General features: G+C 66.4%; 72 protein-coding genes and 1 tRNA gene (2 of these 73 only partly in view). 42 read left to right on the top strand and 31 right to left on the bottom strand.

Annotated features, from left to right (window positions below; all coding sequences use genetic code 11):
- Both rpoH and EG885_RS02860 read left to right on the top strand, forming a co-directional pair.
- Positions 1-193: the 3' portion of an RNA polymerase sigma factor RpoH gene (rpoH, locus tag EG885_RS02865; RefSeq protein WP_131572965.1), read on the top strand. Its footprint begins 716 nt before the window's first position; only the last 193 of its 909 coding nucleotides appear in the window; its start codon lies beyond the left edge, outside the window; the stop codon is at positions 191-193.
- A 33-nt stretch (positions 194-226) separates the two neighbouring features.
- Positions 227-1333, top strand: coding sequence for a hypothetical protein (locus EG885_RS02860; RefSeq protein ID WP_242679472.1), 1107 nt, complete (start codon positions 227-229; stop codon positions 1331-1333).
- A 105-nt stretch (positions 1334-1438) separates the two neighbouring features.
- Here EG885_RS02860 and EG885_RS02855 read toward each other — a convergent pair whose 3' ends face one another.
- Positions 1439-2257 (bottom strand): NAD kinase, encoded by an 819-nt coding sequence (locus tag EG885_RS02855; protein ID WP_341352747.1) that lies wholly within the window; start codon positions 2255-2257, stop codon positions 1439-1441.
- 119 nt (positions 2258-2376) lie between these two features.
- Between EG885_RS02855 and glyA the strand changes: the two genes are divergently transcribed.
- A complete protein-coding gene (gene glyA / locus EG885_RS02850; RefSeq protein WP_131572963.1) occupies positions 2377-3672 on the top strand; it encodes a serine hydroxymethyltransferase in 1296 nt (431 codons plus the stop codon).
- Positions 3673-3838: 166 nt separating this feature from the next.
- Here glyA and EG885_RS02845 read toward each other — a convergent pair whose 3' ends face one another.
- The 6 genes from EG885_RS02845 to EG885_RS02820 form a co-directional block, all read right to left on the bottom strand.
- On the bottom strand, positions 3839-4636 hold the full coding sequence (locus EG885_RS02845; RefSeq protein ID WP_131572962.1) for a crotonase/enoyl-CoA hydratase family protein: 798 nt from the start codon (positions 4634-4636) through the stop codon (positions 3839-3841).
- Positions 4629-5492: a hydroxymethylglutaryl-CoA lyase gene (locus EG885_RS02840; RefSeq protein WP_131572961.1), complete on the bottom strand. Its 864-nt coding sequence runs from the start codon at positions 5490-5492 to the stop codon at positions 4629-4631. Before EG885_RS02840 ends, EG885_RS02845 begins: the two co-directional genes overlap by 8 nt.
- Complete coding sequence (locus EG885_RS02835) at positions 5485-7413, bottom strand: acetyl/propionyl/methylcrotonyl-CoA carboxylase subunit alpha (RefSeq protein WP_131572960.1); 1929 nt, start codon at positions 7411-7413, stop codon at positions 5485-5487. Before EG885_RS02835 ends, EG885_RS02840 begins: the two co-directional genes overlap by 8 nt.
- A gap of 174 nt (positions 7414-7587) precedes the next feature.
- Positions 7588-9192, bottom strand: a complete 1605-nt coding sequence (locus EG885_RS02830) for a carboxyl transferase domain-containing protein (RefSeq protein WP_131572959.1) — start codon at positions 9190-9192, stop codon at positions 7588-7590.
- A gap of 72 nt (positions 9193-9264) precedes the next feature.
- On the bottom strand, positions 9265-9762 hold the full coding sequence (locus tag EG885_RS02825) for a lysozyme inhibitor LprI family protein (protein ID WP_131572958.1): 498 nt from the start codon (positions 9760-9762) through the stop codon (positions 9265-9267).
- Complete coding sequence (locus tag EG885_RS02820; protein WP_131572957.1) at positions 9762-10922, bottom strand: isovaleryl-CoA dehydrogenase; 1161 nt, start codon at positions 10920-10922, stop codon at positions 9762-9764. The genes EG885_RS02825 and EG885_RS02820 overlap by 1 nt, the downstream gene beginning before the upstream one ends.
- Positions 10923-11091: 169 nt before the next feature.
- On the opposite strand from EG885_RS02820, the gene EG885_RS02815 reads away from it, so the two are divergent.
- Entirely contained in the window at positions 11092-11634 is a 543-nt protein-coding gene (locus EG885_RS02815; RefSeq protein WP_131572956.1) for a histidine phosphatase family protein, read from the top strand.
- A gap of 4 nt (positions 11635-11638) precedes the next feature.
- Entirely contained in the window at positions 11639-12550 is a 912-nt protein-coding gene (gene cbiB, locus EG885_RS02810) for an adenosylcobinamide-phosphate synthase CbiB (RefSeq protein WP_131572955.1), read from the top strand.
- Between the two features lie 9 nt (positions 12551-12559).
- Here the strand turns inward: cbiB and EG885_RS02805 are convergent, their stop codons facing one another.
- The 5 genes from EG885_RS02805 to EG885_RS02785 all read right to left on the bottom strand — a co-directional run bounded on the left by EG885_RS02805 (position 12560) and on the right by EG885_RS02785 (position 21107).
- Complete coding sequence (locus tag EG885_RS02805; protein ID WP_131572954.1) at positions 12560-13336, bottom strand: transglutaminase-like domain-containing protein; 777 nt, start codon at positions 13334-13336, stop codon at positions 12560-12562.
- Positions 13337-13468: 132 nt separating this feature from the next.
- Entirely contained in the window at positions 13469-14563 is a 1095-nt protein-coding gene (locus EG885_RS02800) for a sensor histidine kinase (protein WP_131572953.1), read from the bottom strand.
- A gap of 155 nt (positions 14564-14718) precedes the next feature.
- Positions 14719-15960, bottom strand: a complete 1242-nt coding sequence (locus tag EG885_RS02795; RefSeq protein ID WP_131572952.1) for an AGE family epimerase/isomerase — start codon at positions 15958-15960, stop codon at positions 14719-14721.
- A gap of 11 nt (positions 15961-15971) precedes the next feature.
- The gene (locus tag EG885_RS02790; protein ID WP_131572951.1) at positions 15972-18305 is read right to left on the bottom strand and encodes a Tex family protein; all 2334 of its coding nucleotides are present in this window, start codon (positions 18303-18305) and stop codon (positions 15972-15974) included.
- A 36-nt stretch (positions 18306-18341) separates the two neighbouring features.
- Positions 18342-21107, bottom strand: coding sequence for a cation:proton antiporter (locus EG885_RS02785; protein WP_131572996.1), 2766 nt, complete (start codon positions 21105-21107; stop codon positions 18342-18344).
- 187 nt (positions 21108-21294) lie between these two features.
- On the opposite strand from EG885_RS02785, the gene EG885_RS02780 reads away from it, so the two are divergent.
- A complete protein-coding gene (locus EG885_RS02780) occupies positions 21295-22362 on the top strand; it encodes an alkene reductase (protein ID WP_131572950.1) in 1068 nt (355 codons plus the stop codon).
- Positions 22363-22505: 143 nt separating this feature from the next.
- On the opposite strand, the gene glnA is transcribed toward EG885_RS02780, so the two are convergent.
- Together glnA and EG885_RS02770 are read right to left on the bottom strand one after the other, a co-directional pair.
- A complete protein-coding gene (glnA, locus tag EG885_RS02775; protein ID WP_131572949.1) occupies positions 22506-23912 on the bottom strand; it encodes a type I glutamate--ammonia ligase in 1407 nt (468 codons plus the stop codon).
- 77 nt (positions 23913-23989) lie between these two features.
- A complete protein-coding gene (locus EG885_RS02770; RefSeq protein ID WP_131572948.1) occupies positions 23990-24328 on the bottom strand; it encodes a P-II family nitrogen regulator in 339 nt (112 codons plus the stop codon).
- A gap of 149 nt (positions 24329-24477) precedes the next feature.
- Between EG885_RS02770 and EG885_RS02765 the strand changes: the two genes are divergently transcribed.
- Positions 24478-26028, top strand: coding sequence for an NAD(P)H-hydrate dehydratase (locus EG885_RS02765; RefSeq protein ID WP_242679470.1), 1551 nt, complete (start codon positions 24478-24480; stop codon positions 26026-26028).
- 48 nt (positions 26029-26076) lie between these two features.
- Positions 26077-26161, top strand: a tRNA-Leu gene (locus tag EG885_RS02760).
- Here EG885_RS02760 and EG885_RS02755 read toward each other — a convergent pair.
- The 17 genes from EG885_RS02755 to EG885_RS02690 all read right to left on the bottom strand — a co-directional run bounded on the left by EG885_RS02755 (position 26140) and on the right by EG885_RS02690 (position 32417).
- Complete coding sequence (locus tag EG885_RS02755) at positions 26140-26397, bottom strand: helix-turn-helix transcriptional regulator (RefSeq protein WP_131572947.1); 258 nt, start codon at positions 26395-26397, stop codon at positions 26140-26142. The two genes, EG885_RS02760 and EG885_RS02755, sit on opposite strands and share 22 nt — an antisense overlap.
- Positions 26394-26819: a hypothetical protein gene (locus tag EG885_RS02750; protein WP_131572946.1), complete on the bottom strand. Its 426-nt coding sequence runs from the start codon at positions 26817-26819 to the stop codon at positions 26394-26396. The genes EG885_RS02755 and EG885_RS02750 overlap by 4 nt, the downstream gene beginning before the upstream one ends.
- Entirely contained in the window at positions 26819-27070 is a 252-nt protein-coding gene (locus EG885_RS02745; protein WP_131572945.1) for a DUF2312 domain-containing protein, read from the bottom strand. The genes EG885_RS02750 and EG885_RS02745 overlap by 1 nt, the downstream gene beginning before the upstream one ends.
- Before the next feature lie 4 nt (positions 27071-27074).
- Positions 27075-27350 carry a hypothetical protein gene (locus EG885_RS02740; RefSeq protein WP_131572944.1) on the bottom strand — a complete coding sequence of 92 codons (276 nt, stop codon included), beginning with the start codon at positions 27348-27350 and terminating at the stop codon, positions 27075-27077.
- Between the two features lie 28 nt (positions 27351-27378).
- Positions 27379-27525, bottom strand: a complete 147-nt coding sequence (locus EG885_RS22625; RefSeq protein ID WP_165571017.1) for a hypothetical protein — start codon at positions 27523-27525, stop codon at positions 27379-27381.
- Positions 27525-28229, bottom strand: a complete 705-nt coding sequence (locus tag EG885_RS02735) for a hypothetical protein (protein ID WP_131572943.1) — start codon at positions 28227-28229, stop codon at positions 27525-27527. Before EG885_RS02735 ends, EG885_RS22625 begins: the two co-directional genes overlap by 1 nt.
- On the bottom strand, positions 28226-28474 hold the full coding sequence (locus EG885_RS02730; RefSeq protein ID WP_131572942.1) for a hypothetical protein: 249 nt from the start codon (positions 28472-28474) through the stop codon (positions 28226-28228). The genes EG885_RS02735 and EG885_RS02730 overlap by 4 nt, the downstream gene beginning before the upstream one ends.
- Entirely contained in the window at positions 28471-28662 is a 192-nt protein-coding gene (locus tag EG885_RS02725; RefSeq protein WP_131572941.1) for a hypothetical protein, read from the bottom strand. The genes EG885_RS02730 and EG885_RS02725 overlap by 4 nt, the downstream gene beginning before the upstream one ends.
- Positions 28659-29282: a hypothetical protein gene (locus EG885_RS02720; protein ID WP_131572940.1), complete on the bottom strand. Its 624-nt coding sequence runs from the start codon at positions 29280-29282 to the stop codon at positions 28659-28661. The genes EG885_RS02725 and EG885_RS02720 overlap by 4 nt, the downstream gene beginning before the upstream one ends.
- A complete protein-coding gene (locus EG885_RS02715; protein WP_131572939.1) occupies positions 29279-29578 on the bottom strand; it encodes a hypothetical protein in 300 nt (99 codons plus the stop codon). Before EG885_RS02715 ends, EG885_RS02720 begins: the two co-directional genes overlap by 4 nt.
- The gene (locus tag EG885_RS02710; RefSeq protein WP_131572938.1) at positions 29575-29889 is read right to left on the bottom strand and encodes a hypothetical protein; all 315 of its coding nucleotides are present in this window, start codon (positions 29887-29889) and stop codon (positions 29575-29577) included. Before EG885_RS02710 ends, EG885_RS02715 begins: the two co-directional genes overlap by 4 nt.
- Complete coding sequence (locus EG885_RS02705) at positions 29886-30179, bottom strand: hypothetical protein (RefSeq protein WP_131572937.1); 294 nt, start codon at positions 30177-30179, stop codon at positions 29886-29888. The genes EG885_RS02710 and EG885_RS02705 overlap by 4 nt, the downstream gene beginning before the upstream one ends.
- Before the next feature lie 123 nt (positions 30180-30302).
- Positions 30303-30479: a hypothetical protein gene (locus EG885_RS22620; protein ID WP_165571016.1), complete on the bottom strand. Its 177-nt coding sequence runs from the start codon at positions 30477-30479 to the stop codon at positions 30303-30305.
- Positions 30476-30619, bottom strand: coding sequence for a hypothetical protein (locus EG885_RS22615; RefSeq protein ID WP_165571015.1), 144 nt, complete (start codon positions 30617-30619; stop codon positions 30476-30478). The genes EG885_RS22620 and EG885_RS22615 overlap by 4 nt, the downstream gene beginning before the upstream one ends.
- Before the next feature lie 86 nt (positions 30620-30705).
- Positions 30706-30942, bottom strand: coding sequence for a hypothetical protein (locus EG885_RS02700; RefSeq protein WP_131572936.1), 237 nt, complete (start codon positions 30940-30942; stop codon positions 30706-30708).
- 546 nt (positions 30943-31488) lie between these two features.
- Positions 31489-31848, bottom strand: a complete 360-nt coding sequence (locus tag EG885_RS02695; protein WP_131572935.1) for a hypothetical protein — start codon at positions 31846-31848, stop codon at positions 31489-31491.
- Between the two features lie 191 nt (positions 31849-32039).
- Positions 32040-32417 carry a helix-turn-helix domain-containing protein gene (locus tag EG885_RS02690; RefSeq protein ID WP_242679469.1) on the bottom strand — a complete coding sequence of 126 codons (378 nt, stop codon included), beginning with the start codon at positions 32415-32417 and terminating at the stop codon, positions 32040-32042.
- A gap of 46 nt (positions 32418-32463) precedes the next feature.
- Here EG885_RS02690 and EG885_RS02685 point away from each other — a divergent pair, with 46 nt between their 5' ends.
- The 34 genes from EG885_RS02685 to EG885_RS02525 all read left to right on the top strand — a co-directional run.
- A complete protein-coding gene (locus tag EG885_RS02685; protein WP_131572934.1) occupies positions 32464-32700 on the top strand; it encodes a hypothetical protein in 237 nt (78 codons plus the stop codon).
- A 167-nt stretch (positions 32701-32867) separates the two neighbouring features.
- Positions 32868-33290 (top strand): hypothetical protein, encoded by a 423-nt coding sequence (locus tag EG885_RS02680; protein WP_131572933.1) that lies wholly within the window; start codon positions 32868-32870, stop codon positions 33288-33290.
- On the top strand, positions 33287-33496 hold the full coding sequence (locus tag EG885_RS02675) for a helix-turn-helix domain-containing protein (protein ID WP_131572932.1): 210 nt from the start codon (positions 33287-33289) through the stop codon (positions 33494-33496). Before EG885_RS02680 ends, EG885_RS02675 begins: the two co-directional genes overlap by 4 nt.
- Before the next feature lie 3 nt (positions 33497-33499).
- The gene (locus EG885_RS02670; RefSeq protein ID WP_131572931.1) at positions 33500-34321 is read left to right on the top strand and encodes a ParB N-terminal domain-containing protein; all 822 of its coding nucleotides are present in this window, start codon (positions 33500-33502) and stop codon (positions 34319-34321) included.
- Positions 34318-34620: a hypothetical protein gene (locus EG885_RS02665; protein WP_131572930.1), complete on the top strand. Its 303-nt coding sequence runs from the start codon at positions 34318-34320 to the stop codon at positions 34618-34620. The genes EG885_RS02670 and EG885_RS02665 overlap by 4 nt, the downstream gene beginning before the upstream one ends.
- Complete coding sequence (locus EG885_RS02660; RefSeq protein ID WP_131572929.1) at positions 34617-34919, top strand: hypothetical protein; 303 nt, start codon at positions 34617-34619, stop codon at positions 34917-34919. Before EG885_RS02665 ends, EG885_RS02660 begins: the two co-directional genes overlap by 4 nt.
- On the top strand, positions 34916-35149 hold the full coding sequence (locus tag EG885_RS02655) for a hypothetical protein (RefSeq protein ID WP_131572928.1): 234 nt from the start codon (positions 34916-34918) through the stop codon (positions 35147-35149). Before EG885_RS02660 ends, EG885_RS02655 begins: the two co-directional genes overlap by 4 nt.
- Positions 35146-36039, top strand: a complete 894-nt coding sequence (locus EG885_RS02650; protein ID WP_131572927.1) for a helix-turn-helix domain-containing protein — start codon at positions 35146-35148, stop codon at positions 36037-36039. The genes EG885_RS02655 and EG885_RS02650 overlap by 4 nt, the downstream gene beginning before the upstream one ends.
- Positions 36039-36281, top strand: coding sequence for a hypothetical protein (locus EG885_RS02645; protein ID WP_131572926.1), 243 nt, complete (start codon positions 36039-36041; stop codon positions 36279-36281). The genes EG885_RS02650 and EG885_RS02645 overlap by 1 nt, the downstream gene beginning before the upstream one ends.
- Positions 36278-36988 (top strand): hypothetical protein, encoded by a 711-nt coding sequence (locus EG885_RS02640; RefSeq protein ID WP_131572925.1) that lies wholly within the window; start codon positions 36278-36280, stop codon positions 36986-36988. Before EG885_RS02645 ends, EG885_RS02640 begins: the two co-directional genes overlap by 4 nt.
- Positions 36985-37389, top strand: coding sequence for a hypothetical protein (locus tag EG885_RS02635; protein WP_131572924.1), 405 nt, complete (start codon positions 36985-36987; stop codon positions 37387-37389). The genes EG885_RS02640 and EG885_RS02635 overlap by 4 nt, the downstream gene beginning before the upstream one ends.
- On the top strand, positions 37386-37697 hold the full coding sequence (locus EG885_RS02630) for a hypothetical protein (protein ID WP_131572923.1): 312 nt from the start codon (positions 37386-37388) through the stop codon (positions 37695-37697). The genes EG885_RS02635 and EG885_RS02630 overlap by 4 nt, the downstream gene beginning before the upstream one ends.
- Positions 37694-38362, top strand: a complete 669-nt coding sequence (locus tag EG885_RS02625; protein WP_131572922.1) for a hypothetical protein — start codon at positions 37694-37696, stop codon at positions 38360-38362. The genes EG885_RS02630 and EG885_RS02625 overlap by 4 nt, the downstream gene beginning before the upstream one ends.
- Complete coding sequence (locus tag EG885_RS02620; RefSeq protein ID WP_131572921.1) at positions 38359-38562, top strand: hypothetical protein; 204 nt, start codon at positions 38359-38361, stop codon at positions 38560-38562. The genes EG885_RS02625 and EG885_RS02620 overlap by 4 nt, the downstream gene beginning before the upstream one ends.
- The gene (locus EG885_RS22610; protein WP_165571014.1) at positions 38559-38711 is read left to right on the top strand and encodes a hypothetical protein; all 153 of its coding nucleotides are present in this window, start codon (positions 38559-38561) and stop codon (positions 38709-38711) included. Before EG885_RS02620 ends, EG885_RS22610 begins: the two co-directional genes overlap by 4 nt.
- Before the next feature lie 273 nt (positions 38712-38984).
- A complete protein-coding gene (locus EG885_RS02615) occupies positions 38985-39332 on the top strand; it encodes a hypothetical protein (RefSeq protein WP_131572920.1) in 348 nt (115 codons plus the stop codon).
- A gap of 14 nt (positions 39333-39346) precedes the next feature.
- Positions 39347-39718, top strand: coding sequence for an HNH endonuclease (locus tag EG885_RS02610; protein ID WP_131572919.1), 372 nt, complete (start codon positions 39347-39349; stop codon positions 39716-39718).
- A 168-nt stretch (positions 39719-39886) separates the two neighbouring features.
- Positions 39887-40345, top strand: a complete 459-nt coding sequence (locus EG885_RS02605; RefSeq protein ID WP_131572918.1) for a phage terminase small subunit P27 family — start codon at positions 39887-39889, stop codon at positions 40343-40345.
- A complete protein-coding gene (locus EG885_RS02600; RefSeq protein WP_131572917.1) occupies positions 40342-42042 on the top strand; it encodes a terminase large subunit in 1701 nt (566 codons plus the stop codon). Before EG885_RS02605 ends, EG885_RS02600 begins: the two co-directional genes overlap by 4 nt.
- An 83-nt stretch (positions 42043-42125) precedes the next feature.
- The gene (locus tag EG885_RS02595) at positions 42126-43349 is read left to right on the top strand and encodes a phage portal protein (RefSeq protein WP_207392183.1); all 1224 of its coding nucleotides are present in this window, start codon (positions 42126-42128) and stop codon (positions 43347-43349) included.
- The gene (locus EG885_RS02590) at positions 43333-43938 is read left to right on the top strand and encodes an HK97 family phage prohead protease (RefSeq protein ID WP_131572915.1); all 606 of its coding nucleotides are present in this window, start codon (positions 43333-43335) and stop codon (positions 43936-43938) included. The genes EG885_RS02595 and EG885_RS02590 overlap by 17 nt, the downstream gene beginning before the upstream one ends.
- A 93-nt stretch (positions 43939-44031) precedes the next feature.
- Positions 44032-45303, top strand: coding sequence for a phage major capsid protein (locus tag EG885_RS02585; RefSeq protein ID WP_131572914.1), 1272 nt, complete (start codon positions 44032-44034; stop codon positions 45301-45303).
- A gap of 54 nt (positions 45304-45357) precedes the next feature.
- Positions 45358-45585, top strand: coding sequence for a hypothetical protein (locus tag EG885_RS02580; RefSeq protein WP_131572913.1), 228 nt, complete (start codon positions 45358-45360; stop codon positions 45583-45585).
- Positions 45586-45588: 3 nt separating this feature from the next.
- Positions 45589-46134: a head-tail connector protein gene (locus EG885_RS02575; protein ID WP_131572912.1), complete on the top strand. Its 546-nt coding sequence runs from the start codon at positions 45589-45591 to the stop codon at positions 46132-46134.
- On the top strand, positions 46134-46481 hold the full coding sequence (locus EG885_RS02570) for a head-tail adaptor protein (RefSeq protein WP_131572911.1): 348 nt from the start codon (positions 46134-46136) through the stop codon (positions 46479-46481). The genes EG885_RS02575 and EG885_RS02570 overlap by 1 nt, the downstream gene beginning before the upstream one ends.
- Positions 46478-46681, top strand: a complete 204-nt coding sequence (locus EG885_RS02565) for a hypothetical protein (protein ID WP_131572910.1) — start codon at positions 46478-46480, stop codon at positions 46679-46681. Before EG885_RS02570 ends, EG885_RS02565 begins: the two co-directional genes overlap by 4 nt.
- Positions 46681-47199, top strand: a complete 519-nt coding sequence (locus EG885_RS02560) for an HK97-gp10 family putative phage morphogenesis protein (RefSeq protein WP_131572909.1) — start codon at positions 46681-46683, stop codon at positions 47197-47199. The genes EG885_RS02565 and EG885_RS02560 overlap by 1 nt, the downstream gene beginning before the upstream one ends.
- On the top strand, positions 47199-47582 hold the full coding sequence (gene gp17, locus EG885_RS02555) for a tail completion protein gp17 (protein WP_131572908.1): 384 nt from the start codon (positions 47199-47201) through the stop codon (positions 47580-47582). The genes EG885_RS02560 and gp17 overlap by 1 nt, the downstream gene beginning before the upstream one ends.
- Positions 47582-48022, top strand: a complete 441-nt coding sequence (locus EG885_RS02550; RefSeq protein ID WP_131572907.1) for a phage tail tube protein — start codon at positions 47582-47584, stop codon at positions 48020-48022. Before gp17 ends, EG885_RS02550 begins: the two co-directional genes overlap by 1 nt.
- A gap of 2 nt (positions 48023-48024) precedes the next feature.
- Positions 48025-48387, top strand: coding sequence for a GTA-gp10 family protein (locus tag EG885_RS02545; protein ID WP_131572906.1), 363 nt, complete (start codon positions 48025-48027; stop codon positions 48385-48387).
- Between the two features lie 89 nt (positions 48388-48476).
- A complete protein-coding gene (locus EG885_RS02540) occupies positions 48477-48716 on the top strand; it encodes a hypothetical protein (protein WP_131572905.1) in 240 nt (79 codons plus the stop codon).
- A gap of 2 nt (positions 48717-48718) precedes the next feature.
- A complete protein-coding gene (locus tag EG885_RS02535; RefSeq protein WP_131572904.1) occupies positions 48719-51037 on the top strand; it encodes a phage tail tape measure protein in 2319 nt (772 codons plus the stop codon).
- A complete protein-coding gene (locus tag EG885_RS02530) occupies positions 51037-51696 on the top strand; it encodes a hypothetical protein (RefSeq protein WP_131572903.1) in 660 nt (219 codons plus the stop codon). Before EG885_RS02535 ends, EG885_RS02530 begins: the two co-directional genes overlap by 1 nt.
- Positions 51645-51827: the start of a hypothetical protein gene (locus EG885_RS02525; protein WP_165571013.1), read on the top strand. It continues 453 nt past the right edge of the window; the window shows 183 of its 636 coding nt (coding positions 1-183); its start codon is at positions 51645-51647; its stop codon lies beyond the right edge, outside the window. The genes EG885_RS02530 and EG885_RS02525 overlap by 52 nt, the downstream gene beginning before the upstream one ends.

Raw genomic sequence — 51827 nt, 5'->3', positions numbered from 1 at the left:
CCGCGAAAAGGACATCCTGATGGAGCGTCGGCTGCGCGACGACCCGATGACGCTGGAGGATCTGTCCACCCGCTACAGCGTGTCGCGCGAACGCATCCGCCAGATCGAGGTCCGGGCTTTTGAAAAGCTGCAGGAACGGATGCGCGTTCTGGCGCGCGAAAAAGGCATGCGGATCGCCGAAGAGGTGGAATGACCGCCCCGCACGGGGCCGCGCCGCATTGACCGGATGCGGCGCGACGCTATGGTCGCGGAAAGCCACAGGAAACCGCCCGACCATGCCCACGCCCGTCTCAGCCTCATGACCGCCCCCCTGACCGCCCTGACCGAATTCCAGCGCCTCGAGGCGCAGGGGTCGTGGCGCGAGACGCCCCAAGCGCGCCTGCGCGAGGTGATCGTGTCGGTGGGCGAGGCGTCGCTGACCCTGATGGACCCCAAATCCGACCAGCCGCTGTCGCATTGGTCCCTGCCCGCCGTCACGCGGATCAATCCGGGCAAGCTGCCGGCCCTTTATACCCCCAGTTCCGAGGCGCCCGACGAAACGGTCGAGATCGACGATCCGCTGATGATCGAGGCGATCGAGCGGGTTCAGCGCGCCATCGCCTCGCATCGCGCATCGCCGGGTCGGCTGCGCGGCGTCGTGACCGGGCTTGCCGTGCTTGTCATGCTGGGGGGGCTGATCTTCTGGCTGCCCGATGCGCTGATCCGCCATGCCGCCCGGATCGCGCCGCCTGCGCAGGCGCGCGATATCGGGTTGGCGGTGCTGGCCGATCTGGAACGCAGCGCCGGCGCCGTCTGCCGCCGCAATTCCGGCCAGCAGGTGCTGGACTGGATCTCTCCGGATCTGGTGGGGGCGGATGCGCTGGTGCAGGTCGTGCCCGGGCCTCTGAACGGCGCGCGGCGGCTGCCCGGCGATCTGTACGTGCTGGGTGGCGATCTGCTGACCACCACCCCCGGCCCCGAGGCGGCGGCGGGCCATCTGATCGCCGCAAGGCTGGCGGTCGAGGACAAGGATGTGACGCTGGACGTCATGCGCCATGCCGGGCTGATGGCCGCGCTGCGGCTGATGACCCTTGGCACCCTGCCGCGCGACGCGATGCAGGGTCTGGGCGAGGCGATGCTGGCCGAGGCCCTGCCCCGCCCCGATCTGGCCGCCCTGCCCCCGGCCTTCGCCGAACGCGGGCTGTCGACCGAACCCTATGCCCGCAGCATCGATCCGACCGGAGCCGCCGTGCTGCCGCTGCTGGAGGCCGACCCGATCCGCGACGGCGTGCCGCCCGCGCAATTACTGACCGACGAACAATGGCTTGCCTTGCAGCAGATATGCGCGGGGTAAGCGGGGGTTTTCCGGTTGCCCGGCAAGGGTTTCGCGTCTTGCAAGCCGGGGGGTCGTCACCGGTCGACGGGCATCAGCGCACCGGACGTGATGCGGGCTGCGGCATCAGACGAACTGTTCGCGCAGCAGCCGTTCATCCAGCCCATGGCCGGGATCGAACAGCAGCCGGTGTCGGATGTCGCCCGCGCTGCGGATCTCGACCCGGGTGACATGGCGGACCGAGCGGCTGTCGGCATCGGCCATGACGGGGCGGCGTTCCGGATTCAGAACCTCGATCACCACCTCGGCGGATTTGGGCAGCAGCGCGCCCCGCCAGCGACGCGGGCGAAACGGGGCGATCGCGGTCAGGGCCAGCACCTCGGAATTGATCGGCAGGATCGGGCCGTGTGCGGAATAATTATACGCCGTGGACCCGGCAGGGGTCGAGACCAGCGCGCCATCGCAGACCAGTTCCTCCATCCGCAAGCGACCATCGACATGGATGCGCAGTTTCGCGGCCTGCGGGCCTTCGCGCAGCAGGCTGACCTCGTTGATGGCCAGCGCCTCGGTGCAGGTGCCGTCGGCGCAGGTGGCGCGCATGCGCAGCGGGTTGATGACGGTTTCCTCGGCTGCGGCCAGCCGTTCGGGCAGATCATCTTCGGCATAGACGTTCATCAGAAAGCCCACCGTGCCCCGGTTCATCCCATAGACCGGCAGATCGCGCCCCTTGGTCGCATGCAGCGTCTGCAGCATGAACCCGTCGCCGCCAAGCGCCACCACGACCTGCGCCCGGTCCGGGTCCACATTGCCATAACGGGCGCTGAGCGCCGCAAGGGCCGCACGGGCGGCATCGGCCTGACTGGCGGCAAAATGGATTCTGGGCGTCATCTGCCGTCCTGTCGCGTGATGGACCCGCACCATCACGCGGCCCCGCGCCGATGGCAAGCCCCGCGCGCAGGTCGCATCGGCGCGGGGCCGGGTCGTTTTGTCACTTTCCGCATCGCCCGGGTTGGGTTAGAACGCGCCAACCCCATCCGCACCAGCCCCAAAAGGACGCAAGACCGATGAACGCACCCCACCGCGACAACGGCTTCTTCACCGAAACTCTGGCCAGCCGTGACCCCGACATCGCCCGCGCCGTCACCCAGGAACTGGGTCGCCAGCGCGACGAGATCGAGCTGATCGCATCCGAAAACATCGTCAGCCTTGCGGTGATGGAGGCTCAGGGGTCCGTCCTGACCAACAAATATGCCGAAGGCTATCCCGGCAAACGCTATTACGGCGGTTGCCAATATGTGGACATCGCCGAAAATCTGGCGATCGAGCGCGCGAAAGAGCTGTTCGGTTGTGCCTTTGCCAACGTCCAGCCGAACAGCGGCAGCCAGATGAACCAGGCCGTGTTTCTGGCCCTGCTGCAGCCCGGCGACACCTTCATGGGGCTGGACCTGAACTCGGGCGGGCACCTGACGCATGGCAGCCCGGTCAACATGTCGGGCAAATGGTTCAACGTGGTCAGCTATGGCGTGCGCCAGCAGGATCAGATGCTGGACATGGAGGCGATCGCCGAAAGCGCCCGCACCCACAAGCCCAAGCTGATCATCGCCGGCGGCACCGCATACAGCCGCAGCTGGGACTGGGCCGCCTTCCGCGCCATCGCGGACGAGGTCGGCGCCTATCTGATGGTGGACATGGCCCATATCGCGGGTCTGGTGGCGGGCGGCGCCCATGCATCCCCCATTCCGCATGCGCATGTGGTGACCACGACGACGCATAAATCGCTGCGCGGGCCGCGCGGCGGGATGATCCTGACCAATGATGCCGATATCGCCAAAAAGGTGAACTCGGCGGTGTTTCCGGGACTGCAGGGCGGGCCGCTGATGCATGTCATCGCCGCCAAGGCGGTGGCCTTCGGCGAGGCGCTGCGCCCCGAGTTCAAGACCTATGCGGCGCAGGTCGTGACCAATGCCAAGGCCATGGCGGATGAGCTGATGAAGGGCGGCATCGACATCGTGTCGGGCGGCACCGACAACCATCTGTGTCTGGCCGATCTGCGTCCCAAGGGCGTGACCGGCAAGGCGACCGAGGCCGCCTTGGGCCGCGCCCATATCACCTGCAACAAGAACGGCGTGCCGTTCGACCCCGAAAAGCCCTTCGTGACCTCGGGCATCCGTCTTGGGGCGCCGGCAGGCACCACGCGCGGCTTTGGCGAGGCCGAATTCCGCCAGATCGCGCGCTGGATCGTCGAGGTCGTGGACGGTCTGGCCGCGAACGGTGACGAGGGCAATGCCGAGGTCGAGGCATCGGTCCGCGCCGAAGTGGCCGAGATGTGCGCCCGCTTTCCGCTGTATCAGGGCCTGTGATCGGCGCCTGATTGAATGATGACCCGCCGCGCGGATGTGCGGCGGGCTTTTTCATGTCCGGGCGGTGGGACGGGATGGCGGGTGCGGGATGGGGGGTCAGCCCCCCATCGCCTGGCGGCGATTCCCCCCGGGATATTGTCGTGAAGAAGAAACCCGGGCGAGCGGGTCAGGGGTGCCAGTGGGGTTTGCGCTTGTCGAAGAAGGCGGCGATGCCCTCGGCGGCCTCGGCGCCGTTCCAGACGGTGACGAGGCGGTCGATGCTGTCCTCGATCATCGCGGCATCGATGCGGGGGCCAAGGGCGCGGCATTGGGCCTTGGCGGCGGCGATGGCGCCGGGGGCGACCTGAAGGAAGGGCGCGATCTCGGCCTCGATGGCGGCGTCGAGATCCTCGGGGGCTGTGGTGCGGGCGGCGAGGTTGAGTTGCACGGCCTCGGCGGCGTCAAAAATCCGGGCCGAGAAGAAGACCCGCCGCGCGGCGGGTTCACCCATGCGCGCCAGGACATAGGGGCCGATGGTGGCCGGGATCAGGCCGAGCCGCACCTCGGTCAGGCCAAATTTGGCGCCGCTGGCGGCGATGGCGATGTCGCTGACCGCCATCATGCCGACGCCGCCGCCAAAGGCATTGCCCTGCACCCGGGCGATCAGCGGTTTTGGCAGGGTGTTCAGCGCCGAGAGCATTCCGGCCAAGGCCCGCGCACCCTCGCGGCGCGTCGCCTCATCGGCCTGCATCTGCTGGCGCATCCAGCCCAGATCGCCGCCTGCGCAAAAGCTGGCACCTTGGGCCGCCAGCACCACGACGCGGATATCGCGGTCGGCGCCAAGAGTGGCGGCGGCGCGGGTCAGCTCGTCGATCATCTGGCGCGACAGGGCGTTATGCTTGTCTGGGCGCGCCAGCCACAGGGTCGCCACACCGCGCGCGTCGGTCTCGATGCGGATGGTCTTAGGGGAGATCTTATCAGGCATGGGGGAGCTTTCTAAGCGATTGGGCCATGGCGGCGGCGTGGGCGATGACATCCATGTCCAGCCCGTGATCAAAGCCGCGCGCGGTCAGATGGGCGGCCAGCGCCTCGGTCGCGACATTGCCGGCGGCGCCGGGCGCATAGGGGCATCCGCCAAGCCCGCCCACGGCGGCGTCAAAGACCCGCAGGCCGCGCGCCAGACTGGCATCGACATTCGCCAACGCCCGGCCCGTCGTGTCATGGTAATGGCCCGCCAGCCGTTCGGGCGGCAGATCGTCCAGCACGGCGGCCAGCATGGCATCGATGGTTTCGGGCCGGCCCTGCCCGACCGTGTCGCCCAGGCTGATCTCGGCGCAGCCCATGTCGCGCAGCGCGGCGGCCACGCGGGCCACCGAATGGGGCGGGGTCGGCCCGTCAAAGGGGCAGTCGGTCACCATGCTGACATAGCCGCGCAGGCTCACGCCATCGGCCTGCGCAGCCGCCGCGACCGGCGCCAGCCGCGCCAGACTGTCGGCGACCGATGCGTTCAGATTGGCCCGGCTGAAACCCTCGGACGCGCTGGCAAAGATCGCCACGATATCCGCCCCCGCCGCGCGCGCAGCAAGATAGCCGCGCAAGTTCGGCGTCAGCACCGCATAGCGCGTGCCGGGGGCGCGGGTGATCCCGGCCATGACCTGCGCGGCATCGGCCATCTGCGGCACCCAAGCAGGCGGAACAAAGCTGGTCACCTCGATCCGCGCAAAACCGGCGCGGCCCAGCAGATCGACCAGCGCGATCTTGTCGGGCGTGGCGATCAGGCGCGCTTCGTTCTGCAGCCCGTCGCGCGGTGCCATCTCGAAGATCTCGACCCGTTCAGCCATCGGCGGGATCCGTCAGCCGGATGAGGGCGGCGCCTGCCTCGACCTGATCGCCGGGCCGGGCCAGAACCTCGGCCACGATGCCGTCGCGGGTGGCGGTCAGGCTGTGCTCCATCTTCATCGCCTCCAGCACGGCCAGCCTGTCGCCCGCCACGACCGCCTGCCCCGCCGTGACATGGACCGACCGGACCAGCCCCGGCATGGGCGATCGGGTCAGCCCGTCGCCGCCATCGGCCGCCGCATGGCGGGCCAGAGGGTCCAGCGGCATCAGATGTACGACCCGACCGCCAAAGACGCTGACCCCGGCCGGATGGATGACGATCCGTTCGCGGCACAGATCGCCATCGACCCACCAGCGCCCGCCCTGCCAGCGAACCTGATGGGGCCGGTCCAGCGTGACGGTGGCCGCCCCCGGTCCCTGCACCTCCAGGATCGCGGTGCCGCCCTCCCATGCGATGGTGCGGCGCAGGGGGTGCCACAAGGTCATGCCGCCGTGAACCTGCGGATCGGCCAGCCCCGCCAGCCCGATCACGCCCAGCACCAGCGCCCGGTCGTCCGATGGCGCGGAACCGATCAGCGCCTCAAGATCGCGGGTGATCAGGCCGGTATCGACCTCGCCCCGCCGAAAGCCCGCATGCCGGGTCAGGGCGATCAGGAAATCGAGATTGGTGACCGAGCCTGCGACCTCGGTATCGACCAGCGCCTGTTCCAGCGCCCGCAGCGCCGTGGCGCGGGTCGGGCCATGGGTGACGACCTTGGCGATCATGGGATCGTACCAGGGGCTGATCGCATCGCCCGCCCGCACCCCGGTCTCGATCCGGGCATTGTCGGGAAAACGCAGATGGGACAGGCGGCCGGTGGCGGGCAGAAAGCCTGCGGGCACGTCCTCGGCATAAAGACGCGCCTCGAAGGCATGGCCGGTGATGGTCAGATCCTGCTGCCGCGCGGGCAGGGATTCGCCGCTGGCCACGCGCAACTGCCATTCGACCAGATCGATGCCGGTGATGGCCTCGGTCACCGGATGTTCGACCTGCAGACGGGTGTTCATCTCCATGAACCAGAAGCCGTCGGGGCGCAGGCCGTCCGCAGCATCGACGATGAATTCGACCGTTCCCGCCCCGGAATAGCCGATGGCCTCGGCGGCGCGGGTGGCGGCGTCGCCCATCGCGGTGCGCATCTGCGGGGTCATGCCGGGGGCCGGAGCCTCTTCGATGACCTTCTGGTGGCGGCGTTGCAGCGAACAGTCGCGTTCGTACAGATGCACGGCGCGGGTGCCGTCGCCAAAGATCTGCATCTCGATATGGCGGGGCTGCAGGATGTACTTCTCGATCAGCACGGCGGGGTTGCCGAAGGCGCCCTGTGCCTCGGACCGGGCACTGGCCAGGCTCTCGGCGAAATGCGCCGGATCGTCGACCCGCCGCATGCCCTTGCCGCCGCCGCCCGCCACCGCCTTGATCAGCACCGGATAGCCGATCAGATCCGCCTGCGCCGCCAGATGCGCATCCCCCTGATCGGCGCCGTGATAGCCGGGCACCACCGGCACGCCCGCCTCCTCCATCAGCGCCTTGGCCGCATCCTTAAGCCCCATCGCCCTGATCGCACTGGCCGAGGGTCCGATGAAGACCAGTCCCGCCGTCCCGACCGCATCGACGAAATCGGGGTTCTCGGACAGAAACCCATAGCCCGGATGGATGGCCTGCGCCCCCGTGGCCCGCGCCGCCGCGATGATCGCATCGCCCCGCAGGTAACTGTCGGCAGGGGCCGGACCGCCCACATGGACCGCCTGATCGGCCATCGCAACATGACGTGCCGCGCGGTCGGCATCGGAATAAACCGCGACGGTCGCGACCCCCAAGCGGCGGCAGCTGTCGATGATGCGGCAGGCGATCTCGCCGCGGTTGGCGATCAGGATCTTGTCGAACATGTCAGGCAACTCCGCAGGAGGCAGGACCAGAGGGCAGGTGTGGATCGCAGGCACCGGGGGCTTTGCGCCCCCGGACCCCCGCAGGATATTTCCGCCAAGATGAAAGACGAGGCACGGCGCGATGTTTCTTCTTCACGGAAATATCCCCGCCGGAGGCTTCTGACATCGTCACGCTCACATCCGGAAGAGGCCGAAGCGGGTCGGCTCGATCGGCGCATTCAGGCTGGCGCGCAGGGACAGGGCCAGCACCTGACGGGACTGGCGCGGATCGATGATGCCGTCATCCCAGAGCCGGGCCGAGGCATAGAGGGGATGGGACTGGCGCTCGAACATCTCGACGGTGGGGCGCTTGAATTCGGCCTCGTCCTCGGGCGACCATGTGCCGCCCTGCCGTTCGATCCCGTCGCGGCGGACCGATGCCAGAACGCCTGCCGCCTGTTCGCCGCCCATCACCCCGATCCGGCTGTTGGGCCAGGTCCACAAAAACCGCGGCGAATAGGCGCGCCCCGCCATGCCGTAATTGCCGGCGCCGAAGCTGCCGCCGACCAGCATGGTGATCTTGGGGACATTGGTGGTCGCCACCGCCGTCACCATCTTGGCCCCATGCCGGGCGATGCCTTCGTTTTCGTATTTGCGGCCCACCATGAAGCCGGTGATGTTCTGCAGGAACACCAGCGGGATGTTGCGCTGACTGCACAGTTCGATGAAATGGGCGCCCTTTTGCGCGGCCTCGCTGAAGAGGACGCCGTTATTGGCGACGATGCCGATGGGGCAGCCGTCGAGATGGGCAAAGCCGGTGACCAGCGTCTCGCCGAAGCGGGCCTTGAATTCATCAAAGCGGCTGGCATCGACAATGCGGGCGATGACCTCGCGGATGTCATAGGGGGTGCGCAGGTCGGCGGGGACGACGCCCAGGATCTCTTCCGGATCATACGCCGGGGGTTCGGAGGGTTGCCACAGCACCGTATCGGGTCGGCGGCGGTTCAGGTTGGCGACCGCGCGCCGCGCCAGGGCCAGCGCATGGGCGTCATCCTCGGCCAGATAATCGGCGACCCCGGACAGGCGGGTATGGACATCGCCGCCGCCCAGATCCTCGGATGTCACGATCTCGCCGGTGGCCGCCTTGACCAGTGGGGGCCCGGCCAGAAAGATCGTGCCCTGCCCACGCACGATGATCGTCACATCCGACATGGCGGGCACATAGGCGCCGCCCGCCGTGCACGACCCCATGACCACGGCGATCTGGGGAATACCGCGGGCGCTCATTTGCGCTTGATTATAGAAGATGCGCCCGAAATGGTCGCGGTCGGGAAAGACCTCGTCCTGATTGGGCAGGTTGGCGCCGCCGCTATCGACCAGATACAGACAGGGCAGCGCGCAATCCTGGGCAATCTCCTGTGCGCGCAGGTGCTTTTTCACCGTCATCGGGTAATAGGTGCCACCCTTGACGGTGGCGTCATTGGCGATGACCATCACATCCTGCCCGTGGACGCGGCCGATGCCCGCGATCACACCCGCGCAGGGCGCGGCGCCGTCATAAAGCCCGTGCGCCGCCACGGCGCCGATTTCCAGAAACGGACTGCCGGGGTCCAACAGGTTCGCGACCCGTTCGCGCGGCGGCATCTTGCCCCGGCTGACATGGCGTTCAACGGCCTTGGGACCGCCCCCGGCGGCGGCTGTCGCGGCGGCCTGCCGCGCGGTCTCCAGCAGCGCCAGATGCGCGTCGCGATTGGCGCGGAAGGCGTCCGAGCCCGGCAGGGCGGTCGAGATCAGCTTCATCGGGGCGTCTCCGGGGCGGGGGGCGTGTCGGGAATCAGGCTGGAGATCAGGTCGGGCTTCAGGGCCATCGCGTCAGCGCCCTTCCTGCAGGAATTCGTCCAGCCACAGGGACTGTTCGGCGGTCAGGCGCATGGCGCAGCCGGTGGCGGCGGGTCCGGCCATCGAGCCATTGGTCCAGCGGGCGCGTTCGAACTGGCAGGCGGCGTCGCGAAACCCGATCCAGCGGCGCTGCATCTCGCGCAGCGTCGCCTCTTGCACGGCCAGATCCGGATCGCTTTCGGCAGTTTGCGCATCGGCCTGCCGGGCGCGGTCCTGCAGCGTGGCATAGGTGTCGTTCAGCCGACCGTCCCAGAAATCGCGTTCCGCGGCATGGCAGGCACCCATGCCGGGGGTGGTCGATCCGCCCTCGGCCTCCATGCACGCATTGGCGGCCAGACCGATGCAGCTGTCGGGCGCGGCCTCGCCGTCCAGACATGCCATCACCGGCGCCGGATCGAAAGCGGGGGCATCCTGCGCCCAAGCGGGAGCGGACAGCAGCAGCGCGGCGATGGCGGCAAGGGGGCGACGCATCAGACCAGCCCCATCAGCTCTCGTCCGATCAGCATGCGGCGGATTTCGCTGGTGCCGGCGCCGATCTCCATCAGCTTGGCATCGCGGAACAGGCGGCTGACAGTGCTGTCGTTCAGAAAACCCGCCCCGCCAAGCGCCTGCACGGCCTGATGGGCCTGCACCATCGCCTGTTCGCTGGCATAAAGCACCGCGCCCGCCGCATCCTGCCGCGTGACCTTGCCCGCATCACAGGCCCGCGCCACCTCGTAGACATAGGCGCGCGAGGTGTTCAGCGCGACATACATGTCGGCGATCTTGCCCTGCATCAGCTGGAACGACCCCACCGGCTGGCCGAACTGGCGGCGTTCGGCGATATAGGGCATGACCTCGTCCAGACAGGCGGCCATGATGCCTGTGCCGATCCCGGCCAGCACCACGCGTTCGTAATCCAGACCCGACATCAGCACGCGGACGCCGCGGCCCTCTTCGCCCAGGACATTTTCGAACGGAATCTCGACATTGTCGAAGATCAGCTCTCCGGTGTTGGACCCGCGCATGCCCAGCTTGTCGAAATGCGGGCTGGTCGAAAACCCCGCCATGCCGCGTTCGACGATGAAGGCGGTGATGCCGCGCGATCCGGCCTCGGGGTCGGTCTTGGCATAGACGACCAGCGTATGCGCGTCGGGCGCATTGGTGATCCAGTATTTGCTGCCATTCAGAACGTATCGGTCGTTCTTCTTCTCGGCCCGCAGCTTCATCGCGACGACGTCGCTTCCGGCGCTTTCCTCGGACATGGCAAGGGCACCCACGGCCTTGCCCGAACACAGGTCGGGCAGGTACCTTGCGCGCTGATCGTCGGTGCCGTTCAGCTTGATCTGGTTCACGCAGAGGTTCGAATGCGCACCATAGGACAGGCTGACGCTGGCACTGGCGCGGGCGATTTCCTCAACCGCGATGACATGGGCCAGATAGCCCATGCCGGACCCGCCCCATTCTTCGGCCACGGTGATGCCCAGCAGACCCAGCTCGCCCATCTCGGCCCACAGGTCGTTGGGAAAGGCGTTGCTGCGGTCGACCTCGGCGGCGATCGGCGCGACGCGGTCCTGCGCCCACCGATGCACCATACCGCGCAGGGCGTTTACATCCTCGCCCAGATCAAAATCCATGCCTTTGGTGAACATCGCGGCCTCCCCCTCCCCAGTTATTGAACGCTTGTTCATTTCCATAGCGCAAGCGTATCCCACCCGTCAAGCAGGCTGCGCCCGATGCGCGCTTGGGTCAAGGCGGGGCTTGTCGCGCCCCCCGTGGCAGGCGATGGAGGGCGAAAGACCCCGGAAGGAACCCCGACCCATGCGGCTGACCATCCTGCGCCATGCGCCCAGCCTTGCCGATGGCCGGATGGCCGGGCGGCGTGATGTGGATGCCGATTGCAGCGACAAGGCGGCATTGGCGCGGCAGGCGGCGCGGGTCGTGGGCGCAGGCATGGTGATCGCCAGCCCGGCGCTGCGATGTCAGCAGACGGCGGCGGCCCTTGGCCTGACGCCCGCGCGGCTGGAACCGGCGCTGTGGGAACAGGATCTGGGCGCATGGGAGGGGCTGCCCCCCGAGGCGCTGCCCGATCTGGGCCCCCTGCCCGCCGAGGCCTTGGCCCGCCACCGGCCCGAGGGGGGCGAAAGTTTCGACGACATGGCCGCGCGGGTGGTCCCGGTCCTGCAGGCGCTGCAGGGCGACACGCTGGTCGTCGCCCATGCCGGGACGGTGCGCGCCGCACTGTCGATGGTGGTGGGCGCCGCCGCCCTGTCCTTTGCCGTGGCGCCCTTGTCGATCACCGTCCTGCGCCGTTTCAACGCGGTCTGGGCGGTCGAGGTCGTCAACCTGCGGGCAGAGGATTGATCCCATGGCGATGATCGCGGCGCTGGCGCTGATCCTTGATGCGCTGATCGGCTGGCCCGATGGGCTTTATCGGCGGATCGGACATCCTGTGACATGGCTGGGGCGGCTGATTGCGGCCCTGGACCGGGGGTTGAACCGGGGGCCGTGGCGCCGGGCCAAGGGCGCGCTGACGGTGGTGCTGGTGGTGCTGGCCGCCGTCATCCCCGCCGCGCTGGTGCAAATCTGGGCAGGGCCTTGGGTGGCAGCGGCCCTTGCATGGCCGCTGGTCGCGGCACGGTCGCTGGATCAGCATCTGCGGGCGGTGGCGCGGCCCCTGGCCTTGGGCGATCTGGCAGGCGCAAGGGCGGCGACTGCGATGATCGTCGGTCGCGACGTGACCCGCGCGGACGAGGCCGCATTGGCCCGTGCCAGTCTGGAAAGTCTGGCCGAGAATGCCAGCGACGGGGTGATCGCGCCGCTGTTCTGGGCCGCGACCCTGGGCCTGCCGGGCATCGCCGCCTACAAGGCGATCAACACGATGGATTCGATGATCGGCCACCGGACGCCACGGCATGAACGCTTTGGCATGGTGGCGGCGCGGCTGGACGATGTGGCGAACCTGATCCCGGCGCGTCTGACCGCGGGGCTGATCGCGCTGGCAGCCGGGCGCGCGGCGGGGCCTGCGCTGCGGGTAGCATGGCGCGACGGGCCTGCGCACCGGTCCCCCAATGCAGGCTGGCCCGAGGGGGCGATGGCGGGCGCGCTTGGGGTCCGGCTGTCGGGGCCGCGCGTCTATGCCGACCGGGTCGCGGGCGAGCCATGGCTGAACGCTGCCGCCCCCGATCCGAACGCGGCGGATCTGTGGCGCGGCATCGCGGTGATCCGCCGTGCGGTGGCGCTGGCGGGGGCGATCCTGATCGCCGCCGCGCTGCTTTGAGGGGCCGCTTTACAGCGCCACGACCTCGACGCTCTGGACCTTGAGATCGGCGATCGAGGTCGTCGTCAGGAAGGCCACATCCGTGGCATCGCGCCCGACCGCGACCAGTGCCATCTCGGTCGCCTTGGCCATGCCGGTCGGATCGACCAGATGCCAGTCGTGATCCAGATAGACCTGCACCACGGCATGGAAATCCTGCGGATCGACCGGGGGCGCATAGACGCTGGCGATGCGCGCCGGGATCTGCGCGGCGCGGCACAGCGCGATCAGCAGATGGGCATAGTCGCGGCAGACCCCGCGCCGGTCCAGAAACGTATCCGCCGCCGTGGTGTCGCCATCGCTGGTCCCGGCCACATAGTCCAGATTGCGTTCGACCCAATCGCGCAGTGCAGCGACCAGCGGCCCGCCGCTGAGGCCCTCGAACCGCGAGGTCACGAAATGCCCGAACCGTTCCGCCGGGCAATAGCGCGAGGGCAGCAGATAGCGCAGCGCGTCGCCGGGCATATCCTCGACCTCGATGGCCTTCAGCACCGCCAGATCTGGCAGATCGCGGGTCACCTGCACCTCGGCGGAATAGCGGCAGGTCAGGCGGTCATCCAGCCGCAGGATGATGCGTTCGCCGATGCCCTCTTCGCCCGGGACGCGGGCCGATTTCAAGGGTTGGCCCAGATCGATCGTGCTGCGGTTCAGAACCTGCCCCTGCACGCCTGCGGCCTCGACCAGCAAAAGGGCCGGTCCGGGGCTTTCCAGCGCGTAATCCAGCGTCACGTCAATCTTCATCCGCATCGGCGGCTCCTGTGGGTCAAAAGGTCTGAATAGGGGGCGCTGATCGCGGGGAGGGCCCGCAACCGGTCGCCAGTACAAGAACGGAGGTGTTCAGAAGTTCCGTGCCAATCTGCATGATGGCCGGGATGGGAATCAGGACGTCAGCGGCATGTCCAGAACCATCTGTACCTGAAAGCGGGCACCGCCCCGGTCGGATCGTCCGTGCTGCAGGCTGCCGCCCATCTGCTGGGCATAGATCAGGCAGATCTGCATCCCCAGCCCGGCCGTGGTCGACGGGTCGAACCCGTCGGGCAGTCCCGGTCCGTCATCGTCCAGCGTCAGGGTCAGCAGATCGCCCTGCCGCGACAGGCCCAGCAACAATGACGGCTGCTGGCCTTCGCGCGTGTGCTTGACGGCATTGCCGATCAGCTCGGCCAGCACCTGCCCGATCGCCGCCGCCTGCGACGCGGACACCCGCACCAGCGGCGACAAGGCATTGTCCAGGTCCAGCCGCGCATTCAGCGCCTGCGTCAGATCGGTCGCCAGCGCGGTGATATAGCCCGACAGCGACACATGCCGGTTTGCCGGATCGCGGTGCAGCTGTTCATGCACCCGCGCCAGCGTCGAGATGCGGTTGGCCGCATCGACCAGAAGCGCGCCCGCCGGGCTGCCCGAATGGACCCGCGCCTGCATCCGCAGCAGGCCGATCACGGCGGAAAAGCTGTTCTTCACCCGGTGGTCGATCTCTCCCATAAGGATATCCTGACGGGCGATCGCCTGATCCTTCTGCGCGATCTCGGCGGCCAGACGCGTGGCCTGATCCTGCATCTGCTGCCGGGCCTCGACCGTTTCGGTGATGTCGCGGGACGAGGCGAGGATGCGGTGCACCTGCCCCCGGTCGTCGCGGACCGGCGAGACGGTCACATGCCACCAGCGGGCCGTGCCGCGCGCGGTCGGGCAAAACGCCTCGAACCGGCTGACCTGACCCTGACGGGCCGCCTGCATCGCCTGGTTCACCTGTCCGGTCGCCTCAGGCGGCCAGAGCGTCGGCCAAGCGCGTTGGTCGACACTGGCGAAATCATCGATCTCCATCGCGCACAGGCCGTTGCCGTTCATGAAACAAAGCCGCCCCTGCAAATCCAGCAGCTTGATGCAATCGGGCGAGGCATCCAGAATCGACAAGGCGAAACCGGCCTCGGACCCGATCAGCAGGTCAAGCGCGTGCAGGTTGGGATCGGCAGAGGTCATGCGGAAAAAGAGAGCCTTGCACCAGAGAAGAACAGACAGGACCACCCGCCACACGCGCGCATCACGACAAGGCGATACGCCTTGCCCGGATGGGGTGAACCGGCCTGTCCTGTCAAGACCGGATCAGGATGGCCAAGCAAATGTTACTGCCTGCGTCAGGGGTTTTGCAACGGGCGCAGCCCCGCCAGCGCCTGCGCCGGGCGCGACAGGCCCGCGGCCAGCGGCAGCAGATCGGCCTGCAGCGCGTGATAAAGATCCGGCTTGCCTGCGAATTGCGTCATGGCGGGGCGGTCGTCGGGGCCCAGTTCCGGGAACCAGCCGCCGTGCGCGTGATCGATCAGATGCGCATCGGCAAAGGTCCACAGGCGGCGATACCACCCCTCATCCCCCGGCTGCGGGTCCAGCTTGATCAGGGCGGCCAGCGAACCAATCGCCTCGGTGACCGGCCACCAATAGCGGGCCGGATTGTCGACCGAGGCCCCCCGCAGCGTATAGGCCAGCCCGCCGCGCGTCGCGTCCCAGGCATCGTCCAGCGCGGTATAGACCAGCGCGCGCGCCTGCAGGGGCACCTGATCGTCGGGTCGCCCGGCCAGATCCCACCACTGCAGCAGCAGGCGCGCCATCTCGAAGCTGTGGCCGGGGGTGGTGCCTCTGGGCCGGAACATCGGGTTGCCGGCATAATCGGAATCGGGGCGCCATTGGTCGTCGTAATGCTCGGGGATGCGCCAGCCATGCGCGCTGGCCTGCCCGGCGATGAAGAACTGCAGGATGCGGCCCGCGCGGGTCAGAAACACCGCCTCGCCCGTCGCCTCGTAAGCGGCCAGCAGCGCCTCGACCCCGTGCATATTAGCGTTCATGCCGCGATAGGTCGAAAACGCCTGCCAGTCGCGGGTGAATTCGTCGCGGAACAGACCCGCCGCCTCGTCCCAGTAATGGCGGTCCAGAACCTCGCAGATATCGGCCAGCAGGCGGTCGGCATCCGGGTGCCCGGCCATTTTCGCGCTGGAGGCCGCCAGCAGCACGAAGACATGCCCATAGGCCAGCTTGGGTGATTGCACCGGCTGGCCCGCGTCCAGCGCCCACAGATAGCCGCCATGCTGGCGGTCGCGATGGCGCGTCCACAGCGCGTCCATGCCCTGATCGACGATGCCCGCGCGGTCGCGGCGCCCGGCCATCTGCGCCAGCGCATGGGAATGGACCAGCCGGGTGGTGGTGTGCAATTCCTCGACCCCGCCCGGCAGGGGGTGGCCCGACAGGTCCAGCACATGGAACCCGCCGCCCGCGCGGGGGCTGGCATCGAACAGGTCCAGCGCCCGATGCGCATCGGTTGCCAGAAAGGCCCGATGGTCTGGGTGATCCAGCCACGGCCCGTTATGATAAAAAGGTCCGGCGGTCATGGTCGCGCTCCCTATCGTTTGCGCAGCGCATCGGCCAGAGCCGAGCCGAAGGCGCCCTGCCCCGACGCCCCCTTGGGTGCGGCCTGCGCCGCGTGCGGGGCCTTGGGCGCCCCATCCTTGCGGGGGGCTGCCTCGCGGGGGCTGTCGGCATTGTCCTTGCGCATGGTCAGGCCGATGCGCTTCCTTGGCACGTCGACCTCGGTCACGCGGACGCGGACCACATCGCCCGCCTTGACGACCTCGTGCGGGTCTTTCACGAAGCGGTCGGCCAGCTGGCTGACATGAACCAGCCCGTCCTGATGCACGCCGATATCGACGAAGGCGCCAAAGGCCGCGACATTCGTGACCGTCCCTTCCAGCGACATGCCGGGGCGCAGATCCTTGATATCCTCGATGCCATCCGCAAAACTTGCGGTGACGAAACCGGGGCGCGGATCGCGGCCGGGCTTTTCCAGTTCGGACAGGATGTCGCGCACCGTGGGCAGGCCGAAATCGCCGGTCACGAAATCTTCGGCGCGCAGATCCTTCAGCGCCCCGGCATCGCCCATCACCGCGCGCAGATCGCGCCCGCAGGCCGACACGATGCGCCGCGCCACGCCATAAGCCTCGGGGTGGACGGATGATGCGTCCAGCGGTTCGTCCCCGTCGCGAATGCGCAGAAAGCCCGCGCATTGCTGAAAGGCGCGCGGCCCCAGACCGGCGACCTTCTTCAGCGCCGCCCGCGACCGGAAGGCGCCCGCCTGATCGCGATGCGCGACGATGGCCTGCGCCAGCGACGGCCCCAGCCCCGCCACATGGGCCAGCAGCGGCACCGAAGCGGTGTTCAGATCGACGCCCACGGCGTTCACCGCATCCTCGACCACGGCCTCCAGCGATTTCGCCAGTTGGCGCTGGTCCACGTCATGCTGGTACTGACCCACGCCGATGGACCCGGCGGGCACCTTGACCAGTTCGGCCAGCGGATCCTGCAGCCGCCGCGCGATCGACACGGCGCCGCGCAAGGACACGTCCAGACCCGGAAACTCTTTCGCCGCCAGTTCCGAGGCGGAATAGACCGAGGCGCCCGCCTCGGAGACGATCACCTTGGTCGGCACCTTCACGCCCTTGGGCAGCCGTTTCAGCACATCGCCGACCAGCCGTTCGCTTTCGCGGCTGGCGGTGCCATTGCCGATCGCGATCAGATCGACGCCATTTCTGGCGATCAGCGCCAGCAGCGTGGCCTCGGACCCGCGCAGATCGTTCTTGGGCTGAAAGGGATAGATGGTGGCCGTGTCCAGCAGCTTGCCGGTCGGGTCCACCACGGCGATCTTGCAGCCGGTGCGGATGCCCGGATCAAGGCCCAACGTGGCGCGCGGCCCGGCAGGCGCGGCCAGCAGCAGATCGCGCAGGTTGCGGGCAAAAACGGTGATCGCCTCGGCATGGGCGCGGGCGCGCAGATCGGTCAGCAGGTCGATATACATGGTATTCGACAGCCGCACCCGCCAGCACCAGCCCGCCACGCCGCGCAGCCAGTCGGCCCCCGGTCCCTGCCCGATGGTGCCCAAAGCCTGCGCCACGATCCTCTCGGCCCGCGCCGCCCCCGTGTCGGGATCGGGAGAGATGTCGATGGTCACCACCTCTTCCTTGGCGGCGCGCAGGATGGCCAGGGCGCGGTGGCCGGGAATGCCCGACCAGGCCTCGCGGTGGTCGAAATAATCGCTGAACTTGGCGCCCGCCTCTTCCTTGCCCGCCACGACGCGGGCCGAGATGAAGGCCTCGCGCCGCATGAAATCGCGCAAGGAGCCCAGCAGGCGGGCATCCTCGGACAGTTCTTCGACCAGAATGTCGCGCGCGCCTTCCAGCACGGCTTTCGGCGTCTCGATGGCGCCGGTGACATAGGCGGGGGCCAGCGTGGCGGGATCGCGCGAGGGGTCCGACTGAATGGCGCGCAGCAGCGGCTCCAGCCCGTTTTCGCGGGCGATCATCGCCTTGGTGCGGCGCTTGGGCTTGAAGGGCAGATACATATCTTCCAGCGCGGCCTTGGTCCCGGCCCCGGCGATCCGGCGGGCCAGATCGTCGGTCAGCTTGCCCTGATCGCGGATCGATCCCAAAATCGCCGCGCGCCGGGCCTCCATCTCTCGCAGATAGGACAGGCGTTCGGCCAGCAGGCGCAGCTGCGTGTCGTCCAGGCCCCCGGTCACCTCTTTGCGATAGCGCGCGACAAAGGGCACCGTCGCGCCCCCGTCCAGCAGCCCTGCGGCGGCATCGACCTGCGCGGGACTGGCGCCGATTTCGGTGGCGATCTGGCGGGCGATGCGGGTGGCGGTCTGGGTCGCGCTTTGGGCGGGCTGGGTGGCGGCGGTCATGTCAGGGCCCCTGTCGTCATGTCGTGGATCGCCTGTCTAGCGGCTGTCCCCCGCCCCGCCAAGCGCCTTGGCGCGGGGCGCGTCGTCGTCCGTGTCGTGGCCATCCGCCGCCGGATCGGGCGCCGGGGTCTTGGGAACGGTATCGACCGGCGCGGCGGGCAGATCGGTGACAACGCCTTGGGGCGCCGTGGGCAGATCCGCGACAGGCGCATCATCCGGGGCGGGCTGCGGGATGCGTCCGGGCTTTGGCGCCTTGCGGGGCTGGGCGTCACCGACCGCCGGGGCATCGACCTGCAGTTCCGGCATGGTCAGCACGTCGCCCGCCAAAGCCTTGCCCTGCACGCTGTCGCGCACCGCCTGCCGCAGCGCGGCGGATCGTTTCAGCAGCCGCCGGAACCCCGGCTCGTCCAACACCAGAAGGCTGGTCGGCGTGATCGCGCGCACCTCGGTCCGGCGCAGGCGGGTGGTCAGGACGCCCATCTGGCCGAACATCTCGCCGCGGCCAAGTCGCGTGGTCTGGCCCGCGACCTCTTGTTCGACGGCGCCCGAGGCCACGAAGAACACCGACCGCGCAGGCGTGTCCTTGCGCGTGATCACATGGTCGGCATTGACATAGCGGGTGCGCACCTCGCGGCCAAGGCGTTTCAGCTCGGCCTCGTCCAGATCGGCGAACAGCGAGAATTGCCGCACCAGCTCGTTCTTGCGCAGGGCCAGATCCAGCGGCGGGCGGCCTTCGGTCTGCTGGCGCCTGCGGGTCACATCCTCCATCAGCTGGGTGTGAACCTCGGAGCCGATCAGCCCGTCTTCGTGCATGGCGGCATATTCACGTTCCTCCAGCCGCAGGGCGGTGCGGCGGATGAAGCGGCGTTCCAGTTCCTCGGCATAGCCGGGATATTGCAGGCGCAGACCCTCCAGCGCGGTCTCGACGGCCTCGATCCGGCGGTTCAGCAGTTCATGCAGCAGTTCCGCCACACGCCTGCCATGAATGCGGCGGATGCGGCGGTCGATAAAGCGGTGAAGATCGCGCAGGATCAATCGCTTGGCCAACAGCATCTCGAACCGGTCGGCGGTCATCCGCGCCAGCGTCCCCGACAGGCCAAGCCGGTTGCGCAAAAAGGCGGCAAAGCGGAAGGCCGGGCCGTAACGCAGGCTGGACCGCGCCGCCCGCTGATAGCCGGTGCGCCCGCCGGACCGTGCGCCCTCGATCAGCCGGTCGGCATCGAACAGCGCCTGTTCCGACAGCCGGGCCGAGATGGCGCGTTCGCGGAACCGCTGCAGGATCACCTCTCGTTCATGGCCCGCAAGCGCGATCAGGCCAAGGGTGATGCGGTCACGATCCAGGATCTCGGCATTGTCCTCGGCCTCGGCGCGTTCGACGGCCTCATCCAGCCGGACGCCAAAGCGTTTCGCCTCGGACCGGACGGTTTCGCGGGTCAGGTCGTAATTCTCGGTCGCGGTCGCCACACCTTCGCGCACCGTCTGCAGGGCGACGGCGACGACCTGATTGGACAGAGCGCGGTCCAGCGGCGACAGCTTGTCCAGACCCAGCAGGCCGATCACGCTGCGCAGCGTCGTGCCCTGCACGATCAGCGTGAACAGCGTGAACCCGGTGGCCAGAATTCCCACCACCCGCTTGGTTTCCACCGGCACCCGCAGGCTTTCGGTGACCGCCAGCGCCAGCGCCAGCGTGACTGCGCCGCGCAAGCCCCCCCACATGATCGCGATCCGGTAGGGGCGCTTGATCTTGGGCGACAGGCGCAGACCGGTCAGCACCGGCAGCAGCACGAACAGGATCAGCGCCCGCGCGACAAAGGCCGCCACGACGACGACAAAGATCAGGAACAGATCGTTCAGCCGAACCTCGCCCAGCAGACGCGGGATCAGCAGGGCGGCCAGAATAAAGATCAGCGCGCCCGCCCAATGCGCCAGAAGGCCCCAGATCTCGCGCAGGTTGACCCAGAAGGCCGGGGCCAACCGCCCCGGTCCCATGAAATTCAGGACCAGCCCCGCCATCACGACCGCGATCACCCCCGAGGCGCCCAGCACCTGTTCCGCCCCGATATAGGCCAGATAGGGCACCGCGACCGAGACCGAGATCTGCGCCGTCTCGAATTGCGAAAACAGGCCCATCAGCATCAGCGCGACCCGCGCCACCAGCCAGCCCGCCACCACGCCGCCCAGGATCAGGCCCGGAAACTGGCCCAAAGCCTCGGCCAGACTGGGGTTCGGCACACCCAGCATCACATAGCTCATGAACAGGCCGAACAAGGCGATGGCGGCGGCGTCGTTCAGCAGGCTTTCGCCCTCGACGATGCGGGCCAGACGCTTGGGGGCCGACAGGCTGCGAAAGATGCTGACCACGGCCGAGGGATCGGTCGTCGACACGATCGCCCCGATCAGCAGGCCCACCATCAAGGGCAGCCCGCCGATCCATGACAGGGCATAGCCGATGGTCAGGGTCGCCGCGACCACCGCGACCACCGCCAGCGTCAGGATCGGCACCCAGTCATCCAGCATCCGGCGGATGTTCATTTCCAGCGTGGCCTGAAAGATCAGGGTGGGCAGGAACACATACATGAACACGCTGGACCGGATCGGCAGGGACAGGATCCCCTCGGCCACCGGGTTCAGCGTGTCGGTCAGTTCGGTCCGCAGCAGAAAGATCGCGCTGCCGCCGATCAGGATGCCCACCGCCGCCAGCATCACGCTGAACGGAATCGACAGCCGCGCCGCCAGCGGCTCGGCCGCGGCAATCAGCAGGAACAGGATGGCGGTGAAACTGGTCAGAAGCAGGATATCCATGTCACAGGAATAATAGCAGATATCGTCGTTGGAAAGCACGACCCCGCCATATCTGCGATGTTTTTGGTGCGCTGACGCCGATGTGACGGTGCGCGGGGCAAGGGCTTGAAATCGCGGCGCGCGGCAAACATTTGAACCCAAGGGCCCGCGACGGCCCGGCAGATCACTTCAATGAAAGGAGGGCACCATGTCCTCGATGTTCGACCCCTTGCCTTTGGGCGCAGTCACCCTGCGCAACCGCCTTGTGATGGCGCCCCTGACGCGCAGCCGCGCGGGCGATGCCCGCATTCCCAACGACCTGATGGTCGAATATTACCGCCAGCGCGCCGGCGCCGGTCTGATCCTGTCCGAGGCGACCAGCGTCACCCCGATGGGTGTGGGCTATGAGGCGACGCCGGGCATCTGGAACGACGAACAGGTCGCCGAATGGTCCAAGGTGACGCAGGCCGTTCATGAACGCGGCGGGTTGATCTTCCTGCAATTGTGGCATGTCGGGCGCATTTCGGACCCGCAATTGCTGGGCGGTCAGCTGCCGGTGGCGCCCTCGTCGATCCAGCCTGCGGGCCATGTCAGCCTGCTGCGGCCCATGCGCGACTATGTGACCCCCCGTGCCCTGACGACCGAGGAAATCCCCGGCGTGGTCGAGGCCTTCCGTCAGGGGGCCGAAAATGCCCGCCGCGCAGGCTTTGACGGGGTCGAGATCCATGCCGCGAACGGCTATCTGATCGACCAGTTCCTGCAGGACCGCAGCAATACCCGCACCGACCACTATGGCGGCAGCATTGAGAACCGCGTGCGGTTCCTGAACGAGATCGCGGATGCGGTCATCGGGGTCTGGGGCGCCGATCGCGTCGGCGTCCATCTGGCCCCGCGCGGCGACAGTCATGATATCGGCGACAGCGACCCGCGCGCCTTGTTCACCCATGTCGCGCGCCAGATGCGCGATCGCGGCGTGGCCTTCCTGTGCCTGCGTGAACACTTGGGCGAAGACAGCCTGATGGGCGACATCCGCGAGGCGTTCGGCGGGCCGGTCATCGCCAATGAAGGCCTGACCTTCGACAGCGCGACCGACCTGCTGAAAGGCGACAAGGCCGATGCCGTGGCCTTTGGCCGCGATTTCATCGCCACGCCCGATCTGCCCGAGCGGTTCCGCAAGGGCCTGCCGCTGAACCCGCATGATGCCTCGACCTTCTATGGCGGCGGGGCCGAGGGCTATGTCGATTATCCGACCGCCGAACAGGTCGCTGCCGAATAATCGTTCGATATGGCACAGGAAAAGGCCGGGCATCTGCCCGGCCTTTTTTCATGACCTGTGCCCCCAGACCTGTGCCACCAGCCTGCGCGCATGCAAAAGGGGGCGGCCCTGCGGCCGCCCCCTGTCAGATCGCCAAAGGCTGATCAGCAGCTGTAATACATCGCATATTCGATGGGATGCGGGGTATGCTCATAGGCATAAACCTCTTCCCATTTCAGGGCGATATAGCCCTCCAGCTGGTCGCGGGTGAACACGTCGCCCGCCAGCAGGAAGTCCATGTCCTTTTCCAGTTCTTCCAGCGCTTCGCGCAAGGAACCGCAAACGGTTGGGATTTCTGCCAGCTCTTCCGGCGGCAGATCGTAGAGATCCTTGTCGGATGCCGGGCCCGGATCGATCTTGTTCTTGATCCCGTCGAGGCCGGCCATCAGCAGGGCCGAGAAACACAGATAAGGGTTCGCCGACGGATCGGGGAAACGCGCTTCGACGCGCTTGGCCTTGGGGCTTTCCGTCCACGGGATGCGGACGCAGCCGGACCGGTTGCGGGCCGAATAGGCGCGCAGCACGGGGGCCTCGAAACCGGGAATCAGGCGCTTGTAGCTGTTGGTCGCCGGGTTGGTCAGCGCGTTCAACGCCTTGGCATGCTTGAGGATGCCGCCGATGAAATACAGCGCCTCTTGCGACAAGTCTGCATATTTGTCACCTGCGAACAACGGCTTGCCGTCCTTCCAGATCGACATGTTCACATGCATCCCCGACCCGTTGTCGCCCTTCATGGGCTTGGGCATGAAGGTCACCGACTTGCCATAGGCATGGGCGACGTTGTGGATGACGTATTTGTATTTCTGGATGTTGTCGGCCTGTTCGACCAGACCGCCAAAGATCAGCCCCAGCTCGTGCTGCGCGCTGGCAACCTCGTGGTGGTGCTTGTCGACCTTCATGCCCATGCGCTTCATCGTGGACAGCATCTCGCCCCGGATGTCCTGCGCCGCATCGACCGGGTTTACCGGGAAATAGCCGCCCTTATGGGCTGCGCGGTGGCCGGTATTGCCCATTTCGTATTCGGTATCGGTGTTCCAGGCGGCATCGGCCGCGTCGATCTGGAACGACACCTTTTGCGGCGTGATCGAATAGCGCACGTCGTCAAAGATGAAGAACTCGGCCTCGGGACCGAAATAGGCCACATCGCCGATGCCCGATGCCTTGAGATAGGCCTCGGCCTTGGCGGCGGTGCCGCGCGGGTCGCGGGCATAGGGTTCGTTCGTGTCGGGCTCGACCACGTTGCAATGCACGCAGATCGTCTTTTCGGCATAGAACGGATCGATATAGGCCGAGGTCGGGTCGAGCATCAGTTTCATGTCCGACTGATCGATCGACTTCCAGCCCGCGATCGAGCTGCCGTCGAACATGAAGCCTTCTTCAAAGAAGTCCTCGTCGATCAGGTCGCGGTCCAGCGTGACGTGCTGCAACTTGCCCTTGGGATCGGTGAAGCGCACGTCGAGATAGGCGACGTCCTCTTCTTCGATCAACTTCAGGATATCCTTAACGTTCATCTCTTCCCTCTCTCGTGGTAGCGACCCGGCTGGCCTTGCAGCCGGGCGCAGGAATTTTGGGGGTGACGGGCCGGCGATCAGACGGCGTCGTCACCGGTTTCGCCGGTCCGGATGCGGATCGCCTGTTCGACGGGCGACACGAAAATCTTGCCGTCGCCGATCTTTTCGGTCCGTGCCGCGCTGACGATGGCCTCGACGGCGGCGTCGACCTGATCGTCGGGCAGCACCATCTCGATCTTCACCTTGGGCAGGAAATCGACGACATATTCCGCGCCGCGATACAGCTCGGTATGTCCCTTCTGACGACCGAAGCCTTTGACCTCGGTGACGGAAAGACCCTGCACGCCGACTTCCTGCAGCGCCTCTTTCACATCGTCCAGCTTGAACGGCTTGATGATCGCCTCGATCTTCTTCATCGCAATAGACCCTTCCTCGCGGCTTGCCTGAAGTCTGATTGGCGCGTTTGATGCATGGCGTAAATGCAGAGCCGCGATCTTGGAAGACCCCAAGCAGATTGCCGGGCTGTTATGCCTGTTATTTAAACACATAGCACAAGGATTAGACAATGGCGATGCTGAAGGGCACCGAAATCGTCACAGCCGCCCAAATGCGCGCCATGGAATCTGCCGCGATGGCCAGCGGCGCGGTCACCGGGCTGGCTTTGATGACGCGGGCGGGAAAGGCGGTGGCGGGGCAGATCCGGTTGCGCTGGCCCCGGCCCGGACGGGTGGCGGTGCTGTGCGGTCCGGGGGCCAATGGCGGCGACGGTTATGTCGTGGCGCGGCTGCTGGCACAGGCGGGCTGGGCGGTGCGCGTGCTGGGCGACGCCCCCCGTCCGGGCAGCGACGCCGCCACCGCCCGTGCGCAATGGCAGGGGGCCGTCCAGCCGCTGACGCTGGCCGCGCTGCAAGGCGGTCCCGTGCCCCATCTGTGTGTCGATGCGATCTTCGGCACCGGCCTGACCCGCCCGACCGACGGCGAGATCGCCGCCCTTCTACGCCATCTGGGCGAACAGCGGCGGTGTCCCGTCGTGGCGGTCGACGCGCCAAGCGGGCTGTGTCTGGACAGCGGCACCCTGCTGGGCCAGCCGCGCGGCGCCCTGCCACCGGGCGCGTTGCGGGCGGCGCTGACCGTGGGTTTCGACAGTCCCAAGCCGGGTCACCTGCTGGAGATGGGGCCGATGATCTGCGGCACATTGGTCATCGCCGATATCGGGCTGGCCCCGTGGCGCGGGGTTGCAGCCTCTGCACTGACGGCGCTGTGGCCGTCCTTCGGGGCGGCGGTCCCCTCGGGCGGCAAATGGCTGCGCAAAGAGGCACAGGCGCAGGGCCACAAATTCACCCATGGTGCCGCCCTGATCGTCGCGGGCGGTCCCGCAGCCGGGGGTGCGGCGCGGCTGGCGGCGCGGGCGGCGCTGCGGGTGGGGGCCGGGCTGGTCACCATCGGCGCCCCGCCCGAGGCGCTGGCCGACCATGCCCTGCCCCCCGATGCGCTGATGCGCCGGGCGCTGGCGGACGGCACGGATCTGGCCCGCGCGCTTGAGGATCGCCGCCCCATGGCCCTGTGCCTTGGCCCCGGCTGCGGCGTGGCGCGTGCGGCAGACCTGCTGCCCACGGCCATCAGCGCCCGGCGGCCGCTGGTGCTGGACGCCGATGCGCTGACGGCCCTGTCGCAGGGCACCCACCCTGCCCTGCACCATCTCTGCGTGCTGACCCCGCATGGAGGAGAGTTCGCGCGCCTCGTCCCCGATCTGGCCGAGGCCCTGCGCGACCCCGGTGACCCACCCGTCCTGTCGCGGGTCGAGGCGGCGCGGCAGGCGGCAGGCAGGCTGGGCGCGGTGCTGGTCCTGAAGGGGCCGGACACGGTCATCGCCGCGCCGGACGGGCGGGCTGCGATCCATTCGGATGCCGCGATCCCTTGGCTGGCGACGGCCGGGTCGGGCGATGTGCTGGCCGGTCTGATCACCGGCCTTCTGGCGCGGGGCCTGTCGGGCTTTGACGCCGCCTGCCTGGGCGTCAGCCTGCATGCCGCCGCCGCCCGCCGTCACGGGCCGGGCCTGATCGCCGACGATCTGGTCGAGGCCTTGCCCGCCACCATCGCCGCATGGCCCGCGTGATTTTTCCCATGGCCCCCGCATCCGGCATTTGCTAATGACCGGACCGCTGCGGGTATGGCGAAATTGGCAGACGCACCAGATTTAGGTTCTGGCGCCGCAAGGCGTGGGGGTTCAAGTCCCTCTACCCGCACCATCCTCCGATGATTTCATTACAGAATTGTCCGGCGCGGCGTTCTGGTCCCCCAGCTGGTCCCCCAGGCTGCCTGTGATGAAATTGCTGAGCTCGGCGACGTTCACGAAGCTGGCGGCGCCGCGCTTGTGGATTCGGACGTGCCCGGCCGCCGCCCACCGATAGAGCGTGGCGCGGTGGATGCCATAGTGAGACTGGACCTGCGCGGGGCGGATGAAGATGGGGGTTTGCGCGTTCATTCGGGGGTGTCCTTTGCGGCTTTTGCCAAGACGTCATCACCTGCATTCATCCGCCGCCAATCTTCGTCGGTGAATGCTGCCCAGAACTCGTAGTCAGCCAGCAACAGGACCGGATCGCTGTCGTCGCCCGCTTCCCCCCAATAATCGCATCCGGGGTTGTGCACGACAAAGCCGGGCGGCACTCGCCCGACCCAGTCCATGCGCTTGCCCCTGAAACGCCGCGCGAAACTGCGCGGGTAGAGGCTGCTCATGCTCAATGAAGGGTCGTGATCCTGGCTGATCTCGTAGAAATCGATGGGGCGGCAGCCGTGCCGCTCGATCAGCAGGTCACGGGCGCGCCGGCTGCGCCTGATCCAGTCGCCCTTACCCTTAATCGGGGCTTCCGTCAGGCGACGGATGAACCGCGGGATAGGGCGAGGCATCACACCATCCCCAGGGCGGCTTTGTACATGTCGAGGATCGATTCTTCCTCGGCGATATCGTCCTTGTCGCGGCGGCGCAGGGCGATGATCTGCTTCATGACTTTGGTGTCGTATCCGCGCGCCTTGGCCTCGGCCATCACCTCTTTCTGGCGCTCGGCGATGTCCTTCTTTTCCGCCTCCAGTTGCTCGAATTGCTCGATGAACTGGCGCAGCTCGTCGGCTGCAACCCCATAGGCTTGATCGTCGCTCATTGCGTCATCCTTCTCGGTTCGTCGCAGCGGCGACGGAAACTGTCATTGGGCACTGGAAGACAGGGCCAGCATCTGGGGGGGGGGAGCCGTCAAAGAGGCCCGGCTCGACAGACACCAGGTCATCCTTCAGCGCCTCATAGATCCGCTTCGGAACGGACCGGCCCGAGCGCAGCAGGGTGTAATAGATCCCGCGCTTGCTTTCTGGCTCGGCGATCTGGGTAATCATGATGCGGTCACCGGCGACTAGCGCCTCGCGCACGTCTTCAATCTTGATGGCCATGGCCGTGCTTCCCTTCGTCATGATGCGATCACCCCCGGCCTGCGAAGACGAGCAGCGTCGGCAGGAAATAAAGGCCCGAGCAGACCGCTAGCCATGTGAAGGCGCGCAGGCTCAGGCAGGCGGGATCGAGGTGCCCCTTGGGGTCCAGCGGGTGGAGGGGCTTGCGTTTGGCCATCACGCGCCACCGCCTGCGGCTTGAGCGGCGCCGGTCGCGGCGGCAGGCCCGCCCCACTGATCGGCGCAGGCCTCGGCCACGCCCCGGAAAGTCCGGCTGCGGATCTTCCAGCGGTCCGGCCCCGGCGGCGCGCGGTGGATCGCGCTCCATGCCTTCCACTCGTCGCTGCCGCGCACAGGCTCGGGCAGCCGGTCGGTGGCGGTGAGCTGCGGCAGGCCGCGCAAATAGAAGCCCGTCGCCTTATAGGCGGGCTCGCCAAACCAGAACGGCTGCACGACATGAGGCGCGGGCAGGTCCGCCGGCATCCGGTCGCGGGCAAGGTCGTTCATCTCGGGGTTCTCGATCGCCACTCGCTCGATCGGCGCGCGCCAGCATGCCGTGAACAGATCGACGCCCTGTTCGAACTCGGCGCGCATGTCGGCCCAGCTGCGACCTTTCGGCAGCTGCTTGGGCTCGGTCCATTTGCCCGGCCCCGACATCCAGCGACGGCCCGACCGGCAAAGGCGGGTGCAGGGCGGATGCATGACGGACATCAGGTCCCAGCCATCATCAAGGATATCGCGGACGTCGCCCCGGATATGGCGGTTGCTGCCATCCTCGGCAGGCAGGAGGTCGCAGGACCAGACGTCGTGACCGCGCGCAGCAAAGGCACGGCGCATGACGCCGGACGTCTCGCAGGCGATCAGGATGCGGAGGGCCGTCATGACCTGCGCCCCTTGCCTAAGGGCCGCAGCTCGCGGGTGACGATCACCTCGAGCCGCTGGGCAATGGCGTCACGGTCGGCAGCCGTCCAGCGCGTGCGGCGGAAGCAACCCTCGAGGATCTTCACCGCATCGGCATCGAGCCGGGCGCGCTGCACCTCCGCCTCGGTCATGTAATGGGCATCGCTGGTCTGGATGCTGGGCGGCAGATAGCCCGAGCTGCGCTTCTCGATCATCTGGCGGCTCATAGGCTTAGCCCGCCCATCGAGCGCGCCCAGCCCTTGATGCGCATGTCGATGTTTTCCTTCTGGGCCTTCTGCAGTTTGCGCTCGGCATCCTTGGCGCGGCGCGAAGCCTTGATGTAAGCCGCCGCCAGTTCCCGGGCCGTGAAGCGCTCGGTCAGGTCCTGGACCTTCTTTTTCTCGTCGTGCGTCATGCTGCACCTGCCAAGACCCGGCGGTCATGATCGGCCTGAGTGCGGCCTTGCTTCGCGAGGTCGTATTGCTTGATGCCCCAGACGATGGCGAAGAGGTTCCAACGGAAGGACCAAGACCACTCGAGGCAATTGGGATAGAAGTCATCGAAGGAATGGCCTTCGCTGGATTCGAAGTTGTGGATCAGATGCATGGCATCGTTCTGGCTGCTGGGTTCGCACAGCACCTCGGCCTCGACCTCTTGGACGATCTTATCCGCGGACCCGAGGGTGACCTCCCACTTTGATATCTCTTCCCTGACCGCCTCCTCAAAGCGCGCGTCAGAGAACTCCTGCGATCCTCGCTTGCACTCGGCCTGCATTTTCTCGTGCCAGTAGGACGGATTGATTGCATTCGTCATGTGCGGGTCGCGGAAGAACTCGAACATGTCTCGGGCGCGCTCGAAGCTGTAGGAGCCGCAATCGCCCGCGATCAACAGACCGCCGGGATAAGTCACCAGCCGGTAATGGCAGTTGCTGCTGCCCGGCTTGCCGAAGAAGATCGACCGATGAACGCCGTCGTCCATCTCGATCGTCATGCGGTGCTCGCGGATATACCGCTGGAAATCGGCGAAGGTCTTCATGCTGCAAACTCCAGCGGATCGAAGCCGCGCCCGCCGTCGAGGGCCGCGAGTTCCTGATCGAGCCGCACCGACGCTGGGACGCCCTCATTCTTGCCGGTGGCGGCGCCGCGCAGGCGGGCTGACCAGCCCTTTTCCCGGGCCACCCCGGCGACGTGCCGGGCGGTCACAGACCATTCGCGCGCGCTGGGGTAATGCTCGCACAGCGCCAGGGCGACTTCGCCAGAGGTGCGGTCCCAGCCCCGGATGCTGCATTCGTGGTGAATGAGGGCCGCGACGGCCATGCGGCGCGGGGTCATGTGCTCGGCCCTTTCAGCGCATCGAGGGCGGCAGCGGCGACATAGCTGACGCTGTTCGGCGAGCCGTTCTTGTCTTCGCGCTCGGCTGCCTCGAGGATGGCGACGGCGCGGGCAACGCGGGCGTCATGCGCCGCGCGCTCTGCCCATGCGAGGGTGTCGCGCGGCGCGGGCTGATCCAGCAGCAAGGCATCGGCGGCAAAGGCCAGTTCCTTGATCCTGCCGCTGCGCGGGTCATCCGCCTGCTTGGCGGCGCTGACGGCATTCCATGCGGCATTCGCCAGCGGCTTGAGGACGGACAGCATATCGTTCACAGCCAGCCCCCCACGATATTCGAGACGCAGGCGACCGAGCCGTCGATGCCGTCGCAGGCCGCCGGCCAGAAGATGAACAGCAGCTCGCGCGCCACAAGCCCGAGGCTGAAGAGGATAACCCCCGCCCAGATGCCAATGACGATCCCGGTGTCGCGCGCCTGACGGACCGCACGATTATATGCGTCGAAGGTGACCAGCTTTGCGCGGTGGGTCAGCGGGTCGACGTCGTACCATTCGTCGGTCGAGACCGGCACATCGATCGGGTGCTTCGGGAAGGTCGGGATCTGCATGATCAACCTCGCTCAGGGGTGAAAGGAAGGTGCCCGCGCCAACGGGTCGAATGGATGGCGCGGGCTAGTCGGGGCGGCAGGACAGCACGCCCGGGCAACCGGCGGGGGAGGATCCGCCGGAACTCAAAGCCGGACGCAGGTGACACTGCGCAGGGCATTCCATTCCGCCGCCATTTCGCGATCGCGGGGGTTGGCCGATGCCGCAAGGCGCCGTGCCGCCGCATCGCAGTCCTGCGCGGGGTGATGGATGAAATCGGCCAGCATGGCGCGATCCGCTGCGTTGCGGTCCGGCGCGGTCATGGCTGGGGCTCGTGGAAGATCGCGGCGCACTCGGGGAAGGACAGGCCCTGGCACTGGACGGGCCAGCGCGCGAGCTGCTCGGCCTCGATCCTGTCCAGCCGCACATCGCGGACCAGAAAAACAAGGGTGACGATCAGCATGCAGACCATCCCCAGCCCGCACCACAAGACTTCGCCCCGCGATGGCGTGACGTCGTATGGATCATCAAGACCGTGCGCCCTGTATCTCACCGGCGGGCCTCCTGATGCAGCGCCATGCACTCGGCTGCGACCAGATCGGCGCAAGCCGCGGGGCGAGCATTGGCGCGGGCGATTCCGGAGAAAAGAGCGATCCAGAAGAGCAGCCCGAACGCCACCCCGATCAGCAGAACAGTGATCGGGTTCAGTGGGCGGACTTGCGACGGCATATCGCTGGCCGCCCGCCTGCGCATGTTGGCTTCATATTCCTCGTGGCGGATTGTCATGCTGGCCTCCATCTGGCCAGGCATCGGACCCGGCTAGGAGGACATTAGTTCAGATAAAATGGACGGTCAACATCTTAGTTCAGAAAAGATGGACAGCACCTCTTATCGGGTGTTGGCGGCCAAGGTCCGCGACCGACCGACAATAGAAAAGCCCGCCGGTGGGCGGGCCTTTCATCCATAAACGGCTTCGCCGAGGCGCTTCGGTCAGATCACCTTGTCGCCCTCAGGCCTGACGGCTGGCCAACGTCCGGCTTTACCCCTGCGGCCTCGCCCCTCTCCGATAGAAGGGCTCTGACGGCATCGGCAGTTTCTCTGGTCGAGACTGCGGTATCGAGCGCCGCGGAGCCCATCTGCGCACCGGCAACGACAACGAAACCGTTCAGCAATAGCCCAGACCCGAGCGCTAACGGCATCAGCCCTGCGCTGGTCGTGGACTGACCTAGCAAGATCAATACGCCACCGACTATCGCAATGATCCCGGCAACTGACGCGATCGTCAGAAGTAAGCGCGCCGACCTGTACTGCGGGCGGCGCGGGCCACGACCATCACTCGCAGGCATAGAAGAACTCGTATTGCGGGTGCAGGATCTTCGATCCGTCGGTGACCTTGCAGCCTTGGCGACGCGCGTCGAGGAAAGCTTGAGATGCCAGCCGGTATTCGCCCTGGGGGCCAAGCGGGCTTCCGGAGATGCCGAGAGTGCCGCCTTGGATAGCGCCAGCAGCAGCGGCATTTCCGAGCGTCGGGGTGATCATCAGGCGGTTCTCGTCCGGCTTATCAAAGATCCGGTATGTGGTGCCTCCTGAGGCGAATTGCTGCACGTCGACACCCGAGTAATGCTCCATCGCATAGTTGATTCCACCGCACCCTGCGAGCGCAGCCACCATGGCCAATGTAATAAGTTTCAAAATCGTTTCCTCCGCGTCAGTTTCTCTTTCGGGAGCAAGGCCCCGTTGATCACGATATCATGAGGTGAACCTAACGGTAGACATATCGGCGAACAGCCGCCTATGTTCACTAAGTGTTCTTCCGGAGGGGGTGTGGATGGGTCGGCTTATGTTCTTGGTTGCGAGATTGGGAGTTCGTCTCGGGCTCGACCTCAGCCTTCTTTTTGATCCCATTCACTGGTTGCGACTTCGAGCGCAGCAAAAATCTGCTGCTGCACGTCGCCGGGCAGCTGAGCGAAATCGCCGTTCATGAGAAAGTTGAAGTCGATTCTGTGGGCGCGGTACAGATACTTCATCACCTCGCGATTGGGATATGTGGCCCCTGACATGGCATTGCTGAGAACAGTTTTTGACACGCCCGATGCTCTGGCTAGGTCCTGTTGCTGAGCAAGGCCACTGGCGAGAAAGGCTGCGCGCAAACGAATGGCAGTGGCCGCGAGGCCCATGTCATTCACCCGCGCCAGCTGAGTCTTACGATCTAGGTTCATGTGGCGATTATCTGCATTGTCCAGAATAATTGAACGCCCCACGATCTGAACCTTTACGGTTCAGATTATCTGGACTATGGTCCTCCCTATGGATCAGCACACCCCACCCACAGTATCGGCCATCTGCGAAGTCGTCGGGCGCCAGGCTATCGCTTCGGCGGTCGGCGTCGGCCTGACCGCTGTCAGCAATGCCGCGAGCGAAAACCGTTTCCCGGCAAGGTGGTTCTATGCGGTCCGCGCTCTTTGCGCGGAGTCCGGGATCCAGTGCCCGGAGCGCCTCTTCAGCTTTGCAGGCATCGATAACTCCAGCGCGGGCGCTGCCTAACACAGGCCGCGCCCTTTTCTGTTTGTCCATTCCCGGCCCGCACCGGGCGCAGGTGAAACTGATGCCACACCAAACACTCCACTTTTTACACCATCAGCCACACCCAGGCTCTGATCGCACGGGTTCGGCGGCCGGAAAAGGAAACGCGGTTTCCGGAGGAAAATCAGATGTCTGAAAAAGCGATGATCCAAGCCTTCATGGCCAGCCTGATCGACAAGGTCGGGGGCTTCGACGCTGCCGCCGCCGTCATCGGCGCGCGCCTCGGCCACGATATTTCGAAGGGAAGCATCTCGAAGCGTCAGTCCGGACAGCTGGGCTGGCCGCTGCTCGAGATCATGGCACTCGAGGATGCCGCAGGCGACCGGTGCGTTCGGCGCTGGCTGCGACGCTGCGATCCCGAGGCGGAAGCGAACGACGAGCTGATGTCGCTGCTTGCCATCGCCAGCAAGGAAAGCGGCGAGGCCTTCACCGCCCTTCTGAAATTCGCCGCTGGCACGGGATCGCTGGCCGAGGCCCGCAAGGAAGTCGAAGACGCAATCTCCGTCAAGCGGCGCATTGCCGGTCTGCTTGCGTCCGGAGATCAGGAATGACCCCCGAGAAAGAGCGCCGCCGCGATCGGCTGGAGCTTGGCGCCGTCCGGCTGCGCGCCGCAAAGGTCCCGTTCGACAAGATCGCGAGCCAGCTGGGCATCAGCCGCAGCCGGGTCAACCAGATCACCAGCACCGTCAAGAACGCGGACATCGCCGAAAGCGGCGAGCCGCGCGAGCGGGTCATTCAGTCGTATTGGGGAGAGTGACGCATGGAGCACTTCCGGCGCATTGACGTCTCGGGCCTGCCGCCTGCCGAGATGACCGTCCAGCCGCCCCCTCGCCTGCTGTGGGTCGAGATATCCAGCCTTGTCATCGACGATCGGTACCAACGGCCTCTTGGTCCTGCCAACTGGTCCGCGATCAAGCGCATGGCTGCCGAATTCCGCTGGTCGCGGTTCTCACCCGTTGTCGTCGCCGAGGCCGATGGCGGGCGCTATGCTCTGATCGACGGTCAGCACCGCGCCCACGCTGCCGCCCTATGCGGCCTCGATCGCATCCCGGCGATGGTGACTATCGTTCCCGAGCGCGAGCAGGCCGCCGCCTTCATCGACATCAACACCCGCCAGATCGCCGTCCGGTCGCAGAACGTCTATCGGGCTGCGCTCGAGGCTGGCGAGGAATGGGCGCTTCGATGCCGCCGCGCGGTCGAGGCTGCGGGCTGCCGGATGATGACGTCGAACGCCTCGAGCTGCAATCGCAAGCCCGGGCAGGTCTTCACGATCGACCTGATCCGAACGCTGACGATCGGCAGCGGCGCGCAGCATGTCACCCACGCGCTGGCCGCCTTGCTGGAGTTCGACCCAAAGTCAGCCGCCAACTTTTCCGCCGACATGCTGAGGCCCTTCTTGGCTGCCGCCGTCGCGACCAAGGCCGCGCCTGACGAGCTGTCCGCCGTGCTGCGCGCTCGGCGCCCGTGGATCGTCATCGAGGACGCGGACCGCCGCGCGAAGGTCGATCGCCAACCCCGCGCAGCGGCGCGACGCGAGGCGTTCGTCGACCTGATGAAAGCCGCCCGGAGGGCCGTGTCATGAGCGACGAATGGGGCCCGTGGATCGAGCATGACGGCGAAAGCGTCCCTAATCTGGGCCGCGCCTACCTAGACGCTTGGGTGTGGTGCATTTGGGAACGGGCTGAAAGGCGCGCGCCGGAAATTCCTCCGGAAAGAGTGCAGTTTTGGTCTGACGACATTGATGACGATTGCTGGATAATTGGCCCTAACGACTGCTCGCTGATTGTCCGCTACCGTATCCGCCGACCCCGCGCCCTGCTGCAGCTGATCGAGATGGTCGAGAGCCTGCCTGACCGCCAGCCGGTCCGGGAGGATGCATGAGGGTCACCGATCACTTCCGCCTGCGCTGCAGCGAGCGCCTGGGCGCCCTCGTGGACCCTGATGCCCTCGCGGGCCTGATCGTCACCGCCCTGCAGGAAGGCGCCGACGACGTCGTGCGCTTCGCCTGCAAGACGGCGCAGGGCCGCCGGGTCTATCGCTGCAAGGTCGAGGGCAAGGGCGACGTCTACGTTCTGCTCGAGCGCGGCAACATCGCCCTCGTGACCGTTTTCGTGCCCGGCCAGATCGTGAACCGGCCCGGCAAGCGCAAATGCAAGATCCTGCGCGGGGTGATCCAGTGACCACCCCGCGCGAGCCCTATGCCACCACCGAAGCCCTCAAGGCCCGCGTCCGCGCCTGCACCACGACATCACACGTCGATGCAGCAGCGCGCGCCATGGCCGCCGAGGCCAAGGCCCATGAAGCCAGCGACCCCGGCGGCATCGCCCAGCTGCGGAACCTGATCACCTATCAGCGCACGGCCATCACCCGCGGGTGGCTGCGCCAAGAACAAGACGAGGCACCGCAATGAGCCATGAAGGCACCGGCTGGGCCATCCGCCAGCGCGGATTGAAGCCCACCACAAGGATCGTGCTGTGGCATCTGGCCGATCGGCACAACCCGGATTTCGGATGCTTCCCGAGTCAGGAACGTCTCGCCGACGACGCTGAAATCTCGCGCTCGACCCTCAACGAACACCTCGGTATCCTCGAAGAGCGCGGCCTGATCCGGCGTGAAGCGCGCCAAAATGACCGCACCAAGCGCCAGATGTCGACACGCTACATCTTGGCCTTCGAGCCGGACTTCACGCAAGATGATGCAAAGCCGTGTCCGGAAATCGGACACGGAACGGAAAAGGAACATCAGGCCGAACCGTGTCCGGAAATCGGACATGGAGCCGTGTCCGGAAAAACCCCCGAGCCGTGTCCGGAAAATGGCGAAAGCCGTGTCCGGATTCCGGACACTAACCTTGTAAGAGAACCTTTAAGAGAACCCCTAAGGCGCGCAGAGGCGCGCGAGGGTGTGTGCTCGGATCGATTTGATGATTTCTGGGCGGCATACCCAAACCCGATCGAGGAAACCGCAGCCCGCCGGGCATGGGCTAAGCTGCCGGAAGGCGCTGACCTCGATCTGATCATCAGCCGGGCTGCCGCCTATGCCGACGACGACCGGGTGAAGCGCGGCTTCGCCAAGGCCCCGGCCAACTGGCTGCGTGACCGGTGCTGGGAAGGGCAAGCCCCATCCCCCGCCGCCACCGGTGCGCCTGCCGACCTGGACGCGCTGGCCGGGCTGTGGGCGCCCAAGATCATCGAGGGCCGGTTCGTGCCGCCCTCAGCCATCAGCGTGCCCTTGGCCCGGCACATGCGCACCAAGGGGCTGGTGACCGAGCAGCAGCTCCGCCGCGTGGGGGTATCGTTCTGATGACCGCAGCCCCAGCGCCCCTCGAGGCGACCTTCGCCAACATCACCGTCCGCCTGCTGGATCACGAGCACGTCCAGGTGACCCGCAGGGGCTCGCCCGGTCGCGGTCCGAGCCGGATCGCCAGTTACTGGATGCTCGACCAGATCGAGGCCGCCGCCCTGAACGCCGAGGCGCGCCGTGATCCGGAGGCCAAGGCCGAAGCCAGCGCCCTGCGCTGGGCTATCGCGAGGATCACCGAATGAAGGCCGTTTCCGCAAAGCCCCTGTTTCGCGCCATCAGCGGTCAGGCGAACCGCGCTCAGATCACGACAGTGCCGCTGCTGTCGGATGCGCCCCTTTCGCCGCGCCCCCAGCGCGAGGCCGTGCGTCGTGCCGAAGATTTCTATCCGACAGCGCAGCCCGAGGCGATCCGCGCGCTGTTCGCTGCCGACGGCGCCCGCATCCGCCAGTCCGAGACGGTCTGGGAGCCTGCATGCGGCGATGGCGCCCTCGTCCGCGAGATCCGGGCAATGGGGATGCCATGCCGTGCGTCTGATCTGATCGACCGTGGGTGTCCGGATAGCTGGACTGCTGATTTCTACAGCTGCGAGACGAGCAAAGGTGGCGCGATCATCACCAACCCGCCGTTCAGCGAGATCAACGCTCGGGACGGGCACGGGCGATGGTTGCGCCACACGCTCGCAATGCCGGGCTGGGACTATCTCGCGTTGCTGCTGTCTTGGGATTGGCCAGCGGCCCGGGCAAACGGCCTCGGGGCCCTTCTAGATGAAAGCCCTTTCAGCTGGTCTTACCTGATGCGGTGGAAGCTTGATTTTACCGGAGAGGGAAGCCCTCCCCAGCGCAACGCCTGGTTCGTTTGGGATCGTCGCGATCCCCGCGGAAACGGCAAAGGCGATCCGGGCTTTCGCTGGCTGGACCGCATCGACGGACGTCAAGGGATGCTCCTATGATCATCGGGCGCATCACCCTGCCGTGGACGAAGACCTCGCGTCTGTCGATGAACGCCCGGACGCATTGGCGCACCCGGCACCGGCTGGTCAAATACCAGAAGTTTGTCGCCGACACGCTGGGCCGCGAGGCTGGCTGGCACAAGCTGCAGCTGCCCGAAGAGGGCGACATCCGCGTGGTGCTGACCTGCTGCCCGCCCGCTGGGGTCCAGTATCCGGACGATGACAACCTGATCACGGCCCAGAAGGGCGCGCTGGACGCTCTGGCTGCCGTGCTGCGGGTCAATGACCGGCGGTTCAAGGTCCAGGAGCCCGTGAGGGGCGATCGCTGCAAGGACGGCGCTGTGATCGTCGAGATGACGATTGCGGCCGAGACGAACGAGAACAAGGGACAGGACCAATGACGAATCTAGACGCAACGATCTGCCGCAGGCTTTGGGCATCGGTTGCGCTGCAGGCGCTGTCCTATCATCGCCGCAAGATACAGGCCGCTGCACGCGGTCAGGGCATCCTCTATTTCGGCAGCGACAAGGTCTATATCGGGACGCTGGAGCACGAGATCGCCTCTGCCACGGCCTATCTGGACAGCGATGACTTCGGCATTGTCTGCGAGCGCGCAGGGGCCGACCCGAAGCTTGCCGAGGCGATCGACTATCTGGTGAACGCCCGCGAGCGGATCAGCATGAAATCCGTCATGGAGGCCGCCGCATGATGCACCGCCCTGTGCCGCGAAAGATGCCTGTCCGCGAGATGCCGATTCAGCGCGCTCTCGAGTGGGCCTTCCGCGACGAGTGCGCGCGGCTGCAATTCGACGAGATGGGCGAGACATCGGGCGCCGCCCGCATGAACGTCGACAGCGTATGGCTGATGATGCAGCGCGGGCATGTCGGCTGTCAGGTGGACGGCGGCGGTTCCAGCGATCCTGCATGGGATGCCGAGATCATCGCCTCTGCCGTTGCCACCATCCCGGCAGAGCATGGAGGGCGCGAGATGGCCGTTCTGGTGGCCGAGCTGGCGCGGGCCGGCGGCGCGCCGGATTACATGAAGGACGCCTCGCTCGGCTATCACCCCGGCGACGTGACGCAGAACCGGTACGGCTGGACGGCGAAGACAGAGGACTCGGCGCGCCTCGGGTCGCGCGGCTGGCCAGCGTCCGAGCGCAAGGGCCGCAAGGGCCGGATCATGAAAGAGCCGGTCCTGTATTGCCCCGTCTACGTCTTCCCGACCGCCATGCAGATTTCGCGGGCCCGTCGCCAGTATCTGGCCTGGTATGGCGCCCTGCTGTGGCTGCGCGCCGAGCTCGTCGGCCTGGGCATCCTTTCCCGCGTGGTGCTGACCGGCGCCATGCCCCCCTTGCATCCTTGGAGAACAGAATGACCGCCCCCATCACGCCCCCGCCTGCCAGCCGCGCCGACGCCGATCTGCGGGTGGCTATGCTGCGCTGGTGCGATGACCGTCAGGCTGATGTCCTGGGCTGCATCGACCTAAACGCTGCCGAGGAAGCCGCCGCAATGCTGTGGCTCGGCAATTTCCGCGCCGCCCTGTCCACCCCCGCGCCATCCCAAGGAGGGGCATGATGTCTGACGTTCAAAAGATGATCGCCGAGATCGCCGCGCAGTTCATGCTCGCAAAGATACAGGCTGGCAGCCCAATCGACGACTCCGCCTATTCCAGGCGCTGTGTCGCGCGGGCTAAGGAAATCGTCAATGGAGCGATGGGCATATGACCATGACAAAGGCAAAGCCGCTCTGTCAGAAATGCCACGGCGCGGGCGTTATCAGCCGCCCTTACATGACCGGCATGAAGGGCGGCGACCTGAGCACGATAACAGTTTGCGGCTGCGAGAAGCCTTCCGACATGATGGCAACTAAATGCAGTGCATCAGGCTCGGGCGGTTGACTAAATCTAGCCCCCTTGATATCTAGGGCGGGCAGAAATACGACCACAGACAAGCCCCGCCCGGTTCAGCCGCGCGGGGCTTTTGCATGGAGAGCCCAGCATGGACGTCGGAAAGATCACGTTCGAGGTCGACTCGTCCTATCTGGAGTCGCTCAAGGCAAACCTCGCAGCGTGCTGTGCCGAGGCTGAGCGATTGCTCGGGCTGATGGCCTCGCTGCAGGAAAGCGGTGCTATGGGCTTGGGGCCTGCGGGCCAGACCGAAGCCGTTGAAGATGATGGCAAGGTGACGTGGGAACTGTGGTCGAGCAACGGATCGTCCATCAAGCTCGATGAAGTCGTCATCAGCCGCGACGTCTATATGGAGCATTCGCCTGACAGCCCAGAGTGGCAGCGCGCGTCAGTAAGCGGGCCCACCCGCGTGTCGGCAGTGATCGACGGCACCCGTTAAGCTGATCCATAGGCATGCCACCATCACCGGGTAAGCACCGCCTGCCCCATCAGGCCCGGGTGTTCTCACCCAAGCACAAGCCGAAGATCCCAGAGGCGCGAGGCACGGCCCGCGAGCGCGGCTACAGCGCGCGGTGGGATCGGTTCAGCCTGACCCACCTGCAGAAGCACCCGCTCTGCGAATACTGCCTGGCTGATGGCCGGGTGACCGCCGCCGTTCTGGTCGACCACGACCTGCCCCATCGAGGTGACCCGGTTCTATTCTGGGACAACACGTTCACCAGCCTCTGCAAGATGCACCACGACGTCGATAAGCAGCGCGCCGAGGCCCGCCTCAGCGGCCCCGACCTGCTGGCGTGGGTCGCGCGGCGCAAGGCGGCAGCCTGACCCGCTGCGGCCCTGCCCTCGGCCCCTCGATGCCCCAGCCTGACCCCCTCCAGAGGCCGCCCGGCCCCGGGGGGAGGGTCGGAGTCTAGAAAGTCGGTTCAGCCGGACCGGCACGGGGAATTGAAGTTTTACTCGTGCAATTTGGAGAGGTTTTTCCGGGGGCGCAAAATGGCAGGACGCAAGCGCAAGCCGGACATCCTCAAGAAGCTGACGGGCACGGCGCAGCCGAGCCGCATGAACGCCGCCGCGCCTCCGCCGAATCAGGGTGAGGCAACGGCGCCGGACTGGCTGTCGGCCCGCGGCGCGGAACTGTTCGCGCAGATCAGCGGCACGTTGGTCGGCATGGGCATCGCCTCGCCTGACGATCAGCACACGCTGGCGCTGTTGTCGTCGCGGCTCGAGGAAGTCGAGATCCTGACCAGCGTGGTCGAGGACGCGGGCCGGACCTACAAGGCAGAGGGCGGGCTGTGGAAAGCGCGGCCTGAGGTCTCGATGCGGAACGAGGCCATGCGCCACGCGCAATCGCTGCTGGCCGAGTTTGGGTTGACGCCGGCGGCGCGATCGAAGGTCAGCGCGGGCAAGCCCGCCGAGGCCAACCCGTTCGGGGCGCTGGACAGCGCGGAATGAAGGCGAGCTATTCGGCGACGGCTGAGGCCTATGCTCAGGAGGTCGTGTCAGGCGCAATACCCGCCGGGAAGTACATCAAGCTGGCCTGCCAGCGTCACCTGGACGATCTGGCGTGGCAGTCTGACGCCGGATTTGCCTACCGATTCGACGGGAAAACGGGCGCCCGGGCCTGCAAGTTCATCGAATCCCTGCCTCACACCAAGGGCAAATGGGCCGCCAAGGGCGAGAGACTGAAGCTGGAGCCGTGGCAGGTCTTCCTGATCATGTGCGTCTTCGGCTGGATCAGGAAGAAAAGCGGCCTGCGGCGGTACCGCAAGGCCCTGCTGCTGGTCCCGAGGAAGAACGGCAAGTCCGCTCTGGCCGCCGGGATCGGGCTTTACATGCTCTGCGCGGACGGAGAGCACGGCGCGGAGGTCTATTCGGGCGCCACGACAGAGAAACAGGCGTGGGAAGTCTTCCGGCCGGCGAAGCTGATGGCGCAGAAGACGCCCGCCCTTCTGTCCTATTTCGGGCTCAGCGCGAACGCGAAGAACCTGCACATCCTCGGCAACGCCAGCCGCTTCGAGCCGGTGATCGGGACACCGGGCGACGGCGCATCGCCATCCTGCGCGATCGTCGACGAATACCACGAGCATCAGACCGATGCGCTGTACAGCACCATGGAAACCGGGATGGGCGCGCGCGAGCAGCCGCTCATGCTGGTCATCACCACCGCCGGCGACAACATTGCCGGGCCCTGCTACGCGATGCAACAGGAGGCGCAGGCCGCGCTTGAGGGCACGCGCAGCGACGACGACCTGTTCGCGCTGATCTACGGGATCGACGAGGGCGACGACTGGACCGACCCGGAGGTGGTGCGGAAGGCCAACCCGAATTTCGGGATCTCGGTCTTCGAGGAATTCCTGCTGGCGCAGCAGATGGCCGCCATGACCAGCCCGCGCAAGGCTGGCGCGTTCAAGACGAAGCACCTGAACGTATGGGTGCAGGCGAGGAACGCCTATTTCAACGTCCTGCGCTACCAGGACACCGGAGACGAGACGCTGACCCTCGACAGCTTCGAGGGGCAAGAGTGCATCATCGGCATCGACCTTGCTGAAAAGACGGACCTGACCGCCGTCGAGCTGCTGTTCCGGCATCGGGACGGCTATGCCCGGTTCGGCTTCTACTATCTGCCGGAAGAGACGGTCGACCGGCCAGAGAACGAGCACTTCCGCCGGTGGCGGGACCTCGGCCTTCTGATCCAAACCGACGGCGCCGTGACCGACGATCGCGAGATCCGCGACGACATTCTGGAGTTCTGCGCGCGCTTCAAGGTGCGCGAGGTGGCCTTCGACCCGCTGCACTCGCGCCAGATGGCGGTCGAGCTGATGGAACAGGGCGTTGCCTGCCTCGATTTTGCCAACCGCCCGACGCTCATGAACGAGCCGATGCGCAAGCTCGACGCGCTGGTGGCCAGCGGCAAGCTGTTCCATGGCGTGGCCAAGGGCGCCCAAGACCCGTTCGCCTGGATGCTGGGCAACGTCGTGAACAGGACGCGGACCGGCGACATCCACAGCCCCACGAAAGAGCGGGGCGAGAACAAGATCGACGGGCCGGTGGCCTGCATGATGGCACTCGGGCGCTGGCTCCTGGACGAGGTCACCGAAGAGGTGGTGTCGCCCTGGGATGACCCCGACTTTACACTGGTGGCTCAATGAGACTTTTCGGCAGAAAGCCTGACGCTGCCGAGGTGCGCGGCCCATCGGTCGAAAGCCCGGAGGTCCCCGTCAGCGCAGAGAACATGCTGTCGCTTTTCGGAATCGAAAAGGCGAACCTGCCGAACGTGACCATCAGCAGCGCGCTGACGGTTCCGGCGGTCCTATGCGCGGTGGCATTCCTGTCGCGCACGCTGGCCACCATCCCGCTGCATGCCTATCGGCGAACTGCTGAAGGTGCCGATCGGCTGACCGGCGCCACCGCACTGGCGATCCACGAGTTCCCGAACGACCTGATGGACAGCTTCAAGATGCGCCAGTACTTCTGGCAACAGGTCTTCACCGGCGGGCGCGGCCTAGCGTGGATCGAGCGCAAAGGCGACGAGATCGAGGCGATCTGGCCGATGGACCCGCGCAAGGTCACCGTGCGCCGCAACGGTTTCAGGGTCACCTATACCTTCGACGGCAAGCCCTATGATGCAAAGGACGTCATCGACGTCCCGTTCATGTTGAAGGAAGACCAGATCGGTCACGAGGGCCCGATCACCAAGGCCCGCAAGGCTATCCAACTTGCGCTGGCAATGGGCGACTATGGCGCCAACTTCTTCGCGGGTGGTGGTGTTCCGCCACTGGCGCTGACCGGGCCGATGCCCGCTGGCAGCGATGCAATGAAGCGCGCGCTGAACGACATCAAGCGCTCGATCGCAGCGGCAAAGGAGTCGGGCGGGTCAGCGTTTCCCATCCCGCCCGGGTACGAACTGAAGCCGGTCGGCTTCGACCCTGCCAAAGGGCAGATGACCGAGGCCCGCCTCTTCCAGATCCAGGAGGTCGCGCGGATCTGGCAGCTGCCGCCCGTCTTTCTGCAGGATCTCAGCAGCGGCACCTTTGCCAATGTCGAGCAGCAGGACCTCAGCCTGATCAAGCACCTGCTGAGCCAGTGGGCCAAGGCATTCGAGGGTGAGCTGAACCTGAAGCTGTTTGGCCGCAATTCCTCGTCGGTCGTCGGCAACCGCTATGTCGAGCACAACCTTTCCGGCCTGATGCGCGGCGACTTCAAGACGCGCCTCGAAGGACTGGCCCGCGCCATCCAGACCGGGCAGATCACGCCGAACGAGGCGCGCGAGCTGGAGAACCGCCCGCGGCACGAGAATCCAGACGCCAACGAGCTGCTCGTCCAGGGCGCCACTATCGTTCTGGGCCGCGCGCCAGCCGCCACGCCGGTGACGGCGGTGCCGGACCCGAACGCCGATACCGACCCGCCGACCGGCGACGACCCGCCTGCAGGAGAGACAGATGACCCAGAAGCCTGAGGCCGAAAAGCGGTCCACGATCGTCAAGGTCGAGCGCCGCGCCTCCGAGGACGGCAAGGTGACCGTTGCGGGCTATGCCGCCGTCTTCGGCGAGGTCACCAGCATCGCCGGATACTTCGACGAGGTCATCGCCCGCGGGGCGTTCACCACCACATTAGCCAGCAGCGACGTGCTGGCCTATTTCGACCACGACCGGGGCCGCATCCTCGGGCGCACCGCCAGCGGCACCCTGCGCCTGGCCGAAGACGAGAAAGGCCTGTCGGTTGAGATCGACCTGCCCGACACGTCCGACGGGCGCGACGTGCGCACGCTGATCGAGCGTGGCGACATCAGGGGAATGTCCTTCGGCTTCCGCGTCACAAAAGAGGAATGGGACGAAACCGGCGCCGTGCCGAAGCGGACTATCCTCGCGGTCGAGCTGCGCGAGGTCAGCATCGTGTCCGAGCCTGCCTATGACGGGACATCGATCGCGATGCGGTCCCTCGAAGAGGCGCGCAAAGAGCGCCGCGCCCACAATTTCACCGCCGCCGAGCGCCGGGTGTCCGCCCGCCGGGCGGCTGCCGAGGCCCGCTTTCGCGGCATCGTCTGAGATTACCCGGGCTTTTCCGGAGTCGGCAGCGCGCACCTGCCTTTCCCCGCCAGCAGGCGGGCCGCCGTGCGTGTACCTGAAAAGGAGGTCGACATGACCCTGAAAGAGCTGATTGAAAAGCGCGCCCGGCTGATGGCCGAGGCCCGCTCCGCGCTGGATGAAATCAAGGGCAACACCGACGAGGCCCGTGCGGCCGAGCTGGACACTCGCCACGACACGATCATGGCTGAATTCGACCGCGTCGAGACCCTGATCAAGCGTGAACAACGCTTGGCCGAGATTGAAAGCCGGGCGGCCGCCCAGGACGACGAGCAGCGCGGCCGCCAGCGCCCCCTGTCCGACGGCGAAGGCCGGGGCACCGATGATGGCGACGAACTGACCTATCGCCAGGCCTTTCATCGCTTCATCACCCGCGGCGGCGACATCACCGAACTGTCGACCGAAGAGCGCGCCGTCCTGCGCGCCGGAGCGCAGGCGTCCGCAGAGATGCGCGCGCAAAGCACCCTGACTCAGGCAGGCGGCGGCTATACCGTCCCGGTCGAGCTGGCGAACCAGATCATCATCTCGATGGCGGCCTGGGGGCCGATGTACGACGAGTCCGTCACCACCGCGATGAACACCTCGTCGGGCAATCGCATCCTGATCCCGACCGTGGACGACACCGGCATCAACGCCGAGAAGCACGTCGAGGGCGCGGATCTGGTTGACGATGGTGGCAAGGACGTCACCTTCGGGCAAAAGGCGCTGGACGCCTATGTCTACGATACCGAGTTCATCCGCTGGTCGATGGAGCTGGGGCAGGACTCGATCTTCAACTTCGAACAGCTGCTGGGAAGCCTGCTGGGTGAGCGCCTGGGCCGCACCGCGAACCGCGAACTGACGATCGGCGATGGTGTCGACGATCCGCACGGCGTCGTCACCGCGTCCTCGCTCGGCCGCACCGCCGCCTCGGCGACCGCGCTGACCTCCGACGAGATCATCGACCTGATCCACTCGGTCAACCCGGCATATCGCGGCGCGCCCAAGGTCGGGTTCATGTTCAATGACCTGACGCTCGCCTCGATCCGCAAGCTGAAGGATGGCGAGGGCCGGTACATCTGGTCTGGCGGCGACATCCAGAACGGCGTGCCCGGCACCCTGCTGGGCTATCGCTACCGCATCAACCAGGCCATGGCGCCCATTGCCACGGGCAACCGCACCATGATCTTCGGTGATTTCGGCAAGTATTTCGTCCGCAAGGTCGGCTCGCCCATCATCGGCGTGCTGCGCGAGCGCTTCTGGCCGAACCTCGGCATCGCCGGCCTGATCCGTTTCGACGGCGAGCTGGGCGACACCGCTGCCATCAAGCACCTGGTCCAGGCCTGATCAACCCGACAGGCGCGCCTCGAGCGCGCCTGTCCACCCCCTGAGGATTGAGCCATGAAAATTCGCATGCTGACCGGCCTCAGCGGCCCTCTTTTCAACCTGGTCGCGGGCGACCTGCACGAGACCGACGAGGCCGAGGCGGGCCGCCTGATCGCGGCAGGCTTTGCCGAGCCAGCAGACGAGACCGCGACCCGCGCCCCGGCTGTCGAAACCGGCACCCGCCCCGCGCCCGCCGAGGCCGCCGTCAAGAAGCCCGCGGGCACGACCCGCAAGCGGGGCTGATCCATGTGGTATCCGGTCTCGGACGAAATCACGCTCGAGGCTGTCGATCTGGAGGATGCGCGGTTTCAGCTGCGCCTCTCGGACGGCGAGGATGACTTCGACGCGAACGTCTTCATGCTGGTCAAATCGGCGCGGGCCCATGTCGAGGCCTATTGCAGCCGCGCCTTCGCCGCGCATTCCATGGTCTGGGCTTGCGACGGATTCGGCGATCTCTGCCGCCTGCCCATGGGCCCCGCATCGTCCATCGCGTCGATCGGATACACGGACCCCGATGCCGTGGCGCAGACCGTGCCCGGGACCGTGTACCAGTTCCGGGCCGACGGCCTCGAGCCTTCTATCGCACTGCGCCCGGGCCAGCGCTGGCCGAGCATCCAGCCCGGCACACGGATCACGGTGACAGGGACCTTCGGCGGCCAGTGCCCCGACGACGTCAAGCACGCCATGCTGCTGCTGATCGAGGAAGGTTTCGATCCGCTGGAGAACAAGACACTGCCGATCATGAGCCGCGTCGATGCGCTGCTGGCGAACCACCGGCGGGGCTGCTGGTAATGGCGCGCACGGTGCAGTCCCGCACCCTCGACCGCCGCATCACCATCCGCCGCGTCACCACCACGAACACCGGCCTCGGCACGACAGAGACCTGGGCGACCGTCGCCCGGCTCTTCGGCTCGCGGCACGACATTTCCGACGGCGAGCGCGCCACGGCGGGGGTCGAAGAGGCCACGCTGCGCAGCCGCTTTGTCATCCGCAACACGTCCTATGTGGCCAGCCTTAGCCCTGCCGACCGCCTGGTCGAGGGCGGGCGCGAGTTCCTTATCGTCGGGATCAAGGAAGTCGACGGGCGCGGCGGATATCTCGAGATCACCGCCGACACCAAGCTGGGAGCAGCACAATGACCCAAAGGGATGTGCGGCTAGTCGCCGTCGACACCGCCATGGGGGAGCGTCTTTTGCTCGCCGATACCGAGGGCCACGTCCTTGGTAATCAGACGCGGATGACGATCGAGCAGCAGGCCGATGATGCGGTCTACGTGACCATCACCTTCCAGCTGCTGTCCACCGGCGTCATGATCGCCGAAGAGGCCGTGGAAAGCTGATGGCGCGATCCGCCCGGATGCACATCGACGGCCTGGCGGACCTTGAGAAGGCGTTGGGCAACCTGACCAAAGCGGTCAGCAAGAACGTGCTGCGCAGTTCCATGCGCGAGGCCGCCGCGCCGATGGTGGACATGGCAAAGAGCCTTGTGCCCGTCGACGACGGCGAGCTTCGTGATTCAATCATCATCGGCGGCCTGCTGAACAAGAGCCAGAAGAGTAAGCATCGCAAGCTGACCAAGGATGAACGATCCTCGATCGAGCTTTTCGTCGGTCCCTCCTACAAGCTCGGCGCGGGCGGGCGGCATGGCCACCTGGTCGAGTTCGGCACATCGCCCCACCTGAACAGCGGCCAGTTCAAAGGGACGAAACACCCTGGCACCGCGCCCCAGCCCTTCATGCGCCCGACCTATGACCGCGAGGCGCAGCCGACTGTCGAGCGATTGAAGCCGATCCTGTGGCGGAAGATCGACCAGATCGCCAAGCGCGAGGCCCGTAAGCTTGAGCGGGGTGGCCGCTGATGGAAGAGGCACTGTTCGCGCTCCTTTCCGGCGCGGCGCCCGTGGCCGCGATCGCGGGCCCCCGTATCTTCTGGGGCATCGCCCCGCAGAGCACCGCGTATCCGCGCATCTCGCTCTTCATCATCTCCGGTGCCGACGCGCCGCACCTGCAGGGTACGGACGGCCTCTGGACCTATCGGGTGCAGGTCGACTGCTATGCTGCCGACCGGCCCACATCGCGGCGCCTCAGCCGCGCCATCATCACGCTGCTGAACGGCCATCGGGCCGGCGGCTTCCGAGGCATCTTCATCGACGGCGTCTCTCGCGAGGGCCGCGAAGAGACGGCCAACGACAAGCCTTACCGATTCACCCATGACTTCTTCATCCACTGGAGGGATATCTGATGCCCGATACCAATGCCGAACTCGGCTATAGCGCGACCTTCGGGATCGCGATCTCGCCCTCGACTACCCACGTTGTGGTTGCCGAGGTGGCCAGCATCACCCCGCCGGGGATGACGCGCGACACCGTCGAGGCGACCCACCTGAATTCGCCCGATGCGTTCAAGGAATTCATCGCCGGCCTGAAAGAGGGCGGCGAGGCTTCGATCACGGTCAACTATGTGCCGGCAGCCAGCGACACTCTGGTCACGGCCTTTGACGCCGGACGCATCAGCGCGCAGATCACCTTCCCGGCGATCGGCACGGCGCCCGAGGTCACGCTGACCTTCACCGCGATCGTGACCGCGTGGGAGCCCGGTGATCTGGTTCCCGATGACAAGATGTCGGCGACGTTCACCTGCAAGTGCTCTGGCCGTCCGGTCTTCGCGGTCTCGGGGGCCTGATCGTGGCGAACGGGTTCAAAGGGCAGGTCTCTGTCGAATACGAGGGCTCGAAGTACCTTCTGACCCTCGACTTCAACGCGCTGGCCGATTTCGAGGGCGAGACGGGCGAAGACCCCCTCGCCGTCCTCGGCCAGTACGAAAAGTCCGGCCAGATCACGATGGTCAATCTGCGCGCGCTGTTCTGGGCCTGCCTCAACCAGGAACACCCGACGCTGACCGTCAAGGATGCCGGGCGGATCATGAGCGCCAACCCCGAGGCGCTAATGAAGGCCCTTGCGGCCATCCAGCCCGAGGCGGACCCCGAGGCCGCCCGCGGGGCCGCTGAGGGAAAGCCGAAGGCTCGCGGGAAGGCTCGGGCAGGCTGACGCTTTCGAGCCTGCTGCAGGACTATGCGGCAGCGGGCTTCGAGCCTTCCACCTTCTGGAAGCTGACCTTCCGGACCTATGACCTCGTGATGCGCGGCGCCGCGCAGCGCATCAAGCGCGACATCGAAATGCGCAACCGCCAGGCGTGGAACACCGCCCGCCTGACGGGCGCCGCGATGGTCGGCAAGCTTCCGGACTATGAGAAGTGCTTCGGCAGGGGCAACGTCAAGCACGGCAAGCCCCAGCCGCCCGCCGTCCTGGCCGCAATGGGTCGGGCCCTCGCCGCCGTGTGGGGCGCCAAGATGCCAGACCAGACCGAAGGAAAATAAGCATGTCCGCATCGGTCATCGGCGCGCTGCGCGTCAATCTCGGCCTCGACAGCGCCCAGTTCAACAAGGGGCTGGGCGCCTCTCAAAGCCGGATGTCGAAATTCGCGGCGCGCGCCGGGACGGTTGCGTTCGGGCTGGCGGCGACCATGAAGACGGCTTTTGTCTCCATGGGCCTCTCCGCGATAAATGCCGGCTCAGAGATCCAGCGGCTGGCGCAGCTGACCAACACCGCCCCGGCGCAGTTTCAGGGCTGGGCCGCCGGTGCCAGTTCCGTCGGGATCGAGCAGGAGAAGCTGGCCGACATCCTGAAGGACACGAACGACCGCATCGGTGACTTTGTCCAGACCGGCGGCGGCCCGATGGCGGACTTCTTCGAAAAGATCGCGCCGAAGGTGGGGGTCACCGCCGCCTCGTTCCGTGATCTGTCCGGCGCCGATGCGCTGCAGCTCTATGTCAGCAGCCTCGAAAAGGCGAACGTCAACCAGCAGGATTTCACCTTCTACATGGAGGCCATGGCCTCCGACAGCACCCTGCTGCTGCCCCTGCTGAAGAATGGCGGCGTGGCGATGTCGGAATATGCCGACCGCGCGCAGCGCATGGGCGCCATCATGAGTGGCCCGATGCTTTCTTCCCTGAAGGAGGGCAAGACGGCGCTCGCCGACATGCGCATGGCGATCGACGGCATGCGCAACACGATCGGGACGCTCGCCGTCCCGGCCATCAAGGCGCTGGCGGCGGCGATCGGGGCGGCGGCGATCTTCTTTCACACCCACGCCGACACCATCGCGACCGTGATGCGCACGCTGGCCGGTGTCGCCCTCGTGCTGGCCGCCACCTTTGCGACCCGTTATGCCGTCGCCCTCGGCGTCACGGCTGTCCGCGCGATGATGTCGGCCGCCACGCAGTCGATCGCGCTGGAGATGGCCCTCGGCGCGCAGAGCCGCGCGGCGGCGGCGGCCAGCGTGGCCACCAAGGCACTGTCGGGCGCCATCGGGATGCTGCGCCGCGCGATGATCTCAACCGGCATCGGCGCACTGGTGGTGGCCGCTGGCTATCTGGTCGGGAAGTTCGTCGAGCTGATCCAGAAAACCGGTGGCTTCGGCAGCGCGCTGCAGGCCCTCGGCACCCTTGCCGGGCTGGTTTGGGATGGCATCGGCGAGTCTGCCAAGGCGATCCCGCCCGCCCTTAATGGGGTCTGGACGCTGGTCAAGGCCGACTTCCTGCTCCTGCTGTCGAGCCTGTCCGACCTATGGGTCGGCTTTCTCGACTCCATCCTCGCTGATTTCGGTAAGATCGAGATGCTTGGCTGGGGCGAGGGCGACAACAAGGTCATGTGGTCGATCGACAACCCGGCAGCGGACGGCTTGCGCGATGCCCGCGACAGCGCGGAGGCATTCTCCGCCGACCTGCAGGAGCGCGGCGCCGAGACAGCGGCGGCAATGGGCGAATCCTTCAGCCACGCCGGGACCATCGTCAAGGATGCCTTCGCCCCTGTGGCGGCAGCCTGGGCGGCGCTTCAAGGTGAGGTCGAAGAGGGCGTCGACGTGCCGCCCGATGCGGGCACGGGCCTCGATAATCTCGGCGATGCGGCCGAGGGCGCCGGCGGCAAGGCCAAGGAAGCGACCGAGCAGCTGACCGAGCTGCAGCGCGTCATGAAGGAACTGCGCGCCGAAGACGCTAAGATGCGCGCCACCATGAACATGACCGAAGTCGCCGCCAAGGTCTGGGAAAACCAGCGGGCTGCCGGTGTCAGCGCTGGAAGTGTCACGGGGCAGGAGATCGAAGCCCTGACCCGCCAGATCGATAGCATGGAGCAGCTGAAGTCCGCGACCGAAGACTGGCGCGACACCCTGAGCAGCTCGTTCTCTCAACTGGTCCAGGGAGCACAGTCCCTGGGCGATGCTCTGACGTCTCTGATATCGAAGTTTGCCGACATGCTGCTCACTCAAGGCTTCAACACTCTGTGGGACAGCAGCGGGATGGGCCAGATGTTCAGCGGCGCTATGGGCGCCGTTGGCATCGGCGCAAATGCCAACGGGACCCGCAGCTGGGAGGGTGGGCTGAGCAAGGTTCACGAGCGCGGCGGCGAGATCATGAACCTGCCTCGCGGGACGCAGGTCATCCCTCACGACCTGTCCAAGAGGATGGTGCGGGCGCAGTCCGAGCGGGAGACGGTCCATGTCACTGCCTCTTTCGATGCAGAGGCTCAGCCGATCATCAAAAGCGTTATTCACAGCGCGGCGCGGGGCGCTGCAAATCAAGCGGTTCAGGGCGCCAGCAGGGCGTCCGCTGACGCCCGCTATTCCCGGGATGGCCATTGATGGAGATACACTTCCCGGGGAATATCCGCATCAAGCGAATCCGAGCGCGCCTTGAGGGGCTTCGCCTGTCGCCATTTACAAACATCGACGGAGAGACCTTCGCCCGGCCTCAGATGAATGGATTCTGGCGCGTCGAGATGGATCTCATGTGCGCGGAGGAAGATGAATATCTGGCACTGTCTTCATTTCTGACGGCCATGCGCGGCGGCAACACCACTGTCCTTCCGATGACAACGCACTGGCTTCCCAACGGATCGAACGGCAGGCGCCTGAACGGATTCCAAGAGGCCCCGGAATTTACTGCGGAGCATGCGGGGTTCGCTTCGGACCCCTTCCCCGGGTTCACCCTGCGCGCGCCTTGTGCGCGACGGAACAGCTTTATCGACGTGAACACCCCCGAGCTTTCCCGCCTCCGGAGCGGGCACGACATCACGATCGGGGAACGTCTTTACAAGGTGGTGAATGCCGTCCAGCTGGACGAAAGCGCGACGGCTCAGCGGCTTTCGCTCATGCCTAACGTCCGGGACGATCGGGCCGCCGGGGCCTTGGTGATTGTCGATCAACTCCGCTTGCGCGCCCAAATGGAAAGCGCGGGCGACCTCGAGGCGTGGAACATCCCCTCTGGGGAAGTGACCGCCATCTTTATCGAAGCATTCTGATGAGCATCCACGACATCCCTGATGAGGATCTGCGCCGCGGCGATGTCGCCTGCACGATCATGTGCCAAATGGACTTTGCGACGAACCCGCAGCGGTGGTGGCTGGGCTATGGCGATCTGATGGCCGGCGGG

Source organism: Paracoccus nototheniae, from assembly GCF_004335005.1.
Classification (GTDB): domain Bacteria; phylum Pseudomonadota; class Alphaproteobacteria; order Rhodobacterales; family Rhodobacteraceae; genus Paracoccus; species Paracoccus nototheniae.
This window is presented reverse-complemented; position numbering and strand designations above follow the sequence as displayed.

Excerpts from the sequence above, each read along its gene's own strand:
- EG885_RS22610 (WP_165571014.1), top strand. The coding sequence starts at position 38,559 with ATGATGTCTGACGTTCAAAAGATGATCGCCGAGATCGCCGCGCAGTTC.
- EG885_RS02575 (WP_131572912.1), top strand. The coding sequence starts at position 45,589 with ATGTGGTATCCGGTCTCGGACGAAATCACGCTCGAGGCTGTCGATCTG.
- glnA (WP_131572949.1), bottom strand. The coding sequence starts at position 23,912 with ATGAACGTTAAGGATATCCTGAAGTTGATCGAAGAAGAGGACGTCGCC.
- EG885_RS02750 (WP_131572946.1), bottom strand. The coding sequence starts at position 26,819 with ATGCCTCGCCCTATCCCGCGGTTCATCCGTCGCCTGACGGAAGCCCCG.
- cbiB (WP_131572955.1), top strand. The coding sequence starts at position 11,639 with ATGGCGATGATCGCGGCGCTGGCGCTGATCCTTGATGCGCTGATCGGC.
- EG885_RS02745 (WP_131572945.1), bottom strand. The coding sequence starts at position 27,070 with ATGAGCGACGATCAAGCCTATGGGGTTGCAGCCGACGAGCTGCGCCAG.
- EG885_RS02600 (WP_131572917.1), top strand. The coding sequence starts at position 40,342 with ATGAAGGCGAGCTATTCGGCGACGGCTGAGGCCTATGCTCAGGAGGTC.
- EG885_RS02605 (WP_131572918.1), top strand. The coding sequence starts at position 39,887 with ATGGCAGGACGCAAGCGCAAGCCGGACATCCTCAAGAAGCTGACGGGC.
- EG885_RS02620 (WP_131572921.1), top strand. The coding sequence starts at position 38,359 with ATGACCGCCCCCATCACGCCCCCGCCTGCCAGCCGCGCCGACGCCGAT.
- EG885_RS02680 (WP_131572933.1), top strand. The coding sequence starts at position 32,868 with ATGTCTGAAAAAGCGATGATCCAAGCCTTCATGGCCAGCCTGATCGAC.
- EG885_RS22615 (WP_165571015.1), bottom strand. The coding sequence starts at position 30,619 with ATGCTGATCGTCACCCTTGTTTTTCTGGTCCGCGATGTGCGGCTGGAC.
- EG885_RS02580 (WP_131572913.1), top strand. The coding sequence starts at position 45,358 with ATGAAAATTCGCATGCTGACCGGCCTCAGCGGCCCTCTTTTCAACCTG.
- EG885_RS02740 (WP_131572944.1), bottom strand. The coding sequence starts at position 27,350 with ATGGCCATCAAGATTGAAGACGTGCGCGAGGCGCTAGTCGCCGGTGAC.
- EG885_RS02790 (WP_131572951.1), bottom strand. The coding sequence starts at position 18,305 with ATGACCGCCGCCACCCAGCCCGCCCAAAGCGCGACCCAGACCGCCACC.
- EG885_RS02725 (WP_131572941.1), bottom strand. The coding sequence starts at position 28,662 with ATGACGCACGACGAGAAAAAGAAGGTCCAGGACCTGACCGAGCGCTTC.
- EG885_RS02830 (WP_131572959.1), bottom strand. The coding sequence starts at position 9,192 with ATGAAGCTGATCTCGACCGCCCTGCCGGGCTCGGACGCCTTCCGCGCC.
- EG885_RS02540 (WP_131572905.1), top strand. The coding sequence starts at position 48,477 with ATGCGCGGCGCCGCGCAGCGCATCAAGCGCGACATCGAAATGCGCAAC.
- EG885_RS02700 (WP_131572936.1), bottom strand. The coding sequence starts at position 30,942 with ATGACAATCCGCCACGAGGAATATGAAGCCAACATGCGCAGGCGGGCG.
- EG885_RS02715 (WP_131572939.1), bottom strand. The coding sequence starts at position 29,578 with ATGACCCCGCGCCGCATGGCCGTCGCGGCCCTCATTCACCACGAATGC.
- EG885_RS02650 (WP_131572927.1), top strand. The coding sequence starts at position 35,146 with ATGAGCCATGAAGGCACCGGCTGGGCCATCCGCCAGCGCGGATTGAAG.
- EG885_RS22625 (WP_165571017.1), bottom strand. The coding sequence starts at position 27,525 with ATGGCCAAACGCAAGCCCCTCCACCCGCTGGACCCCAAGGGGCACCTC.
- EG885_RS02535 (WP_131572904.1), top strand. The coding sequence starts at position 48,719 with ATGTCCGCATCGGTCATCGGCGCGCTGCGCGTCAATCTCGGCCTCGAC.
- EG885_RS02780 (WP_131572950.1), top strand. The coding sequence starts at position 21,295 with ATGTCCTCGATGTTCGACCCCTTGCCTTTGGGCGCAGTCACCCTGCGC.
- EG885_RS02665 (WP_131572930.1), top strand. The coding sequence starts at position 34,318 with ATGAGCGACGAATGGGGCCCGTGGATCGAGCATGACGGCGAAAGCGTC.
- EG885_RS02815 (WP_131572956.1), top strand. The coding sequence starts at position 11,092 with ATGCGGCTGACCATCCTGCGCCATGCGCCCAGCCTTGCCGATGGCCGG.
- gp17 (WP_131572908.1), top strand. The coding sequence starts at position 47,199 with ATGGAAGAGGCACTGTTCGCGCTCCTTTCCGGCGCGGCGCCCGTGGCC.
- EG885_RS02595 (WP_207392183.1), top strand. The coding sequence starts at position 42,126 with ATGCTGTCGCTTTTCGGAATCGAAAAGGCGAACCTGCCGAACGTGACC.
- EG885_RS02560 (WP_131572909.1), top strand. The coding sequence starts at position 46,681 with ATGGCGCGATCCGCCCGGATGCACATCGACGGCCTGGCGGACCTTGAG.
- EG885_RS02670 (WP_131572931.1), top strand. The coding sequence starts at position 33,500 with ATGGAGCACTTCCGGCGCATTGACGTCTCGGGCCTGCCGCCTGCCGAG.
- EG885_RS02635 (WP_131572924.1), top strand. The coding sequence starts at position 36,985 with ATGATCATCGGGCGCATCACCCTGCCGTGGACGAAGACCTCGCGTCTG.
- EG885_RS02685 (WP_131572934.1), top strand. The coding sequence starts at position 32,464 with ATGGATCAGCACACCCCACCCACAGTATCGGCCATCTGCGAAGTCGTC.
- EG885_RS02530 (WP_131572903.1), top strand. The coding sequence starts at position 51,037 with ATGGAGATACACTTCCCGGGGAATATCCGCATCAAGCGAATCCGAGCG.
- EG885_RS02645 (WP_131572926.1), top strand. The coding sequence starts at position 36,039 with ATGACCGCAGCCCCAGCGCCCCTCGAGGCGACCTTCGCCAACATCACC.
- EG885_RS02820 (WP_131572957.1), bottom strand. The coding sequence starts at position 10,922 with ATGTTCACCAAAGGCATGGATTTTGATCTGGGCGAGGATGTAAACGCC.
- EG885_RS02660 (WP_131572929.1), top strand. The coding sequence starts at position 34,617 with ATGAGGGTCACCGATCACTTCCGCCTGCGCTGCAGCGAGCGCCTGGGC.
- EG885_RS02825 (WP_131572958.1), bottom strand. The coding sequence starts at position 9,762 with ATGCGTCGCCCCCTTGCCGCCATCGCCGCGCTGCTGCTGTCCGCTCCC.
- EG885_RS02585 (WP_131572914.1), top strand. The coding sequence starts at position 44,032 with ATGACCCTGAAAGAGCTGATTGAAAAGCGCGCCCGGCTGATGGCCGAG.
- EG885_RS02770 (WP_131572948.1), bottom strand. The coding sequence starts at position 24,328 with ATGAAGAAGATCGAGGCGATCATCAAGCCGTTCAAGCTGGACGATGTG.
- EG885_RS02550 (WP_131572907.1), top strand. The coding sequence starts at position 47,582 with ATGCCCGATACCAATGCCGAACTCGGCTATAGCGCGACCTTCGGGATC.
- EG885_RS02795 (WP_131572952.1), bottom strand. The coding sequence starts at position 15,960 with ATGACCGCCGGACCTTTTTATCATAACGGGCCGTGGCTGGATCACCCA.
- EG885_RS02625 (WP_131572922.1), top strand. The coding sequence starts at position 37,694 with ATGATGCACCGCCCTGTGCCGCGAAAGATGCCTGTCCGCGAGATGCCG.
- EG885_RS02675 (WP_131572932.1), top strand. The coding sequence starts at position 33,287 with ATGACCCCCGAGAAAGAGCGCCGCCGCGATCGGCTGGAGCTTGGCGCC.
- EG885_RS02640 (WP_131572925.1), top strand. The coding sequence starts at position 36,278 with ATGAAGGCCGTTTCCGCAAAGCCCCTGTTTCGCGCCATCAGCGGTCAG.
- EG885_RS02730 (WP_131572942.1), bottom strand. The coding sequence starts at position 28,474 with ATGAGCCGCCAGATGATCGAGAAGCGCAGCTCGGGCTATCTGCCGCCC.
- EG885_RS02835 (WP_131572960.1), bottom strand. The coding sequence starts at position 7,413 with ATGTTCGACAAGATCCTGATCGCCAACCGCGGCGAGATCGCCTGCCGC.
- glyA (WP_131572963.1), top strand. The coding sequence starts at position 2,377 with ATGAACGCACCCCACCGCGACAACGGCTTCTTCACCGAAACTCTGGCC.
- EG885_RS02805 (WP_131572954.1), bottom strand. The coding sequence starts at position 13,336 with ATGCGGATGAAGATTGACGTGACGCTGGATTACGCGCTGGAAAGCCCC.
- EG885_RS02610 (WP_131572919.1), top strand. The coding sequence starts at position 39,347 with ATGCCACCATCACCGGGTAAGCACCGCCTGCCCCATCAGGCCCGGGTG.
- EG885_RS02630 (WP_131572923.1), top strand. The coding sequence starts at position 37,386 with ATGACGAATCTAGACGCAACGATCTGCCGCAGGCTTTGGGCATCGGTT.
- EG885_RS02570 (WP_131572911.1), top strand. The coding sequence starts at position 46,134 with ATGGCGCGCACGGTGCAGTCCCGCACCCTCGACCGCCGCATCACCATC.
- EG885_RS02565 (WP_131572910.1), top strand. The coding sequence starts at position 46,478 with ATGACCCAAAGGGATGTGCGGCTAGTCGCCGTCGACACCGCCATGGGG.
- EG885_RS02735 (WP_131572943.1), bottom strand. The coding sequence starts at position 28,229 with ATGACGGCCCTCCGCATCCTGATCGCCTGCGAGACGTCCGGCGTCATG.
- EG885_RS22620 (WP_165571016.1), bottom strand. The coding sequence starts at position 30,479 with ATGACCGCGCCGGACCGCAACGCAGCGGATCGCGCCATGCTGGCCGAT.
- EG885_RS02860 (WP_242679472.1), top strand. The coding sequence starts at position 227 with ATGCGGCGCGACGCTATGGTCGCGGAAAGCCACAGGAAACCGCCCGAC.
- EG885_RS02755 (WP_131572947.1), bottom strand. The coding sequence starts at position 26,397 with ATGAACGCGCAAACCCCCATCTTCATCCGCCCCGCGCAGGTCCAGTCT.
- EG885_RS02720 (WP_131572940.1), bottom strand. The coding sequence starts at position 29,282 with ATGAAGACCTTCGCCGATTTCCAGCGGTATATCCGCGAGCACCGCATG.
- EG885_RS02765 (WP_242679470.1), top strand. The coding sequence starts at position 24,478 with ATGGCGATGCTGAAGGGCACCGAAATCGTCACAGCCGCCCAAATGCGC.
- EG885_RS02800 (WP_131572953.1), bottom strand. The coding sequence starts at position 14,563 with ATGACCTCTGCCGATCCCAACCTGCACGCGCTTGACCTGCTGATCGGG.
- EG885_RS02840 (WP_131572961.1), bottom strand. The coding sequence starts at position 5,492 with ATGGCTGAACGGGTCGAGATCTTCGAGATGGCACCGCGCGACGGGCTG.
- EG885_RS02785 (WP_131572996.1), bottom strand. The coding sequence starts at position 21,107 with ATGGATATCCTGCTTCTGACCAGTTTCACCGCCATCCTGTTCCTGCTG.
- EG885_RS02615 (WP_131572920.1), top strand. The coding sequence starts at position 38,985 with ATGGACGTCGGAAAGATCACGTTCGAGGTCGACTCGTCCTATCTGGAG.
- EG885_RS02705 (WP_131572937.1), bottom strand. The coding sequence starts at position 30,179 with ATGCAGATCCCGACCTTCCCGAAGCACCCGATCGATGTGCCGGTCTCG.
- EG885_RS02845 (WP_131572962.1), bottom strand. The coding sequence starts at position 4,636 with ATGCCTGATAAGATCTCCCCTAAGACCATCCGCATCGAGACCGACGCG.
- EG885_RS02590 (WP_131572915.1), top strand. The coding sequence starts at position 43,333 with ATGACCCAGAAGCCTGAGGCCGAAAAGCGGTCCACGATCGTCAAGGTC.